Annotated in this window: 45 protein-coding genes and 1 rRNA gene (1 of these 46 running past the window's edge); 12 read left to right on the top strand and 34 right to left on the bottom strand. The window is 74.3% G+C overall.

Annotated features, from left to right (window positions below):
• Together eccCa and IE332_RS35390 are read left to right on the top strand one after the other, a co-directional pair.
• On the top strand, positions 1 to 990 hold the 3' portion of the coding sequence (gene eccCa / locus IE332_RS35395) for a type VII secretion protein EccCa (protein WP_189924726.1). 2,952 nt of this gene lie to the left of the window's left edge; the window shows 990 of its 3,942 coding nt (coding positions 2,953-3,942); its start codon lies beyond the left edge, outside the window; its stop codon occupies positions 988 to 990.
• Between the two features lie 468 nt (positions 991 to 1,458).
• Positions 1,459 to 2,862, top strand: a complete 1,404-nt coding sequence (locus IE332_RS35390) for an APC family permease (RefSeq protein WP_189924723.1) — start codon at positions 1,459 to 1,461, stop codon at positions 2,860 to 2,862.
• A gap of 106 nt (positions 2,863 to 2,968) precedes the next feature.
• On the opposite strand, the gene IE332_RS35385 is transcribed toward IE332_RS35390, so the two are convergent.
• From IE332_RS35385 to IE332_RS35370, 4 genes are all read right to left on the bottom strand, one after another.
• Positions 2,969 to 4,255, bottom strand: a complete 1,287-nt coding sequence (locus tag IE332_RS35385) for a S8 family serine peptidase (RefSeq protein ID WP_189924722.1) — start codon at positions 4,253 to 4,255, stop codon at positions 2,969 to 2,971.
• A gap of 85 nt (positions 4,256 to 4,340) precedes the next feature.
• Complete coding sequence (locus tag IE332_RS35380) at positions 4,341 to 4,634, bottom strand: WXG100 family type VII secretion target (RefSeq protein WP_189924720.1); 294 nt, start codon at positions 4,632 to 4,634, stop codon at positions 4,341 to 4,343.
• Between the two features lie 102 nt (positions 4,635 to 4,736).
• Positions 4,737 to 5,042 carry a WXG100 family type VII secretion target gene (locus IE332_RS35375; protein ID WP_189924718.1) on the bottom strand — a complete coding sequence of 102 codons (306 nt, stop codon included), beginning with the start codon at positions 5,040 to 5,042 and terminating at the stop codon, positions 4,737 to 4,739.
• A gap of 184 nt (positions 5,043 to 5,226) precedes the next feature.
• Positions 5,227 to 6,963: a type VII secretion protein EccB gene (locus IE332_RS35370; protein ID WP_189924716.1), complete on the bottom strand. Its 1,737-nt coding sequence runs from the start codon at positions 6,961 to 6,963 to the stop codon at positions 5,227 to 5,229.
• Between the two features lie 186 nt (positions 6,964 to 7,149).
• Here IE332_RS35370 and eccE point away from each other — a divergent pair, with 186 nt between their 5' ends.
• The 3 genes from eccE to IE332_RS35355 all read left to right on the top strand — a co-directional run bounded on the left by eccE (position 7,150) and on the right by IE332_RS35355 (position 11,766).
• Positions 7,150 to 8,556: a type VII secretion protein EccE gene (gene eccE / locus IE332_RS35365; protein ID WP_229929165.1), complete on the top strand. Its 1,407-nt coding sequence runs from the start codon at positions 7,150 to 7,152 to the stop codon at positions 8,554 to 8,556.
• Positions 8,556 to 9,323: a hypothetical protein gene (locus tag IE332_RS35360; RefSeq protein ID WP_189924708.1), complete on the top strand. Its 768-nt coding sequence runs from the start codon at positions 8,556 to 8,558 to the stop codon at positions 9,321 to 9,323. Before eccE ends, IE332_RS35360 begins: the two co-directional genes overlap by 1 nt.
• Positions 9,324 to 9,864: 541 nt before the next feature.
• A complete protein-coding gene (locus tag IE332_RS35355) occupies positions 9,865 to 11,766 on the top strand; it encodes a MinD/ParA family ATP-binding protein (RefSeq protein WP_308437652.1) in 1,902 nt (633 codons plus the stop codon).
• A gap of 87 nt (positions 11,767 to 11,853) precedes the next feature.
• Here IE332_RS35355 and IE332_RS35350 read toward each other — a convergent pair whose 3' ends face one another.
• The 10 genes from IE332_RS35350 to rimP form a co-directional block, all read right to left on the bottom strand.
• A complete protein-coding gene (locus IE332_RS35350; protein WP_189924704.1) occupies positions 11,854 to 12,798 on the bottom strand; it encodes a bifunctional riboflavin kinase/FAD synthetase in 945 nt (314 codons plus the stop codon).
• A 65-nt stretch (positions 12,799 to 12,863) separates the two neighbouring features.
• The gene (locus IE332_RS35345; protein ID WP_189924702.1) at positions 12,864 to 16,487 is read right to left on the bottom strand and encodes a serine protease; all 3,624 of its coding nucleotides are present in this window, start codon (positions 16,485 to 16,487) and stop codon (positions 12,864 to 12,866) included.
• A 206-nt stretch (positions 16,488 to 16,693) separates the two neighbouring features.
• A complete protein-coding gene (gene truB / locus IE332_RS35340; protein ID WP_189924700.1) occupies positions 16,694 to 17,623 on the bottom strand; it encodes a tRNA pseudouridine(55) synthase TruB in 930 nt (309 codons plus the stop codon).
• Positions 17,624 to 17,683: 60 nt separating this feature from the next.
• Positions 17,684 to 18,787, bottom strand: coding sequence for a DHH family phosphoesterase (locus tag IE332_RS35335; protein WP_189924698.1), 1,104 nt, complete (start codon positions 18,785 to 18,787; stop codon positions 17,684 to 17,686).
• Positions 18,788 to 18,789: 2 nt separating this feature from the next.
• Positions 18,790 to 19,230 carry a 30S ribosome-binding factor RbfA gene (rbfA, locus tag IE332_RS35330; protein ID WP_189924696.1) on the bottom strand — a complete coding sequence of 147 codons (441 nt, stop codon included), beginning with the start codon at positions 19,228 to 19,230 and terminating at the stop codon, positions 18,790 to 18,792.
• Between the two features lie 153 nt (positions 19,231 to 19,383).
• Positions 19,384 to 19,680 (bottom strand): DUF503 domain-containing protein, encoded by a 297-nt coding sequence (locus IE332_RS35325; protein ID WP_030289887.1) that lies wholly within the window; start codon positions 19,678 to 19,680, stop codon positions 19,384 to 19,386.
• A gap of 156 nt (positions 19,681 to 19,836) precedes the next feature.
• Entirely contained in the window at positions 19,837 to 22,989 is a 3,153-nt protein-coding gene (gene infB, locus IE332_RS35320; protein WP_189924694.1) for a translation initiation factor IF-2, read from the bottom strand.
• Between the two features lie 228 nt (positions 22,990 to 23,217).
• Complete coding sequence (locus IE332_RS35315; RefSeq protein WP_229929164.1) at positions 23,218 to 23,460, bottom strand: YlxR family protein; 243 nt, start codon at positions 23,458 to 23,460, stop codon at positions 23,218 to 23,220.
• Positions 23,461 to 23,587: 127 nt separating this feature from the next.
• The gene (gene nusA, locus IE332_RS35310; protein ID WP_189924690.1) at positions 23,588 to 24,601 is read right to left on the bottom strand and encodes a transcription termination factor NusA; all 1,014 of its coding nucleotides are present in this window, start codon (positions 24,599 to 24,601) and stop codon (positions 23,588 to 23,590) included.
• Positions 24,602 to 24,656: 55 nt separating this feature from the next.
• Positions 24,657 to 25,196, bottom strand: coding sequence for a ribosome maturation factor RimP (rimP, locus tag IE332_RS35305; RefSeq protein WP_189924687.1), 540 nt, complete (start codon positions 25,194 to 25,196; stop codon positions 24,657 to 24,659).
• A 293-nt stretch (positions 25,197 to 25,489) separates the two neighbouring features.
• Between rimP and IE332_RS42295 the strand changes: the two genes are divergently transcribed.
• Both IE332_RS42295 and IE332_RS35295 read left to right on the top strand, forming a co-directional pair.
• Positions 25,490 to 26,524 (top strand): ferritin-like domain-containing protein, encoded by a 1,035-nt coding sequence (locus IE332_RS42295; RefSeq protein ID WP_189924758.1) that lies wholly within the window; start codon positions 25,490 to 25,492, stop codon positions 26,522 to 26,524.
• 74 nt (positions 26,525 to 26,598) lie between these two features.
• Positions 26,599 to 27,522 (top strand): aminoglycoside phosphotransferase family protein, encoded by a 924-nt coding sequence (locus IE332_RS35295; RefSeq protein ID WP_189924685.1) that lies wholly within the window; start codon positions 26,599 to 26,601, stop codon positions 27,520 to 27,522.
• 31 nt (positions 27,523 to 27,553) lie between these two features.
• On the opposite strand, the gene IE332_RS35290 is transcribed toward IE332_RS35295, so the two are convergent.
• The 5 genes from IE332_RS35290 to dxr all read right to left on the bottom strand — a co-directional run bounded on the left by IE332_RS35290 (position 27,554) and on the right by dxr (position 33,155).
• Complete coding sequence (locus IE332_RS35290) at positions 27,554 to 28,102, bottom strand: GNAT family N-acetyltransferase (RefSeq protein ID WP_189924683.1); 549 nt, start codon at positions 28,100 to 28,102, stop codon at positions 27,554 to 27,556.
• A 99-nt stretch (positions 28,103 to 28,201) separates the two neighbouring features.
• On the bottom strand, positions 28,202 to 29,077 hold the full coding sequence (locus IE332_RS35285) for a GNAT family N-acetyltransferase (RefSeq protein ID WP_189924681.1): 876 nt from the start codon (positions 29,075 to 29,077) through the stop codon (positions 28,202 to 28,204).
• A 169-nt stretch (positions 29,078 to 29,246) separates the two neighbouring features.
• The gene (gene ispG / locus IE332_RS35280; RefSeq protein WP_189924679.1) at positions 29,247 to 30,407 is read right to left on the bottom strand and encodes a flavodoxin-dependent (E)-4-hydroxy-3-methylbut-2-enyl-diphosphate synthase; all 1,161 of its coding nucleotides are present in this window, start codon (positions 30,405 to 30,407) and stop codon (positions 29,247 to 29,249) included.
• Between the two features lie 144 nt (positions 30,408 to 30,551).
• On the bottom strand, positions 30,552 to 31,856 hold the full coding sequence (locus IE332_RS35275) for a M50 family metallopeptidase (protein WP_189924677.1): 1,305 nt from the start codon (positions 31,854 to 31,856) through the stop codon (positions 30,552 to 30,554).
• Between the two features lie 69 nt (positions 31,857 to 31,925).
• Positions 31,926 to 33,155 (bottom strand): 1-deoxy-D-xylulose-5-phosphate reductoisomerase, encoded by a 1,230-nt coding sequence (gene dxr, locus IE332_RS35270; protein ID WP_189924675.1) that lies wholly within the window; start codon positions 33,153 to 33,155, stop codon positions 31,926 to 31,928.
• A gap of 151 nt (positions 33,156 to 33,306) precedes the next feature.
• Here dxr and IE332_RS35265 point away from each other — a divergent pair, with 151 nt between their 5' ends.
• A complete protein-coding gene (locus IE332_RS35265; RefSeq protein ID WP_189924673.1) occupies positions 33,307 to 33,975 on the top strand; it encodes an NAD(P)H-binding protein in 669 nt (222 codons plus the stop codon).
• 87 nt (positions 33,976 to 34,062) lie between these two features.
• Here IE332_RS35265 and IE332_RS35260 read toward each other — a convergent pair whose 3' ends face one another.
• The 3 genes from IE332_RS35260 to IE332_RS35250 form a co-directional block, all read right to left on the bottom strand.
• Complete coding sequence (locus IE332_RS35260; protein WP_189924670.1) at positions 34,063 to 35,505, bottom strand: aldehyde dehydrogenase family protein; 1,443 nt, start codon at positions 35,503 to 35,505, stop codon at positions 34,063 to 34,065.
• Positions 35,506 to 35,734: 229 nt separating this feature from the next.
• Positions 35,735 to 37,303 (bottom strand): PucR family transcriptional regulator, encoded by a 1,569-nt coding sequence (locus IE332_RS35255; protein WP_189924668.1) that lies wholly within the window; start codon positions 37,301 to 37,303, stop codon positions 35,735 to 35,737.
• Between the two features lie 177 nt (positions 37,304 to 37,480).
• Positions 37,481 to 39,583 carry a type IV secretory system conjugative DNA transfer family protein gene (locus IE332_RS35250; protein ID WP_229929163.1) on the bottom strand — a complete coding sequence of 701 codons (2,103 nt, stop codon included), beginning with the start codon at positions 39,581 to 39,583 and terminating at the stop codon, positions 37,481 to 37,483.
• A gap of 241 nt (positions 39,584 to 39,824) precedes the next feature.
• On the opposite strand from IE332_RS35250, the gene gabT reads away from it, so the two are divergent.
• Positions 39,825 to 41,180 carry a 4-aminobutyrate--2-oxoglutarate transaminase gene (gene gabT, locus IE332_RS35245; protein WP_189924666.1) on the top strand — a complete coding sequence of 452 codons (1,356 nt, stop codon included), beginning with the start codon at positions 39,825 to 39,827 and terminating at the stop codon, positions 41,178 to 41,180.
• A gap of 449 nt (positions 41,181 to 41,629) precedes the next feature.
• The gene (locus tag IE332_RS35240; RefSeq protein WP_229929162.1) at positions 41,630 to 42,319 is read left to right on the top strand and encodes a phosphatase PAP2 family protein; all 690 of its coding nucleotides are present in this window, start codon (positions 41,630 to 41,632) and stop codon (positions 42,317 to 42,319) included.
• Here the strand turns inward: IE332_RS35240 and IE332_RS35235 are convergent.
• On the bottom strand, positions 42,292 to 42,624 hold the full coding sequence (locus tag IE332_RS35235; RefSeq protein ID WP_189924662.1) for a DUF2218 domain-containing protein: 333 nt from the start codon (positions 42,622 to 42,624) through the stop codon (positions 42,292 to 42,294). The two genes, IE332_RS35240 and IE332_RS35235, sit on opposite strands and share 28 nt — an antisense overlap.
• 166 nt (positions 42,625 to 42,790) lie before the next feature.
• On the opposite strand from IE332_RS35235, the gene IE332_RS35230 reads away from it, so the two are divergent.
• Positions 42,791 to 43,372: a MarR family winged helix-turn-helix transcriptional regulator gene (locus IE332_RS35230; RefSeq protein WP_229929161.1), complete on the top strand. Its 582-nt coding sequence runs from the start codon at positions 42,791 to 42,793 to the stop codon at positions 43,370 to 43,372.
• On the opposite strand, the gene IE332_RS35225 is transcribed toward IE332_RS35230, so the two are convergent.
• Complete coding sequence (locus tag IE332_RS35225) at positions 43,263 to 44,204, bottom strand: EamA family transporter (RefSeq protein ID WP_189924753.1); 942 nt, start codon at positions 44,202 to 44,204, stop codon at positions 43,263 to 43,265. The two genes, IE332_RS35230 and IE332_RS35225, sit on opposite strands and share 110 nt — an antisense overlap.
• 172 nt (positions 44,205 to 44,376) lie before the next feature.
• On the opposite strand from IE332_RS35225, the gene IE332_RS35220 reads away from it, so the two are divergent.
• Positions 44,377 to 45,276 (top strand): LysR family transcriptional regulator, encoded by a 900-nt coding sequence (locus tag IE332_RS35220; RefSeq protein ID WP_189924660.1) that lies wholly within the window; start codon positions 44,377 to 44,379, stop codon positions 45,274 to 45,276.
• Positions 45,277 to 45,302: 26 nt separating this feature from the next.
• Here IE332_RS35220 and IE332_RS35215 read toward each other — a convergent pair whose 3' ends face one another.
• From IE332_RS35215 to rrf, 10 genes are all read right to left on the bottom strand, one after another.
• Positions 45,303 to 46,070: a ZIP family metal transporter gene (locus tag IE332_RS35215; protein WP_189924658.1), complete on the bottom strand. Its 768-nt coding sequence runs from the start codon at positions 46,068 to 46,070 to the stop codon at positions 45,303 to 45,305.
• A gap of 333 nt (positions 46,071 to 46,403) precedes the next feature.
• Complete coding sequence (locus tag IE332_RS35210) at positions 46,404 to 48,230, bottom strand: restriction endonuclease (RefSeq protein ID WP_189924656.1); 1,827 nt, start codon at positions 48,228 to 48,230, stop codon at positions 46,404 to 46,406.
• Positions 48,231 to 48,345: 115 nt separating this feature from the next.
• Positions 48,346 to 50,193 (bottom strand): hypothetical protein, encoded by a 1,848-nt coding sequence (locus tag IE332_RS35205; protein WP_189924654.1) that lies wholly within the window; start codon positions 50,191 to 50,193, stop codon positions 48,346 to 48,348.
• Between the two features lie 354 nt (positions 50,194 to 50,547).
• On the bottom strand, positions 50,548 to 50,862 hold the full coding sequence (locus IE332_RS35200; RefSeq protein ID WP_189924652.1) for a cupin domain-containing protein: 315 nt from the start codon (positions 50,860 to 50,862) through the stop codon (positions 50,548 to 50,550).
• Positions 50,863 to 51,082: 220 nt separating this feature from the next.
• Positions 51,083 to 51,739, bottom strand: a complete 657-nt coding sequence (locus IE332_RS35195) for a YigZ family protein (RefSeq protein ID WP_189924650.1) — start codon at positions 51,737 to 51,739, stop codon at positions 51,083 to 51,085.
• Between the two features lie 204 nt (positions 51,740 to 51,943).
• Positions 51,944 to 53,233, bottom strand: coding sequence for a DUF6986 family protein (locus IE332_RS35190; RefSeq protein ID WP_189924647.1), 1,290 nt, complete (start codon positions 53,231 to 53,233; stop codon positions 51,944 to 51,946).
• A gap of 129 nt (positions 53,234 to 53,362) precedes the next feature.
• Positions 53,363 to 55,000, bottom strand: coding sequence for a DUF2637 domain-containing protein (locus IE332_RS42090; RefSeq protein WP_268256661.1), 1,638 nt, complete (start codon positions 54,998 to 55,000; stop codon positions 53,363 to 53,365).
• 222 nt (positions 55,001 to 55,222) lie between these two features.
• A complete protein-coding gene (locus tag IE332_RS35180) occupies positions 55,223 to 55,888 on the bottom strand; it encodes a response regulator transcription factor (RefSeq protein WP_189924645.1) in 666 nt (221 codons plus the stop codon).
• Positions 55,840 to 57,249 (bottom strand): sensor histidine kinase, encoded by a 1,410-nt coding sequence (locus tag IE332_RS35175; protein ID WP_229929160.1) that lies wholly within the window; start codon positions 57,247 to 57,249, stop codon positions 55,840 to 55,842. Before IE332_RS35175 ends, IE332_RS35180 begins: the two co-directional genes overlap by 49 nt.
• A gap of 201 nt (positions 57,250 to 57,450) precedes the next feature.
• Positions 57,451 to 57,567 (bottom strand): 5S ribosomal RNA (gene rrf / locus IE332_RS35170).
• Positions 57,568 to 57,671 lie beyond the last annotated feature (104 nt).

Raw genomic sequence — 57,671 nt, 5'->3', positions numbered from 1 at the left:
CAGAACCGCACGGAGCTGAAGCTCGGCGACGCGATGGAGTCCGAGGTGGACCGCCGGGTGGCGCAGAACGTCCCGCCGCTGGCCGGGCGCGGCGTCACCCCGGAGCGGCTGCACTTCCTGTCCGGGCTGCCGCGCCTGGACGGCTCCTCCGGCGTCGACGACCTGCAGGACGGCGTGTCCGGGCTGGTCGGCGCGATCGACGGGGCCTGGGCCGGGCCGCGCGCCCCGCAGGTGCGGATGCTGCCGGCCGTCCTGGACGGGACCTCGCTGCCGAAGGGGTTCGAGCACCCGGAGCGCGGTGTGTCCTTCGGTGTGGACGAGGCGGAGCTGGCACCGGTCTTCGTGAACTTCGAGACCGACCCGCTGTTCATCGTCTTCGGCGACACCGAGTCCGGGAAGTCCGCGGTGCTGCGGATGCTGATCAAGCAGATCACCGAGCGTTACACCCCGGAGCAGGCGGGCATCGTGGTCGGCGACTACCGGCGCGCGCTGCTGGGCACGGTGCCCCCGGAGTACCTGGTCGAGTACGCGGCCGCGCAGCCGGCCATGTCGGCCGTGGTGGAGATGCTGCGCGGGGCCTGCTCCCGCCGCCTGCCGGGCCCGGACGTGACCGCCGAGCAGCTGCGCAACCGCAGCTGGTACAGCGGCAAGGACATGTTCGTGGTCGTCGACGACTACGAGCTGGTGGCGACGAGCTCGGGCAACCCGCTGGCGCCGCTGGCCGAGTTCCTGCCGTTCGCCCGGGACATCGGCCTGCGGGTGATCGTGGCCCGCAGCGCCGGCGGCGCGGGGCGCTCGCTGTACGAGCCGGTGCTGCAGCGGATGCGCGAGCTGGGCGGCCAGGGCGTGATCCTCTCCGGCAACCGGGACGAGGGCGCGCTGCTGGGGACGGTCCGGCCGCAGGCGCTGCCGCCCGGCCGCGGGGTGTTCGTGTCACGCCGCGCGACCAACGGGCAGATGGTCCAGACGGGCTGGCTGCCGGTGGTGTAGCCGCGCCGCCCGTCACGGACGGTGATCGAAGGGGTCGGACCCGCCCGGGTCCGGCCCCTTCGGCGTCCCAGGTTCTGAAACGTTACCTAGATCTTTCCGGCCGGGTGCTGCGGTTCCCGTACCCGCCCGGGGAGTGGTTGGGCCCTTCGGAGCCGCCTGGGCGTACCGCTGTACAGCGCCACACCAGCCTTTGAATCTCCGGCCGCAATGTTCCGTTCACCTTTGATTCAAGTGCGATGTGCCCAAGGTAACAAGTCGGACATAGCGCGCAATGACCGAACGTGATCATCGGATCGCATGTTTATGCCGTGCGTCGCAACGGATTCCGAAGCAGTTCCGACGTTGACGCAGTCAATACGCCCAAGGTTCCATTGCGGCCCGGGAGCGACTGGACCAGAACCGAGCGACCAGCCAGCGGAGGCGATACCGCTCCCACTCCAGGACCGCACAGAGCCGATCGGAAGCCACATGACCGACACGCTTCGCCCGCCACAGAACGTAGCCGCCACGGCGGCAGCGGCGGCAGCGCCCCAGCAGCTCAAGCGCTCGATCGGCGTCGTGGGCGGCACACTGCTCACGCTGTCCTGCGTCACCCCGGCGTCGACGCTCTTCGTGATCGTGCCGGAGCTGTTCTCCAGCATCGGCAGCGCCACCGCCCTGGCCATCGCCATCGGCACCGTGCTCTGCGTCGCGGTCGCGTTCTGCTACTCCGAGCTCGGCACCCTGATCCCCAGCGCCGGCGGCGAGTACGCGATGGTCGGCACCCTCGCCGGACGGCTGATGGGCTGGCTGGTCTTCGTGCTCTCCCTGATCGTGGTGATGATCGTCCCCTCGGTCATCGCCCTCGGCACCGCCGACTACCTCGCCCCCGTGCTGCACCTCGACAAGGCCATGACCGGCGCCGCCGTGATGCTCGCCGCCACCCTGGCCGGCCTGCTCGACCTGCGCGCCAACGCCTGGATCACCGGCGTCTTCCTGGTGCTGGAGGTCATCGCGGCCGGCGTGGTCTCGGTGCTCGGCTTCTCGCACGCCAACGGCAACGCCCCCAGCCTGCTGCACGGCGTGGTCGCCGGGGACGGCGGCGCCACCACCACGGTGGGCGTGGGCGCGATCGTCGGCGCGCTCGGCATCGCCCTCTTCATCACCCAGGGCTTCTCCACCGCCGTCTACCTGTCCGAGGAGCTGGAGAACCCCCGCCGCAACGTCTCGCGCACCGTGCTGTGGACGCTCGGCATCTCCGCCGCCGTCATCCTGATCCCGGTCGTCGCCATCACCGTGGGCGCCCCCGACCTGCAGACCCTGACCTCCGGCGACATCTCCGGCATGGTCACCGCCTGGAGCAACTCCGCGGTCGGCACCTTCATCAGCCTCTGCGTCGCGCTGGCCATCATCAACGCCGGCATCGTCATGGTCATCCAGAACTCCCGGGTGCTGTTCGCCTCCGCCCGCGACAAGGCCTGGCCGGAGCCGGTCAACAAGGCCTTCGCCACCCTCGGCCGCTTCGGCTCCCCGTGGATCGCCACCCTGGCCGTCGGCCTGCCCGGCGCCGCGCTCTGCTTCGTCAAGGGCGAGCTGCTGAGCAACATCACCGGCGTCGCCGTCACCGGGATGTACCTGCTGGTCGCGATCGCCGCGCTGCTCTCCCGCCGCGGCCACCACAAGCACGCCGCCGCCTGGCGGATGCCGCTGTGGCCGGCCGTCCCGGTCGTGCTGATCGCCGTCCTGGTCTACGTGATGACCCAGCTGGACGCCGAGCCGCTGCTGTGGACCGGCGGCATCACCGCCGCCGCCACCCTCTACTGGCTGTTCTACCTGCGCCCCCGGCAGGACACCCGCTGGGTGATCAGCCTCCCCGAGGGCCAGCAGGACTGACCCCGCCAGGACCGACCCCAGCAGGAGCGACCCCCACCCTCCCCCACACCGCGGTGCCCCGGGCTTCCCCCAGCCCGGGGCACCGCCGTGTGCACGGGCGTCCGGGTCAGTCGGCGGACTTGCGCCGGTGGTCGCGCAGCACCACGCCGCCGCCGATCAGCAGGGCGACCAGCAGCGCGCCGACGCCGAGGACGTACGTCGCGGTCCGGCCGTCGCGGTCGGCCTGGGTCTCACCGAGGCCGACCGGCCGCGGCACGATCGGCGCGGAGGCGAGCTGCACCGGGGCGTCCGGGACGGCGGCTGTCGGCGCGACGTCCGGGGCCTTGGTGACGGCCTTGACCGGGTCCACCACGCCCCAGCCGACGAAGACGTCCGGGTCGCGCTTGGTGCGCTGGGCGGTCTGCTCGATCCAGGCCCGCACCTGGGCGGGCTTCCAGGCCGGGTGGGCGCCGACCAGCAGCGCGGCGAGCCCGGAGACGTACGGGGCGGCGAAGCTGGTGCCGTTGTCCACGCACTGGCCGCTCCCGGGCACGGTGGACAGCATGTCGACACCGGGCGCGGCGACCTTCACGAAGCCGCCGTACTGGGAGAACGGGGCGCGCTCGTTGTTGCGGTCGGAGGCGCCGACGGCCAGCACGGTCGGGAACGCACCCGGATAGGTGTCGCCCTCCTTGCCGTCGTTGCCGGTGGAGGCGACCACCACGACGCCGGCGTCCTCGGCGGCCTGGATCTCGGCCTTCAGCTCCGGGTAGCCGCCGAAGTGGGCGTCGCCCGCGCCGCGCACGTCCTGGGAGATGTTGATGACCTTGGCCTTGGCCGCGACCGCCTCGTGGATGGCCCTCACCAGCGTCGAGACGTCGCCGTTGCCGTCGCTGTCGTTCTGCCGGATCGACAGGATCTGGGCGTCGGGGGCCAGCCCGACGAAGCCGGTCCGCTCGCTCCGGCGGGCCGCGATGATCCCGGCCACCTTGGTGCCGTGACCGACCGGGTCCTCGGTGGACTTGCCGGGGACCGGTTCCTTGGTCTCCCGGTTGACCAGCAGGTTGGAGCCCTCCTGGACCTTGTCGACCAGCTGCGGGCCCGCGTCGCCGGCCACGACCTGACCGGCCAGCTGCAGGTTGTTCCGGTCGACCCCGGTGTCGATGACCGCGACCTTCACGCCCTTGCCGGTGGTCCGTCCGCCCTGCCACAGCTCGTCCAGCAGCAGGCGCTGCAGCGACCACGGCACGGTCTGCACGTCGGGCGCGTTCTTGGGGCAGTCGCCCGCGGCGGCCAGCCCGGGCCCGCCGTCGGCGTACGCCGGGGCGGCGAGCGGGCCGCCCAGCACCGCGAGCGCGGCCAGTGCCGCGGCCGTCTTCCGGTACCCGCGTCCGGACACCCTGCCACCCCTCATGTCGTCCACCCGTGCCGCGCGCCGAGGGGCGGGTGCCCGGTCGCCGGGTACCCGCCCCTTGTCGTTCCCCTCGGGGAACCCGTCGTCAGTGCGCCCAGAGCTTGGCGTTGCTGTCCTCGGTGGTGCGGTAGCTCTGCGCGGCGTTCTCCAGCGAGGTCGCGATCTGCGTGGTGGTGGTGTGCAGGTCGGCGGCCGCGGAGTCCCACTTGGCCTGCTGGACGTTGTAGCCCTCCTGGGCCTTGCCCTGCCAGCTCTGGGCGATCCGGGTGACGTCCTTCTTGAGGTCGCTCAGCATGCTCTCGATGCGGCCGGCCGAGGCCTTGACCTCCTCGGCGGCGTTGTGAACGGTCTCGAAGTTGACGAGGATGTGGTCGGACACGTTGTCTCCCTTGACGAGGGTGCGGGGCGCCCCGCGGTCAGTGGCGGACTCCCCGCCGAGCGGCGGTTCGGAACAGAGCGGTGATCAGCGCGGGTACGGCGATCAGCCCTGGGCGTTGGAGAACATCGCCTTCTGCTCTTCCTCGGTGCTCGAGTAGTGCTTGGTGGTCTGCTCGATCGCGTGCTTGATCGCCGACAGCGACTCCTTGAGCTTCGCGATGTCGTCGTTGACGTGGTTCTGCAGATTCGTGTAGGCCGTCGCCGCCTGACCCTGCCAGCCATTGGTGATGCCCGAGACCGTGCTGATGAGCTTGACCCGCTCAGCCTCGATCTTGCCGATGGCCTGCTCGATCTTGTTGGCGAAAGCCAGCATCTCCTGAGCAGTCATCGTGAACTGACCCTGAGCCATGCTCCACCGTCCCCCATGAGACAAACAATTGCGTGCACGGAGGGCCCCGGAGGGCCCCACCGCTGCATCACCTGTGTGATGCCCAGCAGCACTGTAGTCGGCACACGCAGCTCGCCCAACATCGATCACCGAGTAGTTACCAGACCATGACACTGCGGCCAATTCCGTTGCCGCGCTTGGCCGCTCAGGCGTTCTGCGGCTGGGCGGCGCTCTTCGCGGTCAGCGGCGGTCCGGCCGGCACCAGGTCCGACCACTCGTGCGGCACCGGCAGCGGCTGGAGCCCCTGGTAGCCCAACCGGGCCTGGTTGCCGCCGGTTTCGTCCGGCTTCTCGCCGGACTGCTGGCCTGCCTGCTGGCCCTGCTGCTGACCGGACTGCTGGCCGGACTGCTGGTCGGGCGCCCCCGGGTTCGGGGTGCCCGGCTGCGGGGTCGGTGGCTTCGGGGCGCCGCTCTGCCCGGGCTGCCCGCCCGGCGCGGGGGTGGCACCGCGGCCGCCGTCGCCGTTGGCCGGGACGGCGTAGCGCAGCCCCGTCTCGGTGATCAGGAAGTCGGTGCCGGAGCCGCCGGCGGCGTTGTCCAGCGCCCGGTAGAACAGCCCGTGACCGGGGGTCACGTACCCGGCGCCGGCCCCGTTGTTGTACTGCGCGGGATACGAAGTCCCGGCCCAGACACTGCGCTTGGGCGTACGGCCGTCCTCGGCGACACCGTCGAAGGTGCTGCACACGACCGACCGGGCGTCCTGCGGGTCCTTCCAGTTGTTCACCGGCGCGCCGGCCTTCAACGGCCAGTCGGCCGCGGTGCCCGGCAGCCGGGTCTCGCTGTCGAACTGGGAGTGGTCGAGCGGGGTCATCCCGTCGCTGCGCGGGTTCTTGTCCTGGTCGTACTTGTAGAGCATCTGGTACGCCGGGTTCTGCCGGATGAGCTCCGCCTGGAACGGGGTGACCAGGTAGAGCCGGTCCTTGCCGACCACGTAGTGGCGGTCCTGGTAGTGCACCAGCCGGCCGACCCGGCGGTCGGCGGCGTTCCCCAGCCCCACCGAGGAGTTGGGGCCCTGGCTGTCCGCCACCCCGTCGATCTGCGGGAAGGTGATCGGGGAGCCGTTCACCAGGGTGTCCAGCCACTCCCGCTTGACCCGCTGCGCCGCCGCGTTGGGCCCGAAGACCGCGGTGATCAGCGACCTGCGCTCCTTGTCGTCCGACTGCGGGGAGCCGATCTCGTGCTTGCGGCCCTGGGCGTCGACCAGGTACGTCTTCGCACCCCCGGCGGCCTGCTGACCGGGCACCGGCGCGGCCGACACCTGCTGGTCGTCCGCCTGCTGCACCAGCATCAGCTGGTCCGGGCCGAGCATCCGGTCCTTGGCCGCCAGCGCCGCCGCGTCCTGGCCGGCCGCCACGAACACCGCCTGGTTGACGGTCTCGCGCTTCTCGTCCGAGCCCGGACGGTCGCAGACCGCCCACTTCATCGACTGGCTCGCGTTGTCCTTGCTCGGCAGCTTGTCCGGCGCGTACGGGATGCCGATGGTCGGACCGTGGTTCGGGTACCGGTCCAGCACCCCGTCGTCGACCACCACGACCTTGGCGTCGACCGGCAGCACCAGCCGCGCCGAGGACATGTTCAGCACCTGGTGCAGCCGCTTGGTCTTGCCGTCCGGATCCGTCAGCACCACGTACCGGGTGGTCGACTGCTTGCCCTGGATGACGTTCTTGCCGTCGTCCCACTTCAGCGGGGCACTGGGCTTGAACACCCCCCAGAGCCCGAACCCGGCCACCACCACCGCGCCGGCCAGGATGCTCGGCAGCACCGCCTTCACCGGACGCGGCGCGTCCTCGTCACTGCCGCCGCCCGCGGGCAGCAGGAACGCCCCCACCGTGCGCTTGCGGGCGAAGGTGTACGCGTTGAGCTCGTCCCGGCGCGAAGCCATCCTCGTCGTCCCCCTTGTCAGACGTTGTCGGACGTTGTCAGACCGACCTGCCCCTGGTCCACCCGCCGGGCGCGAACCGGCACGAACCCTCTACGATGCGGCAGCAGACGGTGAGTACGGTACGGGTACGGTCCGCGAACCAGCCAGCCGGGCCGCGACAACGGATCAAGAGAGGGCCATCGGGGGATGCCAAGCCAGACCGCTCCAGGACGCCGCCGCACCACGGGTGCCGGGAGGCCGCGCCGGTCCGGCCGGGCTCAGCACGGCGGCCCCGCCGCCGAGCCGGGGCCCGTCCCGCCGCCGAGCAGCCAGGGCCGCGGCGGCGCCGTCCAGGTGCGCGTCAACCCCCGGCCCGGACTGCTCGGCGGCCGGTTGAAGCTCCAACAGCTCGTGCTGATCGAGGTCGCGGCGGCGCTGGTCGCGGTCGGCTGGACGATCAGCCGCCCGGTCGCGGCCGGCTTCGGCGCGGTCGCGCTGGTGCTGGTCGTCCTCGCCGTCGTGCCCGTGCGCGGCCGGACCGTCCCCGAGCTGCTGCGGGTGCGCTCCGCCCTCAAGTCCCGCCGCAAGCAGGCCCGTACGCTGCTGCCGCCGGCCGGCACCGACCCGGCGCTGGCACCCGCGCTGGAGCTCGAACCGGGGCTGCGCACCTGCACCCACGCCACCGAGGCCGAGTTCGGCGGCCGGCCGGTCCGCCGGGAGACCGGCATGGTCGGCGACGGCACCTTCCTCACCTCGCTGCTGCTCGTCCAGGCCAAGGACCAGCCGCTGCGCCCGGTGCGCACCGCGCTGCCGCTGCCGCTGGACGTCGTCTGCTCGGCGCTCACGGTGGACGACATCACCCTGGAGTCGGTGCAGCTGGTCCAGCACACCCAGCCCGCCCCGGCCCCGCACCTGCCCGAGCAGTCGCTGGCCGCCCGCGCCTACCGCGAGCTGCCGGACGGCACCTCCACCCCCGGGCTGCGGCTGACCTGGGTCGCCCTCAAGCTCGACCCGGAGCGCGCGGCGACCGCCGTCCGGGCCCGCGGCGGCGGTGAGGAGGGCGCCCGCAAGGCGCTGCAGCGGGTGACCGACCAGTTGGCCGGACGGCTCAACAGCGCCGGGTTCAACGCGACCGTGCTGGACGAGCGCGAACTGATCGCCGCCCTGGCCATCTCCGCCTGCGCCAACCCGATCGCGGTGGCCGGCCGCCAGGGCACCGGCAGCGGCGGCGGCACCACCCGCCGCACCCAGGAGGGCAACCGGTTCTGGCGGATCGACGACCGCTGGCACAGCACCTACTGGATCTCCCGCTGGCCCCAGCTGAGCCGCCCCGGCGGCGCCCCCGGCCGGATCGCCGCCCCGGACCTGGTCAACCTGATCACCGGCTCCCCGGCCCTGGCCAGCACCTTCAGCCTGACCGCCGGGCACGGCACCGGCGACTCGGTGACCGTCAGCGGCCACCTGCGGGTGACCGGGCGCAGCGAGAGCGAGGTCGGCCAGGTCGGCCGCCAGGTGGAGACCCGGGCGCAGAGCGCCGGCCTCGGCCTCGTCCGGCTCGACCTGGAGCAGGCCCCCGGCATGCTCGCCACCCTGCCGCTGGGAGGAACGTCCTGATGGCGTACCAGAGCTATCCCGCCCTCGGCCCGCAGCCCGGCGCCGAACAGCGCCGGACCCGGCCGCGGATCCTGCCCGGCTTCGGCCTGCGCGGCCCGCGCCGGGAGAAGCACGTCCTCGAACCGGCCGACCTCGCCGCGCTGGCCTTCCCGGTCGGCGACGACGGCGTGGTCATCGGCGTCGACCCGCAGGGACTGCCCGCGGTGCTCGGCCTCTTCCGCCCCAGCGCGTACGACCTGGTGCTGGTCGGCGGCATGTGGACGGCCCAGGTCATCGCGCTGCGGGCGGCCGCGATCGGCGCCCGGGTCGTGGTGGAGACCGCCCGCGGACAGCTGTGGGGCCCGATGGCCCAGGCCGCCGGCGGCGGCCAGCCGTGCGTGACGGTCCACCAGGTCGGCCGGCTCGGCCCGCAGGGCGCCTCGGTCGCCTCGCCGGTCCTGGTGGTGCGCGACCTCGGCGCCCGCCCGCCGCGCAGTCGGCTCTCCGCCGCGCCCTGGCAGACCACCCTGACGCTGCTCCCGTACCTGGGCCCGAACGCCGCCCGGGTGCTCAACGCGGCCGACCTGGTCGGCGTGCAGCGGATCTCCCCCCAGGAGGCGGAGCTGACCGGCCGGGTGCTGTCGCTCCCGCCGGAGGACGTGGCCACCCTGCCCACCCTCGGCGACGACCTCACCCTGTGGGCGACCCGGGTGCGGCGCCAGTACGTACGGACGGTGGCCGGACAGGCCGAGCAGCAGGTCCTCGGCGGCCCGCGCCGGATGGACTGACCGGACGGTCCGGGCGGACGGTCCGAGCGGCGGCTCGCCGCACCCGGCGGGCCGCCGCGGAACCGAAGCCGCCTTCAACAGGGGTTGCCGTACGGCCTAGTCTGGGATGCGGCAACGGCACCGCTGAACAAGCGGCGGCGAACACGAGGGAGCCAGAGTGAGCAGCGATCGGGACGGCGTCTACGTCGGCGACAACGCGGCGGAGGACGACGACGACTGGTCGGACGCGCCTGACTACACTCCCCCGTCCTGGTACGTGCAGACGGAGACGCCGGCGGCTTCGGCGGCTCCGCAGGCTTCGGCAGCGGCTCCGGCAGCGGCTCCGGTGGGCGCGCCCGCCGGGCCTGCCGACGCGCAGCTCGCCGACGCGCAGCCCGCCGCGCCCGCGCCCGTCGCGGCGGCGGTGCCTCCGGTGGCCCCGGCTGTCCCGGTTCAGGTGGCGCAGGCTCAGGCTCCGGTCCCGCAGCAGGCCCAGCCTCCGCTGGCCGCTCCGGCCCCTGCCCCCGCGCCGCTTCCCGGCCCGGCCCCTGTCCCTGTCCCCGTGCCGCAGGCAGAGGCGGTGCCCGCCCCGGCCCCCGTGGCACCGGTGCCGCCGGCGCCGCCCGTCCAGGCCGAGGCCCAGCACGTCCCGTTCCCGGTGGCGGCCCCCGTGCCCCCCGTGCCCCCGGTGCCCTCCCCCACCGCCGAGCAGCCGCAGCCCGCCGCCGCGGCCTGGCCGACGGCCGAGGCCCTGGCGCAGCCGCCCGCGCCCCAGCCGTACCCGGCTGCCCCGGTGGCGCCGCAGCCCGGGCCGCCCGCCCCGCCGCAGTCCTACGCGCAGCCGCCCGCCCAGCCGGTCCCGCCGCAGCATCCGCTGAGCCCGCAGCACCCCCAGAACCCTCAGGACCAGCCGGCCGCCTGGGACCCGCAGGCCGCGTGGGCGGCCCAGCAGGCGGCGACCCCGGCCCAGCAGCCGCCCGTCGCCGCGCAGCCGCAGCCGCGGCCCGCGCCGGTCCCGCAGCCCGGCCCGATGGACCCGCGCCAGGGCGGCTGGCCGCAGCCCGCCGCCTACCCGCCGCCGGCCCAGCCCCAGCCCGGCCAGCCGCAGCCGGGCCAGCCCGCCCAGCCGCAGCAGGCGCAGCAGCCCGCCCCCGCGCAGCCCTGGCAGCAGCAGCCGGCCCCGCAGCCCGCCGCGTTCCAGCAGGCCGCCGCCCCGCAGCAGACCGCGCACGGCGCGCCGCTCGGCTACACCGCGGCCGTCGAGCTGTCCTCGGACCGGCTGCTGCGCAGCCAGCCCAAGCAGCAGCGCCAGCAGCCGCGGTTCCAGTTCGGCGGCAAGGCCGCGGCGGCCGAGAAGTCCCGCAAGCTGGAGATCATCCGCACCCCGGTGCTGAGCTGCTACCGGATCGCCGTGATCAGCCTCAAGGGCGGGGTCGGCAAGACCACGACCACCACCGCGCTCGGCGCGACCCTGGCCAGCGAGCGCCAGGACAAGGTGATCGCGATCGACGCCAACCCGGACGCCGGCACCCTGGGCCGCCGGGTCAAGCGCCAGACCGGCGCGACCATCCGCGACCTGGTGACGGCCATCCCGCACCTGCGCAGCTACATGGACATCCGTCAGTTCACCTCGCAGGACCTGAACTCGGGCCTGGAGATCCTGGCGAACGACGTCGACCCGGCGGTGTCCACCACGTTCAACGACTCGGACTACCGCCAGGTCATCGACGTGCTGGGCCGCCAGTACCCGATCATCCTGACCGACTCCGGCACCGGCCTGCTCTACAGCGCCATGCGCGGGGTGCTGGACCTGGCCGACCAGCTGATCATCGTCTCCACCCCCAGCGTGGACGGCGCCTCCAGCGCCTCGACCACCCTGGACTGGCTCTCCGCGCACGGCTACGCCGACCTGGTGCAGCGCAGCATCACGGTGGTCTCCGGGGTGCGCGAGACCAGCAAGATGATCAAGGTCGAGGACATCGTCGCGCACTTCCAGACCCGCTGCCGCGGCGTGGTCGTGGTGCCCTTCGACGAGAGCCTGGCGGCCGGCGCCGAGGTCAACCTCGACATGATGCGGCCCAAGGTCCGCGAGGCGTACTTCGAGCTGGCCACCCTGGTCGGCGAGGACATCGCCCGGGCCCAGCAGGCCGCCGCCCAGCAGGCCTCCTGGCAGCAGCAGCCGGCCCCGCAGCCGCAGCCCTACCCGGGCCAGGCGCAGGCCCCGCAGCCCGCCCCGGGAGCGCCGTGGGCGCCGCAGCCCGGCCAGACCCCGCCGCCCCCGGCCGGGTACGGCTACCCGCAGCAGCAGCCCTGGCCGCCGCAGCAGGGCGCCCCGCAGCAGCCCGGCTACGGCTACCCGGGCGCCCAGGGCCAGCCGCCGGTGCCCGCCCCGCCCGCCGAGCCGGACGGCTACCAGCCCCCGCCGCCCGGCTACGGCTACCCGCCGCAGGCGCCCCCGCGGTGACGAGCCGGTGAGAGCCGGTGAGAGCACGGGAAGGGCCCGCCGACACAGGTCGGCGGGCCCTTCCGGCGTTCTCGGGGCGGGCCCCGATCAGAGCCCGTCGGTCAGCTCGCGGGCGCGCTTGACGTCGTCGGCCATCCGGTCCAGCAGCGCGTCGATGGAGTCGAACTTCTCCATCCCGCGCAGGTAGGCCAGGAAGTCCACCGCGACGTGCAGCCCGTACAGGTCCAGGCCGACCCGGTCGATGGCGTACGCCTCCACGGTGCGGGCGGTGCCGTCGAAGGTCGGGTTGGTGCCGACCGAGATCGCCGCCGGCATCCGCTCGCCGTCGGCGGTCAGCCAGCCCGCGTACACGCCGTCGGCCGGGACGGCGCTGTGCGGCACGGTCTCGACGTTGGCGGTCGGGAAGCCCAGCTCGCGGCCGCGCTGCGCGCCGCGCACCACCTCGCCCTCGACCCGGTGCGGGCGGCCCAGCACCTCGTTGGCGCCGGCCATGTCCCCGGCCTCGACCAGCCGACGGGTCAGGCTGGAGGAGAACGGCTCGCCGTCCCCCGCCGTGCCGCACACCTGCAGGTCGACCACCTCGACCTCGAAGTCGTCCGCCCCGCCGAGCTCGGTGAGCAGCGCGACGTCCCCGGCCGCCCGGTGCCCGAAGCGGAAGTTGGGGCCCTCGATGACGACCCGCGCGCGCAGCGCGTCCACCAGGACCTGCCGGACGAAGGTCTCCGGGGACTCCTGCGAGAACTCCGTGGTGAACGGCAGCACCAGGACCGCGTCCACGCCGAGCTCGGCGATCAGCTCGGCCCGCCGCGGGTGCGGCGCGAGCAGCGGCGGGTGGCTGCCCGGGCGGATCACCTCGCGCGGGTGCGGGTCGAAGGTCACCACGACCGACGGGAGGCCGAGCTCGCGGGCGCGCTCGACCGCCTGCCCGATGATCAGCTGATGCCCGCGGTGCACCCCGTCGAACGAGCCGATGGTGACGACGCTGCGTCCCCAGTCACCGGGGATCTCCTCCAGGCCACGCCAGCGCTGCACCTGACCGCTCCTTGTTCCGTACGGCGCGTACCCTCTGTACGCTCAAACGCTCAAAACCCGAACCCCTATAGCGTGCCATGCGCCTGCCCCGGCTCAGGCACCGGAATGCGGGTTGAGCGCACCGGCTGCCGTACGGGCCGGTCGGGCGCGGTCCGTTCCGCCTCCGCGGCGGCGTACTGCGGGTCCCGGCCGACCGCCGCCAGGGCCCGCATCCGGGCCAGCCGGGGGCCGTCCGGCGCGGCCGGGGCGACGTCCCGCGGCCACCGGACCAGCAGCCGGGCGAAGGCCGCGGAGCGTCCGGCGCAGCGCACCAGCAGCTCGTCGGCGCCCGGCAGCGCGGGCGTGGTCCTGGCCAGCACCGCGCGCGCCCGGGCGGGCCGCTCGGCCGCGCAGTGCTCGGCCAGCCGCTCCACGACGGCGGTCAGCACCACCGGGTCGGTCTCGGCGGCGAGCAGGGTGTCCAGCAGCTCGCAGCGGAGCGCGTCCGCCGCCGGGTCGGCCACCGGGACGGACAGCACCTCGGCGAACGGCCGCCGCACGGCCGCCGTCCGGGCGCCCAGCGCGGCGCCGAGCACCACCCGCAGCTCCAGCCGGTCGGCCGGGCCGACGGCCGCGGCGCGCGCCAGCCGGCGGCCCAGGTAGTCGACGGCGACCGGGCCGGCCAGCCCGGGGTGCGCCCGCAGCAGCCGGGCGGCCAGTTCCGCGCCCCGCCGTACGGCCACCGGCGCGACGGCGTCGGCCAGCACCCGCAGCGTCTCGGCGGTGGCCGGGCCGGGCGCCGCCACGTGCTCGGCGAGCACGGCCAGGACGGGCTCCGGGTCGCTCTCCAGGGCCGGGGCGAGCGCGCTCGGGGTGAGGAAGGCGTCGCCGCCCGCCCGGTGCAGGGCGAGCGCGGCCGGGAGGTGCTCGGCCCGGGCCGCCGGGTCGCCGACCAGCAGGGCCAGCGCCGCGCCGTGCAGGCCCGGTTCGTCCTCGCGGGCGAGCAGGGTCAGCGCGGTGAACCGCAGCAGTTCGGCGCCAGCCCCGGTCGCGTACGGCGCCGTCCGCAGCGCGTGCACGGCGGCCGCGACGTGCCGTTCGGGCCGCCGGTCGTGGCTCCAGCGGTCCACCGCGCGGCAGAGCGCGGACGGCTCCTCCGCGGCGAGCACGGTGAGCAGCGCGTCCGCCCTCGGGTGCGCGGCCGCGGCCAGGGCGTCGGCCAACTCGTCCAGGGCGAGCCGCCGGTGGGCGTGCAGCAGGTCGTGGGCGAGGTCGGCGACGGTGCTGCCGGGGCGGCCCGGCAGGCCGCGCGGATCCTCGAACCAGGCGCACAGCAGCGGGAACACCGTGACCGGGTCGGCCCGCAGCCGCTCGGCCACCGTCCCGAGGAAGCGCTGCCCGGGGCCGTCGGCGGGCACCAGCCGGCGCAGCAGGTCTAGTTCGGCCTCGGCCGGCAGTCCGAGGCCGGTCCAGAACGCCGGTCCGAAGCGGCCGAGCCCGGCCGGGAGCGTCGCCGCCCCGCCCGTCGCGGCCGCCCGCTCGGCGATCCGACCGGCCAACTGGTCGAGCAGCGCCCGGTGTTCGGACCGGTCCGGGCTGGCGGCCAGCCCGCTGGTGAGCAACCGGGCCGCCCACCAGGCGGGTTCGCTGCCGGGCGGGCGCAGGTCCAGCGCGCGCCAGATCCGGTGCAGCCACGGGTCCAGGGCGGGCGCGCCCCAGGTCTCGGCGACCCGGCGCAGCGCGGCGGCGACCGGGCCGATCCGGTGCCGGGGCACCCGGTTCACCCCGGCGGGCCGGCGGGGACCGTCGGTGCCGTCCCCGGACCCGGGCGGCGTGTCCGCGGCCTCGCCGAGCAGCAGCCGCAGCGCCGCGTCCAGGTCCAGGTGCAGGCCCTGCATCCAGTCGGCGAACTCCCCGTGGGCGAACCGGAATCCGGGCCCGGCGGGGACGAACAGGCCCTCGGCGAGCACCGCCGTGGCCCAGCCGCCGTCGACCGGGAAGAGCTCCTCGAAGACCGTCCGGTCCAGCCCGCCCGGCTCGCTGCCGAGCATCCGCCGGGCCGCCTCGTGGACCCGGCCCGCCACCGCCGCCGCGAGCCGGCGCACCCGCCCGTGGCGCGGGCCGCCGGGCCGGGCGGCGCCCCGGCGGTGGGCGCCCGGGCGGCGCGGCCGGCCGTCCTCGGCCAACCGCTGGGCCACCCGCAGGCAGCGCAGGTCCAGGAAGGCGCCGAACAGCTCGCCCCGGTGCACCGGCGCGTCCCGCGGCCCCTCGTCCCGCAGCCCCTCGGCCCACAGCTCCCCGGCCAGCCGTACGGCCAGCGGGTGCCGGGCGTCCTCGGCGGCGGCCGGCCGGCCGGGCGGCAGCCCGTACCGGCGGCGCACCCGCTCGGCGGCCTCGGCCGGCAGCGGGCCCAGCCGGTGCCCGGCCAGGCTCGGGCCGCCCGGGCGGCCGCCGTCCATCCGGACGGTGGGCGCACTGCTCAGGTCCCCGGCCGGGTGTGGCTCCTCCGCCCGGTGCGGGCCGCCGGCGCCGTCGCCCCAGTCCTCGTCCGCCAGCCGCTCCCAGAGCTCCTCGCCGCAGGCGGTCAGCAGCCGCGCCCCGCAGCCGGTCAGCCACTGCCCGGCGCCGCGCAGCCAGCGCGCGTCCAGCCGGGCCGGGGCCTCCTCCGGGCCGTCCAGGACGACCAGCAGCGGCCGGCCGGCGGCCGCGCACAGCGCCGCCACCGGCTCCGGCGCGGGTGCCGGGGTGCCCAGTTCGGCCGCCGCCGCGGCCAGCGCCCGCTCCACCGGTTCGGCGAGCGAGCGGTCCCCGGCGCGCAGGTCGGCGCCGCGCAGCCAAAGGGTGGGCAGCGGGTGGGCGCCGCCGGTGCGGCGGACGGCCAGCGCGGCCAGTTCGGTGGAGCGCCCGCTGCCGGGTGCGCCGACCAGCGCGCTGACGGTCGCGGCCGGCTCGTCCCCGGCCAGGCCGTCCGGCCGGTCCACCCGGTCCGCGGCCAGCCCGGCCACCCGCCCGGGCCCGGCCCCGGCGGCCGCCAGCTGGGCGGCGGTCAGCCGCAGCACGCCGGCCAGGTTGAGCGCCGGCCCGTACGCGGGCACGCCCGCCGCGTTGCGCGCCAGCACCCCCGCCAGCGCCTCGGCGACCTCCAAGGCCCCACCACCGACCGCCACCGCCGCCAGCTCCCCGCCGTGCCACGGCCCCCGGACGGCGGGCGCGGCCAGCGCCACCACGGCGCCGCTGCGGGCGTCCAGCACCGGCGAGCCGGCCGGCACCGAGACCCCGCCGACCACCGGGACGTCCAGCAGCACCCCGCCCAGCGGGTGCCCGCCGTACCCGGCGCCGGTGACCCCGAGCAGCCCGCAGCGCAGCGCGACCACCCGCCCGTCCTCGCCCGCCAGCGCGGGCAGCAGCACCTCGTGCCCGGCCCCGACGGCGGCCACCGGCAGCGGCGGCACCGGCAGCCCGCCGACCGCGTCGGTGCGCAGCAGCGCGAGCCCGTGCTCGGGCAGCGGCAGGACGGCGTCCGGGCCGAGCACCCGGGTCTGTCCGCCGGGGGTGTGCAGGACGACCCGGTCCAGTCCGGCCACGCTCTCGTGCGCGGTGAGCACCGCGCCCTGCGGGTCGGCGACGAACCCTAAGCCGTGCAGCCGCCCGTTGAGGTCGCGGATCCGCAGCAGGTGCCGCCCCGGATCGCCTTCCAGAAACCCCGGCATGAGTGCCCCCTCGACCGTCGCTCGCCCGCCACCGGGAGCCTTCCCGCCGGGGCGGCGCTCCGACCGCGCCCGCGCCGCTCACCACGGGCGTTCACCTCGTGCGCTCCCTCGCGCGGGTGACCTTTCCCGTTCGGGTGAAAGGGGCCCCCGGGAACGCGAAACCCCCGTCGGGAGGACTCCCGACGGGGGTGACGATTGGCGGGCGATCAGCCGACGAAGACCGCGACCGGCTTGGCCTGCCCGTCCCGCTCCTCGACCAGCGCGAGGAAGCGCCCGTCCGGCCCGAACACCGCGATCGGCCCGTCCACGCCCAGCCCGGGCGCCTTCAGCCGGGAGCCGTGCGACAGCTTCTGCGCCGACGCCTCGTCCAGGTCCCAGCGCGGGAAGGCGGCCGCCGCGGCCTGCGCGATCGGCAGCACCTGCAGCCCCTCGGCGGGCTCGCCGGTGACCGCGGCCTCCAGCTGCTCCAGGGTGTGCGCCGACTCCACCCCGTACGGCCCGACCTTGGTGCGCCGCAGCGCGGTCAGGTGCCCGCCGACGCCCAGCCCGGCGCCCAGGTCCCGGGCCAGCGCCCGGATGTAGGTGCCGGAGGAGCACTCGACGGTGACGTCCAGGTCGATCACCGGGGTGCCGTCCTCGGCGACCGCCGCGCGCTGCTCGTGCACGGTGAAGGAGTGGATCGTGGTCGGCCGGGCGGCGAGCTCGAAGTCCTCGCCCTCGCGCACCCGGGCGTACGAGCGCTTGCCGTCGATCTTGATCGCGCTGACCTTGGACGGCACCTGCATGATCTCGCCGGTGAGCGCCGCGATCCCGGCGTCGATCGCCTCCCGGGTGACGGCGTCGGCCGGGGCCGAGGCGGTGACCTCGCCCTCCCGGTCGTCGGTGACGGTGGTCTGGCCGAGCCGGATGGTCGCCTCGTACGTCTTGGCGGTGAGCATCAGGTGGCCGAGCAGCCGGGTGGCCCGTTCGACGCCGATCACCAGCACGCCGGTGGCCATCGGGTCCAGCGTGCCGGCGTGCCCGACCTTGCGGGTCCCGGCCAGCCACCGCAACTTGGCGACGACCCCGTGGGAGGTGATGCCCTCGGGCTTGTCGACGATCACCAGGCCGTCCGGGCCGGTGCCTTTGCGCTTCATCGGGTTCTTTCTCTGGAGACTTCGGACAACCTGCAAACTTCGGAGGACGTCAGCGGACGGTCAACGTACCGGCCGCAGCGCGTTCCGGAACCGCTCGACCACCGCGGCCACGTCCTCCCGGACGCTGAATCCGGCCGCGTAGACGTGGCCCCCGCCGCCCAGTTCGGCACAGGCCGCGGCGACGTCCACCCCGCCCTTGGAGCGCGAGGAGCCGCGCAGCGTGCCGTCCGGGTCCTGCTTGAGCACCAGCGCCACCTCGGCCTCGGCCGGGCGGCGCAGGATGTCGATCAGCCCCTCGATCTCCTCGACCGTGACGCTGAACAGCACCAGGTCCTGGTACGGCACCCAGGTCCACACCAGGCCGAGGCCGTCGGCCGCCTCCGGCTCGTAGACAGCCCGGTCGAGCGCGCCCGCGAGCACCTTGAGGTAGCCGAACGAGGAGGTGTCCCACAGCCGCCGCGAGATCAGGTCGTGCCGGATGCCGGTGGCCAGCAGCCGGCCGGCGAGCTCGTGGGTGGCGGGCGTGGTGGCCCGGTACCGGAACGAGCCGGTGTCGGTGGCGACGCCGGTGTAGAGGCAGGTGGCCAGGTCCCGGTCGAGCTCCACGCCAAGCCGGCGCAGCAGTTCGTCGACCAGGACGGCGGTGGCCGGCGCGGTCGGGTCGATCAGCTGGTGGGTGCCGAAGCCCGGATTGGAGGCGTGGTGGTCGAACACCACCAGGACGGGCGCGGCGAAGGCCTTCTCGTGCAGCAGGCCGAGCCGGCTCTCCGCGGCCACGTCGAAGCAGAGCACCAGTTCGGGCTCGTCCGGCACCTCGGCGGCCGGCACGATCAGCTCCTGGCCGGGCAGGAAGGTCAGCGACTCCGGCACGATCTGCGGGTCGTCGCCGAAGGAGACCCGCACCTGCTTGCCGAGCGCGCGCAGCGCCAGCGCGGCGGCCAGCGAGGACCCCAGCGCGTCACCGTCCGGGCAGATGTGGCAGATCAGGTCGATCGAACGGGCCCGCCCGATCTCCGCCACCACCTGCTGCCAGACCAGCTCGAACCCGCTCTCCTCGGCGCGCGGGCCCGGGAGCGCCGCGAGGGCACCCTCCACCGTGCTGGTGGAGGACGCCCCCGTGGTCGATCCGGCTCGCGAGGCGGCCTGCGCCGGCTCACCCGCCATGACTACTCGTCCTCGTCGTCACGCTCGGACGCCGGGACCCGGTACGGGTCCGCGTCGCCGGCGTAGCTCGCCCCGGCGGCCTGCGTGCGCACCTCGGCGTCGGAGTGCCGGGCCCGGTCGAGCAGGTCGTCGATGTTCCGGGCGTTGTCCGGCAGTGCGTCCGCGACGAAGGTCAGCGTCGGGGTGAAGCGCACCCCGATCTTGCCGACCTCGGAGCGGATCACGCCCTTGGCGCTCTCCAGCGCGGCCGCGGTGGCCTCGCGCTCGGTCTCGTCACCGAAGACGGTGTAGAAGACGGTGGCCTCGCGCAGGTCGCCGGTCACCCGGGTGTCGGTGATGGTCACGAACCCCAGTCGCGGGTCCTTGATCCGCCGTTCCAGGGTCTGGGCGACGACCACCTGGATGCGGTCGGCGAGCTTGCGCGCCCTTGCGGTGTCGGTCACGTTGCCTCCTCGTGCAATGGGCCAGGTACCCGGGCGAGTTGCGCACCCGACGGGGCCCACGCCCCAAAGTACCGGCCCGCGCCCGGCCTTGCGGGCGCTCTCGGTCCTGATCTGTGTGAGAACGGCGACTTCCGCCGAGCGGCTCCACAGCTCTCATTCGTCGTCGTCGTTGTGGTACCTCCTCCTCGCGGAGAGGAGCTGTACCTCGGGGCGGCCGGCGACCAACCGCTCACAGCTGTCCAGGACCTCGGTGACGTACCCGGCTTCGCCGGAGACCACCGCCAGGCCGATCTCGGCCCTGCGGTGCAGGTCCTGGTTCCCGGTCTCGGCAGCGCACACGCTGTACTTGCGCTGCAGTTCGGCCACGATGGGCCGCACGATCGAACGCTTCTCCTTGAGCGAGTGGACGTCGCCCAGCAGCAGGTCGAAAGTGAGTGTTCCCACGAACATGTATGACAGGTCTCGCCGACCTGGAAGGCCTCGGGGACGTTACGGCCCGGAAGAACCGGACCGCCGCCGTGACCGGCGGGTACCCGGACCCTACACAGCGAGACCGGGGCCGGTCGACGGAAATACCACCCGTCGACCGGCCCCGGCTGACACCGACTAGGCGCGCGGCTTCTCGCGCATCTCGTAGGTCTCGATGATGTCGTCGACCTTGATGTCGTTGAACGACCCCAGGGTGACACCGGCCTCGAAGCCCTCGCGGACCTCGGTCGCGTCGTCCTTGAAGCGGCGCAGACCCTCGATGGTAAGGCTCTCCGCCACGACCTTGCCGTCGCGCAGCAGGCGGGCCTTGGTGTTGCGGCGGATGATGCCGTCGCGGACCAGGACACCGGCGATGTTGCCGAACTTGGAGGAGCGGAAGACCTCGCGGATCTCCGCGGCGCCGAGGCGCACCTCCTCGTACTCCGGCTTGAGCTTGCCCTTGAGGGCGTTCTCGATCTCCTCGATCGCCTGGTAGATGACCGAGTAGTACCGGACGTCCACGCCTTCCTTGTCGGCCGCGGTGCGCGCACGGCCTTCGGCGCGCACGTTGAAGCCGATGATGATGGCGTCCGAGCCCATCGCCAGGTCCACGTCGGACTCGGTGATGGCACCCACACCGCGGTGCAGGACCCGGAGCTCGACCTCCTCGCCCACGTCCAGCTTGACGAGGGCGTCCTCGAGGGCTTCCACCGAACCGGAGACGTCACCCTTGATGATGAGGTTGAGCTGCTCGATGGAGCCGGCGGCGATGGCCTTGTCCAGGTCCTCCAGGGACACCCGGACCCGACGCTGCGCGAAGGCGGCGTTGCGGTCGCGGGCCGAGCGCTTCTCGGCGATCTGACGGGCGGTGCGGTCCTCGTCGACGACGATGAAGCTGTCGCCGGCGCGGGGCACCGAGGTCAGACCAAGCAGCAGCACCGGACGGGACGGGCCGGCCTCGGCGAGGTTGTTGCCGTTCTCGTCCAGCATCGCGCGGACGCGGCCGTAGGCGTCGCCCACGACGATCGAGTCGCCGACGCGGAGGGTACCGCGCTGGACGAGGACGGTCGCCATGGCACCGCGGCCCTTGTCGAGGTGGGCCTCGATGGCAATACCCTGCGCGTCCTGCTCGGGGTTGGCCCGCAGGTCCAGCGAGGCGTCCGCGGTCAGGACCACGGCCTCCAGCAGCTGGTCGATGTGCAGGCCCTGGCGCGCGGAGATGTCGACGAACATGGTGTCGCCGCCGTACTCCTCGGCCACCAGACCGAACTCGGTCAGCTGACCGCGGACCTTCGTCGGGTCGGCGCCCTCGACGTCGATCTTGTTGACGGCGACCACGATCGGCACACCGGCGGCCTTGGCGTGGTTGAGCGCCTCGACCGTCTGCGGCATGACACCGTCGTTGGCCGCGACCACCAGGATCGCGATGTCGGTGGACTTGGCACCACGGGCACGCATGGCGGAGAACGCCTCGTGACCCGGGGTGTCGAGGAAGGTGATCGGGCGCTGCTCGCCGTTCACCTCGGTGACGACCTGGTAGGCACCGATGTGCTGGGTGATGCCACCGGCCTCGCCGGCCACCACGTTGGACTTGCGGATCGCGTCCAGCAGGCGGGTCTTACCGTGGTCGACGTGACCCATGACGGTGACGACCGGCGGGCGCGGGGCCAGCTGGTCCTCGTCGCCCTCGTTGGCACCGAAGTCGATGTCGAACGACTCCAGCAGCTCGCGGTCCTCGTCGTCCCGGCTGACGATCTCCAGCTGGAAGCCCATCTCGCCGGCCAGCAGCTCGAGGGTCGCGTCGGAGACCGACTGGGTCGCGGTGACCATCTCACCGAGGTTGAACATGACGGAGACGAGCGCGGCCGGGTTGGCGTTGATCTTCTCCGCGAAGTCCATCAGCGAGGCGCCGCTCGACAGGCGAACGGTCTGGCCGTTGCCGCGAGGGAGCATCACACCGCCGACGGACGGGGCCTGCATGGCCTCGTACTCCTGGCGCTTCGCCCGCTTCGACTTGCGACCGCGCGCCGGGCGACCGCCCGGGCCACGACCGAAGGCACCCTGCGTGCCACCACGGGCACCCGGGCCACCGGGACGACCGCCGAAGCCGCCGGGACGGGGGCCGAAGCCGCCGCCACCACCGGGGGCACCGCCACCCGGACGCGGACCGCCGAAGCCGCCGCCACCGGCCGGACGCGAGCCCGGACCGGCCGGACGACCCTGGAAGCCCGGACGGGCGCCACCGGCACCCGGACCACCCGGACGGCCACCGGGGCCACCCGGACCACGGCCGCCGGGGCCCGGACGCGGGCCCGGAGCCGGACGCTGCGGCATCATGCCCGGGTTCGGGCGCGGCATGCCGGACGGGGACGGCGCGCCGGGGCGCGGACCGGCCGGACGCGGCATGCCGTCGGGGCGCGGAGCGCCACCGGGACGCGGCGCACCGGCACCCGGGGCACCGGCGGGACGCGGACGGTCACCACCGGGACGCGGGGCGCCACGGTCGGCACCCGGAGCGCCACCCGGACGCGGACGGTCACCACCGGGACGCGGGGCGCCACGGTCGGCACCGGGGGCACCGGCGGGACGCGGACGGTCGCCACCGGGACGCGGACGGTCGCCGCCCTGCGCACCCGGAGCACCCGGACGGGCACCCGGAGCGCCCGGACGGCGGTCGCCGGGGCGGGCCATGCCGGTCGCACTGCCCGAGGTGAACGGGTTGTTGCCCGGACGCGGGCCGGCCGGACGCGGGCCCGGACGGGCGCCGCCGGAGGCCTGGCCGCTCGGCCGCTGGGCCTGGGTGGCCGGACGCGGGGCCTCGGCACCGGCCGGAGCCGGCGAGGAGAACTCGGCCGCGGGCGCGGCCGGGGCCGCCGGAGCGGCGGGACGCGCGGCCGGGCGCGGGCCCGGAGTCGGCGCACCCGGACGCGAGGCGACGGGGGCGGCCGGAGCCGCGGGGGCGGCCGGGGCGGCGGGAGCCGCGGCGGCCGGGGTGGGACGGGGACCCGGGGTCGCGGCAGGCCGCGGTCCCGGGGTGGGGGCGCCCGGCTTGGGCGCACCCGCGGCACCTGCCGCGGGCTGGGGCGCCGCGGGCTTCCGCGGGCCCGGCTTGGCAGCGCCACCACCGGTGGGGGCCACACCAAGCGCGTCAGTCAACTTGCGTACGACCGGCGCCTCGATCGTCGAGGACGCCGAACGGACGAACTCACCGAGCTCGGTGAGCTTGGCCATGACGGCCTTGCTCTCCAAGCCAAGCTCCTTGGCGAGTTCATAAACCCGGACCTTAGCCACTTCACTCCTGTCTTGAGTCCGGGGGTCTCGTCCGCCGGACTGTCGCTACTTCATGGGCGTACCCATCGCGTACTCATCGCGTACTCATCGAGAGCTCATCGCAATCTCGACCTACTTCCACATCGCGAGGTACCTGACTGGTGGCACGGCGCGCGGCTGCCCGAACGCTGTGCTTGTTGCGGTGGTTCTCCGCCGCGTGGAGCGGCGGCCGTCGCGTGAGGCGGCCTTCTACGAGGCTCCGCCCGCCCGCTCCCCGATGAACCCGCGGAGCCGCTCGGTGTCGAGCGCGCCCTGGAGCCGGAAGGCCCGGGGGAACGCCCGACGGCGGACCGCGAGGTCGAGGCAGGCCGGATCGGGGTGCAGGTGAGCGCCCCGGCCCGGCAGTGCGCCACGGGGATCGGGGACGCACTCGCCCTCGACCGCCGTGACACGCAACAGCTGGTGCTTGGCCGCGCGCTTGCGGCAGCCCACGCAGGTGCGTTCCGGGCGTGCTCGGACATGCGTCCGGCCAGACGAAGGCAAGTCTACCCCTCCGAAGCGACATGGCGCCGCCCCGTAGATCCCAGGGGACCCACGGGGACGACTCCGACAACACCGACTACTGGTCGTCCGATTCCCGGCCGCGGTCCTCGGACTGCCCCTCGGTGTCCGGTCGGATGTCGATCCGCCACCCGGTGAGACGGGCCGCCAGGCGGGCGTTCTGGCCCTCCTTGCCGATCGCCAGCGACAGCTGGTAGTCCGGCACGATCACCCGGGCGGAGCGCTGCGCGGCGTCCACGATCTCCACGCTGGTCACCCGCGCGGGGGACAGCGCGGCGGCGACCATCTCGCGGGGGTCCTCCGACCAGTCCACGATGTCGATCTTCTCGCCGTGCAGCTCGCCCATCACGGCGCGCACCCGGGAGCCCATCGGGCCGATGCAGGCGCCCTTGGCGTTCAGCCCGGCCCGGCGCGACCAGACCGCGATCTTGGTGCGGTGGCCGGCCTCACGGGCGATGGCGGCGATCTCCACGCTGCCGTCCGCGATCTCCGGGACCTCCAGCGCGAACAGCTTCTTCACCAGGCTGGGGTGGGTGCGCGACAGCGTCACCGAGGCCCCGCGGACACCGCGGCGGACCGCCACCACGTAGCACTTCAGCCGGGTGCCGTGCCGGTAGTCCTCGCCCGGGACCTGCTCCTGCGGGGGCAGGATGGCCTCCAGCTTGCCGATGTCGACCAGCACGTTCTTCGGGTCGTTGCCCTGCTGGACGACACCGGTGACGATGTCGCCCTCCTTGCCCGCGTACTCGCCGAAGGTCTGGTCGTCGGCGGCGTCGCGCAGGCGCTGCATCATCACCTGGATGCCGATGCTGGACGCGATCCGGCCGAAGCCGCTCGGGGTGTCGTCGAACTCCTTCGGCTCGACGCCCTCGTCCAGCTCCGTCGGGTCCTCCACGGCCCACACGGTGACGTGGCCGCTCTTGCGGTCCAGGTGCACCCGGGCCCGGCGGCGCGAGCCCTCGGTGCGGTGGTACGCGGTGAGGAGGGCGGACTCGATGGACTCGACCAGCAGGTCGAAGGGGATGTTCTTCTCGTTGACCAGCGTGCGCAGGGCACTCATGTCGATGTCCACGGCTACGCCTCCTCGTCTTTCGTCACGTTCGTCATGGTCGTACGGCAGCCCGGGGTCACTCGGCGCCGTCGTCCCCCTCGTCGAAGTCGGCGGCCTCGTCCAGGAGGTTCTCGTCTTCCTTGCGGTTGAACTCCACCTGGACCCGCGCCCGGGCCACCTCGCCGTACTCCAGACGGCGCTCCTTCGGACGGCCGCGACCCTTCACCGGCTGCACCTCGACCAGCGCGCCGTCCTCGTCCGCCTCCAGCACCCGGGCGACGACCTCCCCGCCGTCCGCCAGGTGGATCTTGGCCAGCCGGCCCTCGGCCCGCTGCCAGTGCCGGGGCAGCACCAGCGGACGCTCCGCACCGGGCGAGCCGACCTCCAGGAGGTAGGCCTCGTCACCCATCAGGTCCGAAGCGTCCAGCGCCTCGCCGACCACCCGGCTGAACTCGGCGATGGCGTCCATGTCCACACCGCCGTCGGTGTCGACGTCGATCTGCACCTGACGGCGGTTGCCCGCCTTGGTGACCCTGACGTCCTCCAGGTCCAGTCCGGCCTGCACGGCCAGCGGCTCCAGCAACGCTCGCAGCCGGTCGGTGTGGGTGGTGCTCATCCGGGTGGACTCCTCGGCCGCGTCTGCTGTTGTCAGAAGGTCGCCCCGCGCCCCCGGCGCCACACCGGGTCACGGCAGCTCGGCCCAAAGCCTATCCGGTGAAGTACCCAACCACCGATTCCGGACCATCCGCGACGGCTCGCACACCACCCACTGCGAGCAAGGTCACACCCGCCCGTCCGGGGCCCCGTCGGCCCGATCCGGGCCCGGGAACGTGGGGATTCTGTAATCATTCACGCCAACGAGGGCAGGCGGGGAGGCCGTCCTCCCGTACACGCCCCGGAGTGACCCCGATGCAGCCGCCCAGCCGACGGACCTTCCTGGCCCTCGGACTGTTCACCCTCACCGCCTGCACCGCCGACCGCACCGGCCCGACCGCCGGCGGCCCCGGCCTCCGCCCCGATCCGGACGTCCCCGTCCGGCTCCGCGCGATCGCCGCCGTCGACGCCCTCCTCGCCGGGTACGACGCCCTGACCCCGCCCGACGCCCGCACCGCCGAGCCGCGCGCCGAGCACGTCCGCCACCGCGCCGCCCTCGCCGAGGGCCTGCCCTCCTCGGCCCCGTCACCGTCCGTGACCACCACCGGCACCGGCACCGGAACCGGCACCCCGACCGCCACCGGGACGCCGACCACCCCCGCCACCCCCGCCGCCGGCGGACCGGCCGCGCTGGAACTGCGGACCGCCGACTCCCTCCTCGCCGACCTCGACGCGGCGAGCCCGTCCCTGGCCCGACTGCTGGCCGCCGTCGCCGCCGCCGACACCCGCCACGCCCTGGTCCTGGGCACCCCCGTCCCGCCGGCCCCCGTCCAGCCCGCCACCACCCCCTCGGCCCCGCCCACGGCCACCCCGACCCGCGGCCCGTCCGCCGAGGCCGTCACCGCCCTCCAGAACGCGCTCGGCGCCGAGCACGCCGCCGTCTACGGCTACGGCGTCGTCGGCGCCCACCTGCCCGAGGACCCCCAGCGGGCCGACGCCCGCACCGCCCACGCCGCCCACCAGGCCCAGCGCGACGGCTGGCAGCGCCTGCTCACCTCCCTCGGCGTCTCCCCCGCCCCCGCCGCCGGGGGCTACCAGCTGCCCTTCCCGGTCGGCTCCCCGGCCGACGCCGCCAGGCTCGCCGCCCACCTGGAGACCCGGCTGACCACCGTCTACGCCGACCTGGTCGCCGCCGTCCCCGTCCCGCACCGCCGCGCCGCCGCCCTCGCGCTGCGCGACTGCACCCTGCGCGCCCACCGCTGGGGCGCCCCCGGCCGGCCCTTCCCCGGCATCGCCGACCCGGCCCCCTCGCCCACCGCCTCGCCCACCGCCACGCCCACCGCGGGCTGAGCCGGGGGCGTCCGGGCGCACCGACGGGCGCGCCTGGCACGGCCGGCCCCCCGCCGACCACCGACAATGGACCCATGTCGGGAGCCGAAACCACCATCACCGTGCCCACCTGGCTGACGAACGCCGTCACCGCCGCCCACGGCGAGACCGGCCGCGGGTGGCTCGCCGCCCTCCCCCACGGGGTGGCCGCCCACCTCGCCGGCTGGGACCTCACCCTGGAACGCGTCCTCGACCCGGGCGGCAGCCTCAGCCTGGTCGCCTACGTCCACCGCGACGACCTGTCCCCCGCCGTCCTCAAGGCGGGCCTGCTCACCCCCGAGACGGCCCACGAGCACGCCGCGCTCAGCCACTGGGCCGGCCGGGGCGCCGTCCTGCTCCTCGCCGCCGACCCCGCCGAGGGCGTCCTCCTCCTGGAACGCCTCCACGGCGAGATCCCGCTGCGCTCCCTCGCCGAACCCAAGGCGATGCTGGAGGCCACCAGCCTGCTGCACCGGCTCTGGGTGGAGCCGCCCGACGGGCACCCCTTCCCCGTCCTCGCCGAGCGGGTCGCCGCCACCGCGGACCGCGTCGGGGAGCAGCGCTCGCACCCCGCGGTCGCCGAGGCGCAGGCCCTGGTCACCAAGGCCCTGGACACCGCCCGGGACCTGGCCGGCTCGGCCGGCGAGTCCTTCCTGCTGCACGGAGACTTCCACCACGGCAACGTCCTCGCCGCCGACCGCGCGCCCTGGCTGGCCATCGACCCGCGCCCGGTGGTCGGCGAGCGCGCCTACGACCTGGCCCGCCTCGCCATGGACCGCGCCGACACCCTGCTCGGCTCCCCCGGCGTACCCGCCGCCCTCCGCCGCCGGCTGCACCAGCTCTCCGAGGCCCTCGACGTCGACCGGGACCGCCTCCGCGGCTGGACCCTCTTCCGCGCCGTCGACCTGGCGCTGCGCGCGCTCGCCACGGACCGCCGCGAGGACGCCGAACTCCACCTGGAACTCGCCGGCTCGCTCTGAGCCCTCAGCAGGACCTCGTTGGACCTCGGTCTCAGGCTCCCGTCCTCCGCAGCGGCAGCCGGGCGCCCATCACCGCGTACAGCCGGTCCGTCGCCGGGAACCGCACGGCCCGCGCCAGGTCCTGGTAACCCAGTGCCCGGTACAGCCGTCGCGCCGGCGTCTCCGCGTCGATCGCCGAGAGGATGCTCCGGTCCAGCCCCGAGCGCTCGCACAGGGTCCTGATGATCCGCGAGCCGACCCCCTGCCCCTGGAACTCCGGCAGCACGTGCAGCTCGGTGACGGCGAACACCCCGTCCAGCCAGTCCGCGTGGCCGCGGGCGGTCAGGTACGGCTCGATCACCGTGCTCCACCAGTGCTCCCGCTGGTTGGGCATCCCGTACCCGAAGCCGACCAGCCGCCCCCCGCTCATCGCGCCGAGGGCGATCACCCCCGGCTGCTGGGCGTGCCGCCCGACGATGTGCAGCCGTACCGCGACCTCCTCGGGCGTGAGGCCGAACGCCACCGCCTGGACCTCCAGCGCCTGCGGCGCCCAGGCCGCAAGGTCGATGGCCTCGATCGTCACCCCGGTCAGCTGATCCATGCTCCGGACGTTACTACCAGCGGCCCCCGGACGCGGCCGAAGATCCGAACCCGGCCGCCCGCCGCCGTCGGCGCCCTCGGAACAGCACGCCCACGGCCCTCAGAAGAGCACGCTCATGAACGCCCCGACCTCCTGGAAGCCCACCCGCCGGTAGGCCGCCCTGGCCCGCAGGTTGAAGTCGTTGACGTAGAGCGACACCACCGGCGCAACCTCCCGCAGCGCGATCGCCAGGACCGCCGCCATGCCCGTCTCGGACAGGCCCCGGCCCCGGTGCTCCGGGGCGACCCAGACCCCCTGGATCTGGCAGGCGCCCTCCGTCACGGCCCCGACCTCGGCCTTGAAGACGACCTGTCCGTCCTCCCCGAACCGCGCGAACGACCGTCCGGTGGAGACGAGTTCGGCCACCCGGGCCTGATAGAGGAGCCCGCCGTCGCCCGCCAGCGGCGACACCCCGACCTCCTCGGTGAACATCGCCACGCAGGCCGGCATCAGCGCCTCGACCTCGTCGCGCCGCACCCGGCGCACCAGCGGGTCCGGGGCGATCTCCGCCGAGGGCACCGAGGTCGCCATCAGCGGCTGGTGGCCCCGCACGTCCCGGGGCGGGCCCCAACTTCGTTCCAGCAGCGCCCAGAAGGCCGCGGTGGCCGCGGCCGGTCCGACGATCGAGGAGCAGCGCCGGCCCTGCCGACGGGCCCGCTCGGCGAACGCGGCGACCGCCTCCGGCCCGGCGTTGACCAGGACGAGGTTCGCACCGGCGTAGCAGAGGGCGTCCAGGACGCCGTCCCCGTCGTACCAGCCCCACAGCTCTCCGCCGAGGCGCCACGGGTCCAGCCCGACGGCCTCGACCCGGGTCGCGACGAAGGCGTTGGAGACCGGGTCACGGTGGAGGATCTCCAGAGCGTCCGCGAGGTCGGGCGGCTCCAGCACCCGGGTGGTGGCCAGGGCCCGGGCGGCCTGGAAAGAGCTCGGGAGCATCACACCTCGATCGAGCATCGAGACAGCACCTCACTGAGACGACTCTGGCCGCACCCTACTCCGTGGCCCCACCCGGCTACGGCTGCGGGGCCGTCCGCGAACGGACGGCCCCGCTTCCGGAAAACTTCACGCGGGCTTCCCCGCGTCATCAGGACACGCTACGCGGGGGTCACTCCCCCGCGACGACGGTCGGGGCCCCCGACTCGACGCCGGCCGCCTGCATCTGCTCGGCGAGCTTGAGCGCCTCCTCGATCAGGGTCTCGACGATCTTCGACTCGGGCACGGTCTTGATGACCTCGCCCTTGACGAAGATCTGGCCCTTGCCGTTGCCGGAGGCGACGCCCAGGTCGGCCTCGCGCGCCTCGCCCGGGCCGTTCACGACGCAGCCCATGACGGCCACCCGCAGCGGCACCTCCATGCCCTCCAGGCCGGCGGTGACCTCCTCGGCGAGCTTGTAGACGTCCACCTGGGCACGGCCGCAGGACGGGCAGGAGACGATCTCCAGGCCGCGCTCGCGCAGCCCGAGCGACTCCAGGATCTGGTTGCCGACCTTGATCTCCTCGGCCGGCGGGGCGGACAGCGAGACCCGGATGGTGTCGCCGATGCCCTCGGCCAGCAGCGCGCCGAAGGCGACCGCCGACTTGATGGTGCCCTGGAAGGCCGGCCCGGCCTCGGTCACGCCGAGGTGCAGCGGGTAGTCGCAGGCGGCGGCGAGCTGGCGGTAGGCGTTGATCATCACGACCGGGTCGTTGTGCTTGACCGAGATCTTGATGTCGCGGAAGTCGTGCTCCTCGAACAGCGAGCACTCCCACAGCGCGGACTCGACCAGCGCCTCCGGGGTGGCCCGGCCGTACTTCTCCAGCAGGCGCTTGTCGAGCGAGCCGGCGTTGACGCCGATCCGGATCGGGATGCCGGCGTCCTTGGCCGCCTTGGCGATCTCGCCGACCTTGTCGTCGAAGGCCTTGATGTTGCCCGGGTTGACGCGCACCGCGGCACAGCCGGCGTCGATCGCGGCGAAGACGTACTTCGGCTGGAAGTGGATGTCCGCGATGACCGGGATCTTCGACTTCTTCGCGATGATCGGCAGCGCGTCGGCGTCGTCCTGCGACGGGCAGGCGACCCGGACGATCTGACAGCCGGACGCGGTGAGCTCCGCGATCTGCTGCAGCGTGGCGTTGATGTCCGCGGTCACGGTGGTGGTCATCGACTGCACCGAGACGGGCGCGTCGCCGCCGACCGGCACGTTGCCGACCATGATCTGCCGGGAGTACCGACGCTTGGCGAGCGGCTTGAGCGGCAGGGACGGAATACCGAGCGAGATCGCGGTCATGTGCGCAGGGTTCCCCGGGGTAGAGGTGTGGTCGACCGCCCGGCCGTTGGAACGGACGGGGCCGGGCGCGCTGACGATCGCGCACCCGGCCTCCACGGTACGGCACGGCGACGGACCCCAGCACACCCGCCGTACCCGAACGTCCTAGCTGATCTTCACCGGGTTCACCAGGTCGGCGACCATCACCAGCAGGGTGAAGCCGATGAAGATGCTGGCCACCACGTACGCCACCGGCATCAGCTTGGCGACGTCGAACGGGCCCGGGTCGGGCCGCTTGAACAGGCGTGCGAGCCGGCGGCGGACCGACTCCCAGACGGCGCCGGCGATGTGCCCGCCGTCCAGCGGGAGCAGCGGCAGCATGTTGAAGAGGAAGAGCGACAGGTTGATGCCGGCCAGCAGGTTCACGAAGAACGCGATCCGCTGGGTGCCGGGGATGTCGAGCGAGAACACCTCGCCGCTCACCCGGGCGGCGCCGACCATGCCGATCGGCGAGTCCGGGTCGCGCGGGGCGTCGCCGACGACGGCGTTCCACAGCCCGGGGATCTTGCCGGGCAGGGCGATCAGCGACTTCACCCCGTTCTCGGTCATGTCGTACATCCGGTCGAGCGACTGCCCGAAGTCCAGCCGGACGACACCACTCGCAGGGGTGAATCCAAGGAACCCGGCCTTGACGGTCTGGCCCTTGAGCGGGACGTTGTTGCCGTCGTACTTCTGGACGTCGTTGACCGCGATGGTCGGGTTGAGGGTGAGCTGCTGCCCCTCCCGCTCGACCACCACCGGGACGGTCCGGCCCGCCGAGCGGCGGATGTCCGCCTGCAGCTGGTCGTAGGTGCGGATCCGGTCGCCGTCGAAGGAGACGATCCGGTCCCCGGCCTTCAGCCCGGCCTGGGCGGCCGGGGTCTGCGGGGCGTCCGCCGGGCAGTTGTCGGTGGGCTGGCCCGCCTTGACCACGCACTGGGCGACGGTGCTGACCGTCGGCACGTTCATCGAGACGCCGAAGCCCATCATGACGGTCAGGAAGAGCCCGAACGCCAGGACCAGGTTCATGAACGGCCCGGCGAACATGACGATGACGCGCTTCCACGGCTTGCGGGTGTAGAAGAGCCGGTGCTCGTCACCCTCCTGGAGCTCCTCGTAGGAGGCCTCGCGGGCGTCCTCGATCATGGTCCGCCAGGGCGAGCTGCTGCGCTTGGTGATCCGGCCGTCCTCGCCCGGCGGGAACATCCCGATCATCCGGATGTACCCGCCGAACGGGATCCCCTTGATGCCGTACTCGGTCTCGCCCTTCCGGCGCGACCAGAGGGTCGGGCCGAACCCGACCATGTACTGCGGCACCCGGATGCCGAACAGCTTGGCCGTGGAGAGGTGGCCGAGTTCGTGCCAGGCGATCGAGACGAGCAACCCGATGACGAAGACCAGGATGCCGACCACCGTCAAAACCGTTGCCACCGCTGGTCCTCCGTCATGCCGCTCCGCTCATCGTCCGGTCCTACCGCGATCGAGGCCATCGGCCCGCCGTCAGCCCGCCGCCAGCTCGCGGGCCCGGGCGCGCGCCCAGTCCTCCGCGTGCAGGACGTCCTCCACCGTCAGGGAAGTTCCCGACGCGGGCACGCCGTGCTCGGCCACGACCTTGGCAACAGTGTCCACGATCCCGGTGAAGGCGAGGCCGCCCCTCAGGAAAGCGTCCACGCACTCCTCGTTCGCCGCATTGAACACCGCCGGGGCCGTTCCGCCCAGGGTGCCCACCTCGCGGGCCAGCTCGACCGCCGGGAAGGCCTCGTCGTCCAGCGGGAAGAACTCCCAGGTGGCGGCCTTCGTCCAGTCGCAGGCGGGGGCGGAGTCCGGCACCCGGTCCGGCCAGCCCATGCCCAGCGCGATCGGCATCCGCATGTCCGGCGGGCTCGCCTGCGCCAGGGTCGAACCGTCGGTGAACTCCACCATGGAATGCACCACCGACTGCGGGTGGACCACGACCTCGATCCGGTCGAACGGCACGTCGTACAGCAGGTGCGCCTCGATCACCTCCAGGCCCTTGTTGACCAGGGTGGCCGAGTTGATCGTGACCACCGGGCCCATCGCCCAGGTCGGGTGCGCCAGCGCCTCCTGCGGGGTCACCCCGGCCAGCTGCCCGCGGGTGCGGTCGCGGAACGGACCGCCGCTGGCGGTGACCACCAGCTTGCGCACCTCCGCGCGGGTCCCGCCCGCCAGCGCCTGGAACAGCGCCGCGTGCTCGGAGTCCACCGGCACGATCTGGCCCGGCTTCGCCACCGCCTTCACCAGCGGGCCGCCCACGATCAGCGACTCCTTGTTGGCCAGCACCAGCACCCGGCCCGCCGCCAGCGCCGCCAGCGTCGGCCGCAGCCCGATCGAGCCGGTGATCCCGTTCAGCACCGAGTGGCACTCCATCGCGGCCAGCTCCGTCGCCGCGTCCGGACCGACCAGCACGGCCGGCAGCGCCCGGCCCGCCGCCTTGGCGGCCAGCGCCTCGCGCAACGCCGGCTCCGCCGCCGGATCGGCCACCGCCACGGTGTGCACGCCCAGCCGCAGCGCCTGCTCCGCCAGCAGCTCCACCCGGCCGCCGGCCGCCGACAGGGCGACCACCCGGAACCGGTCCGGATTGCGGAGCACCACGTCGATGGCCTGGGTCCCGATCGAACCGGTGGACCCGAGGATCACCAGCTCCCGGGGGCCGGAGGGGTCCGCCACGGTGGGCGTGAAGCGCAGCTGCGGGTGGGCGAGCGAAGTCATGCGCCCATTGTGTCCTGTCCGCGACCGCGCCCAGGACCTCCCCGGGCACGATCACCCCTCGGGGGGCTTCCCCCCGGGCTCCCCCGGCTTCCCCGGGCTTCCCCAGGCTTCCCCAGGACGAGCCGGCGCCCCTCGGGCTACCGTCGGAGCCATGCGTACCGTCATCGCCGGAGGCCACGGACAGATCGCGCTGAGACTGGAACGGCTGCTCGCCGACCGCGGCGAGCGCCCCGCCGGGATCATCCGCCGCCCCGAACAGGCCCAGGACCTGATCGACGCCGGAGCCGAGCCGCTGCTGCTCGACCTGGAGGCCGCCACCGCGGCACAGCTCGCCGACCTGCTCACCGGCGCCGACGCGGTGGTCTTCGCCGCCGGCGCCGGACCGGGCAGCGGCGCCGCCCGCAAGAACACCGTCGACCGCGACGCCGCCGTCCTGCTCGCCGACGCCGCCGAACTCGCCGGCGTCCGCCGCTACCTGATCGTCTCCTCGATGGGCGCCGACGCCGACGCCCACCACCCCGCCGACGAGGTCTTCGAGACCTACCTGCGCGCCAAGGGCGCCGCCGACGACGCCGTACGGGCCCGCACCGCGCTCGACTGGACGGTCCTGCGCCCCGGACGGCTCACCGACGGCCCCGGCACCGGCCTGGTCCGCCTCGCCCCCTCCGTCGCGCGCGGCGCCGTGGACCGGGCCGACGTGGCCGCCGTCCTCGCCGCCCTGCTGCGCGAACCCGGCACGGCCGGGCAGACCCTCGAACTGGTCGCCGGGAACGCCACCGTCGACGAGGCGGTCGCCGCCGCGGCCGGACACGACGGCTGACCGGGCTCAGCACCCGGGGGCAAGCGCAGCCCCGGGAACGCGCGAAGGGCCCGGTTCACGGAACCGGGCTCTTCGTCAACGGGTCGATCAGAGGTCGAGGCCGGTCAGGACCAGCACCTTCTCGACCGTGTAGTCGTCCATCGCGTACTTGACGCCCTCACGGCCGACACCGGAGTCCTTGACGCCGCCGTACGGCATCTGGTCGGCGCGGTACGACGGCGCGTCGCCGATGATCACACCGCCGACCTCCAGCTCCCGGTGGGCGCGGAAGGCGGTCTGCAGGTCGTGCGTGAACACGCCCGCCTGCAGGCCGAAGGCCGAGTCGTTGACGGCCGCGAAGGCCTCGTCCACGCCGTCCACCTTGTGCAGCGACAGGACCGGGCCGAACACCTCGGCCGTGGCCAGGATCGCGTCCCCGGGCAGCTCGGCCAGCACGGTCGGGGCGTAGGTCGCGCCCTCCCGGGTGCCGCCGGTCAGGACCTTGGCGCCCTTGGCGACCGCGTCCTCCACCCAGGACTCCACCCGCTTGGCGGCGTTCTCGTCGACCAGCGGGCCGACGTCCGTCGCCGAGTCGTTCGGGTCACCGGTGACCTGGGCCTTCACCTTGGCCACGACCTTCTCCACCAGCGCGTCGTACACCGACGCGTCGGCGATCACCCGCTGCACCGAGATGCACGACTGGCCGCCCTGGTAGTTGGCGAACATCGCGATCCGGGTGGCCGCCCAGTCCAGGTCGGCCTCCGAGGACCAGTCCGCGAGCACCACGGCCGCGGCGTTGCCGCCCAGTTCCAGGGTGGTGTGCTTGCGCGGCACCGAGTCCATGATCTGGTAGCCGACCTTGTCCGAACCGGTGAACGAGATCACCGGCAGGCGCTCGTCCCGCACCAGCGCCGGCATCCGGTCGTTCGGCACGGTCAGGATCGACCAGGAGCCGACCGGCAGGTCGGTCTCGGCCAGGATCTCGCCCAGCACCATCGCCGACAGCGGGGTCGCCGGAGCCGGCTTCAGGATGATCGGGGCGCCGACCGCGATCGCCGGGGCGACCTTGTGCGCGACCAGGTTCAGCGGGAAGTTGAACGGGGCGATGCCCAGCACCACACCGCGCGGGAACTTGCGCACCACCGCGAAACGGCCCACGCCGCCCGGGTCGGTGTCCAGCCGCATCGTCTCGCCGTTGGTGCGGCGCGCCTCCTCGGCGGCCCAGCGGAAGACCGACACCGCGCGGCCGACCTCGCCACGGGCCCACTTGATCGGCTTGCCGTTCTCGGCCGTGATCAGCTGGGCGAGCTCCTCGGTGCGCTCGGCCAGCCGCTTGGCCACGTGGTCCAGGGCGGCGGCACGCTGGTGCGCCGGCGTGGCGGCGAACACCGGCAGCGCGGCGACCGCGGCGTCCAGCGCCTCCTCGACCTGGGCCTCGGTCGGGATGCTCACCTTGCCGACCAGACGGCCGTCCCAGCTGTTGTGCACCTCGAAGTCGGCGTCACCGCTCGCCCGGCGGCCGGCGAGCCAGAATTCGTACGTGGTGGTCACCGTGGTACCGGCCCTCTCCTCGTCGTCGTACGGCCCGCACGGACGTGGGACCAGAACCCGAGGGTAGGTGGGCCGACGCGCCGACCGGATTGGCCGAGCAGGAGTGTTCGGCTCCGGGGCCACTCCACCGCGTCCAGCCGGGGGTTCCGCGGCTGTCCCTGGGGCGCGCCTGGGCCAGGCCTCGGTCGGGCCAGGGCCAGGCCTCGGTCGGGCCGGGGTCACTCCGCGGTCACTCCTCGCCGGAGCGCAGCGCCAGCCACAGCTCCATGCGCACGTCCGTGTCGTCCAGCGAACGCCCCAGCAGCTCCTCGACCCGCCGCATCCGGTAGCGCAGCGTGTGCCGGTGCACACCCAGGTCCGCCGCCGCCGCGTCCCACTGGCCGTGCCGGGACAGCCACGCCCGCAGCGAGGCCACCAGGTCACCGCGCGCCGTCCGGTCGTGCTCGCGCAACGGCCGCAACAGCCCCTCCGCGAACGCCGTCACCGCGTCCTCCCCGAGCAGCGGCAGCAACGAACCCGCACCGACCTCCTCGTGGTCCACCGACCGGCGGCCACCGCGCAGCGCCACCGCCAACGCCCGCTCGGCCTGCGCGTGCGCCGTCCCGGCCTCCTCCAGCGCGGCCGGCGCCGACACGCCCAGCGACAGGCCCTCGTGCTCCTCCACCGCGCCCAGGCACGCCCGGTGCACCGCGCCGTTGTCCAGCGCCAGCACCATCAGCCGCGGCCCGTGCGCGCCGTCCTCCCGCGCCACCAGCATCTTCTCGCCCACCCGGGAACCCGCCTGCTCCGCGCGGTCGCCCAGCTCCCCCAGCGCCTCCGCGGCATCCGCGTTCGCCGGCCCGGCCCCCGCCACCAGGACCCGTATCGTCCCCTCCGGCAGCCCCCCGAACAGCCCCACCGCCACCTGCCGCGCCGTCGCCACCTCACCGGCCAGCACCATCCGCAGCAGCGCCGCGCCCATCCGCTCCTCCGCCTGCCGCAACTCCCGCGAGCGCTCCAGGGTGAGGGTCAGCAGCGCCACCGCCGCGTTCAGCACGTACCGCTCGGTCGGCGTGATCCGGTCCTCGGTCCCGACCGCCAGGAAACCCCGGGCCCGCCGGTCCGCCCCCAGCGACTGGACCACCACGTAGTCCTCGTCCGCCGTGTCTATCCCCGGCGCGCGCCCCTGCAACGCGGCACTCGACGGCGCCGGCCGCCGGCGCAACCGGTCCACCTCCGCGGCCAGCCGCCCCGCCCGGCGCGCCGCCCAGTCCGGCGCCACCACCGACAGCGCCCCCGAACCGTCGTACAGCGCAGCCCAACCACCCAGCCGGGCCGCCAGCCGGCGCACCACGGCCGTCGTGCCGTCCTTGCCCAGCGCGGCCCGGGTCAGCTCCTCCTGCGCCTCGAAGCTCGTCGTCACCGCCTCGTACTGCTCCGCGGCCAGCGCCGCCGACACCACCTTGCTGATCGCGATGAACGGCGTCGGCTCCGGCACCCGCAGCAACGGCAGCCCCCGCTGCTGCGCCGCGTCCACCAACGGCTGCGGCACCTCGGTGTGCGACAACCCCACCCCGAGCCCCAGCCCCACCACCCCGGCATCGGCCAGCCGGTGCACGTACGCCTGCAACTGCGCCGCCGTACGGCCCAGCTTGATACCGGTGGTGAGCAGCAGCTCGCCACCCTCCAGGAACGGCGTCGGGTCATCCAGCTCACTGGTGTGCACCCAACGGACCGGCCGCTCCAGATGGTCCGCACCGGCGAGAACCGTCAGATGGAGCGAGCTGTTGCGGACGACGGAGGCGAGTGTGGGGGGCATGGCACCTTCGGGGGATCGACCTGACCGCGCCGTTGCGGCCGGGCGAGGAGAGGGACGTGGGACTGGTGAGGGTCTCTCCCCTTCATTATGGACGCCCCGGACAACCGGCACTGCCGAATCCACCTCGAAGGCGACTTCGGCCCCGGCCCCGGACCCGTCCCCCGGCTCACCCCCGGATCACCCCCGCAGATCCACCAGCAACGGCGGCACCTGCTCCCCCGACACCGCCGTCAACGACACCACCGCGTGCCCCGCCGGCAACGCGTGCGCCAGGTCCGACGGCGACCACCGCAACCGCTCCACGTCCCGCGTCGTCACCGACTCCGTCTGCGCCGTCGTCCCCGACAACGCCTTCCGCCCGACCCGCCCGGCCCGCCGTATCACCCCACCGGAGGTGTCGGGGGTGTGGGTGATCTCGGTTTCGTGGACGACGTGGGTGCCCCATGCTTCGGAGAAGAACTTCCCGTCCCACGGAGCGATGCCCGGGAAGACCATGCGGCAGCCCACGGCCCCGAACAGCGGGGTCCTCAACGCTTCCGGCAGGTCCATCAGGGTACGGAGCAGGAGCACCGCGCCCGCGTTGGCACCACGCATCCGCTGAAGGCCCCGAATCGTGTGCGCATCAAGCGCCGCAGACGCGTCGTCCACGACCAGCCCGGCGAACAACGAACGGTCCTCACGGGCGGCGGCCGCCACGACGAACTGGCCCACGACCAGGCGCGACAGGATCCGGGCGGCCTCAGGGTGGCTCCGCTCGGGCAGCTTGACCCGGACACGCAGCGGGTGATCGAGCGCGCGCATGGCGAAGGGCAGTCGGCCGGTGCCGTCCGTGGCGAAAGCCCCCGCGAAGGCCGGGCGCTCGAGCAGCGCCAAGCGGTCCGCCAGCAGCACCCCGGGGTCGTCGGCACGCTCCTGCTGCCGCTGCCGGAAGTCGAGGTCCCGCTCGTAGACCGCCAGCTGGCCAGCCGCCCGAAGGGCCTTGACCAGCGGATCCATCACATCGTGCTCACCGGAGAGCAGCGCTCGCAGCTCACGGACTCCCGGGTAGCGCCCGTAGGCGGTGTGGAACGGCCCGACCACCTGCTGGAGGGTCGTCCGGGCACTCTCCGCACGTGCGATCAGTTCGTCCGGCAGCAGCGCGTCGGCAAGCCTGGCAGCCGCTTCGTCGGGGTCCTGGGTCGCTCCGTACAGGTCCAGCCCGTACATCGAACCAGGCTCGCCCGGCGCGATCACCACGTCGTACCAGGTGTCCGGGCCGAGGTCCGCGTCGGTCGCGCCGACCACCACCACGCAGGCCGTGCCGGCCAGCGTCTGCAGGCACAAGGCCTCCGTGACCGGTCGGGCGAGCCGAGTCGTCTTGCCGGTTCCGGCGGGGCCGACGGCGAGCAGCGACGTCCCGAGGACCACGGGATCCAAGGCGAATCCGGTAGACCGGTGACCGTGCGGGTTCTTCACCACATCCTGCGTCGTGCCGAGGCGCACCTGCTGCAGCAGCAGGTCGTGCCACGCCTTGCGGGTCGCCAGGTCCCGGGCTTCCGACGGGTGCGAGAAGGCCGCGGCACCTCGTGCGAGCACCTGGTCGACGAAGGCGGGGAGGAAGGCCGCATCCGCCTGCGCGGATTCCCACGCCCGCTGGATCCGGACGTAGTCGACGTCTCCGGCCTTCGTCCGGTCCAGCTTCTCCGCCGCCGCCGACGCTCCCCCCGACCGTTGGGCGAACCACGGGTCGGCAACGGGCTCCGTCCTCATGTCCGGGAGCGGCCCGGCCGAAGCGGGCCCCTCGTGGGTGATGACGCGGGCGAGGACCGGGGCGACGTTCTTCCGCCACCCGCTCCGGGTCAGGAAACGACGGCCGACCTCGCGCCACCGGCCGGTACGCCAGAACACCGCGGCAGCGCAACCGATGGTGACCAGGTTGACGAGGATCTGCACGGTGTTGAACTGTTCCGGCGACGTCCCGGCGTACCAGCCCAGGAGCCCCGTCGCCCACACCAGTACGAGCGTGCCGAAGTAGTACGTCGCGACGGTCGCGACGAGATTCAACGCGGCGCGCCACAGCAACTGCCCGGTGGGGACCTTAGCTTCCTCCGCCTCGGTGGGGTCGGTCCACTTGTACCCCTGCCGGAAGATCCCCGGCGCCGCCTCCGGCCGTGGAATCGCGATCCACGCCGGGAGGTCGAAGGATCCGTCAGCGGCCGTGCCGGGCCGTTGGTGGGGCAGGGGGGTCGGGGGTCTGGTGGTGGTGCGCTCGCCGTGGTGGTGTGACCCGTCCTGTGCCATGTACGGTCCCGCTCCCTCGCCCGCCCGGCCCGACCGCCGTCGGTGCCGCCATACCCATGCCGCCGTACCGGCGACACGCCCGCGCTCAGGGTAGTGGAGCGGGGTCTGCGGGTAGTCGCGCCACTCGCGCTGGCCGTGCCGGACAAGTCGGAAGGCGCACTGCTACCGAGTGGCGCATGCCTGGGCGGGGAGGGCGGCCGTAGCCTGCGAACCACCGAGCCGAGAAGTCTGGAGAAACCCCATGAGCGCCGCAACGCCGCTCCCGCAGGAGCGCCGCCTGGTCACCGCGATCCCCGGTCCGAAGTCGCAGGAGCTGCAGGCCCGCAAGCTGGGTGCGGTGGCGGCCGGCGTCGGCACCACCCTGCCGGTGTACGTGTCCCGTGCCAACGGCGGTGTGCTGGAGGACGTGGACGGCAACTCGCTGATCGACTTCGGCTCCGGCATCGCCGTGGTCAATGTCGGCAACAGCGCCGAGGCCGTGGTGGCCAAGGCGAGTGAGCAGCTGGCCGCCTTCACCCACACCTGTTTCATGGTGACCCCGTACGAGGGTTACGTGGCCGTCGCCGAGCAGCTGAACGAGCTGACCCCGGGTGACCACGACAAGCGCACCGCGCTGTTCAACTCGGGCGCCGAGGCGGTCGAGAACGCGGTGAAGATCGCCCGTGCCTACACCAAGCGCACCGCCGTCGTGGTGTTCGACCACGGTTACCACGGCCGCACCAACCTCACCATGGGCCTGACGGCGAAGAACATGCCGTACAAGCAGGGCTTCGGCCCGTTCGCCCCGGAGATCTACCGGGTGCCGGTGGCCTACCCCTACCGCTGGCTGACCGGTGCGGAGAACTGTGCCGCCGAGGCCGCCGCGCAGGCGATCGACATGATCAACAAGCAGATCGGCGCGGAGAACGTCGCCGCGATCATCATCGAGCCGATCCAGGGCGAGGGCGGTTTCATCGAGCCGGCCAAGGGCTTCCTGCCGGCGATCGTGGAGTACGCGAAGGCGAACGGCATCGTGTTCGTCGCGGACGAGATCCAGACCGGTTTCTGCCGCACCGGCCAGTGGTTCGCCTGTGACGACGAGGGTGTCGTCCCGGATCTGATCACCACCGCCAAGGGCATCGCCGGCGGTCTGCCGCTGGCCGCGGTGACGGGTCGCGCCGAGATCATGGACGCCGCGCACGCGGGTGGCCTGGGCGGCACCTACGGTGGCAACCCGGTGGCCTGCGCGGCCGCGCTGGGCGCCATCGAGACGATGAAGGAGCAGGACCTCAACGGCAAGGCGCAGCGGATCGGCGAGATCATGCTGGGCCGCCTGCGGGCGCTGCAGGAGAAGTTCGAGGTGATCGGCGAGGTCCGCGGTCGCGGCGCGATGATCGCGATCGAGCTGGTGAAGCCGGGTTCCAAGGAGCCGAACCCGGAGCTCACCGCGGCCGTGGCGAAGGCCTGCCACGCCGAGGGCCTGGTGGTGCTGACCGCCGGCACCTACGGCAACGTGCTGCGCTTCCTGCCGCCGCTGGTGATCCCGGAGCACCTGCTCGAGGAGGGCCTGGACATCATCGAGGGCGCCTTCGCCCTGCAGGGTGTGACCGCCGCCTGATCCAGGCGCCGCCTGCCCGCCGGAGGGTTGTCCGGACAGCGCTGAACGGCCCGTGGGGACCTCTGGTCCGCACGGGCCGTTCGGTTTCGCGCGGGGCCGGGCACGCGGTCGGGCATGATCGTCGGGAGGCCCCGGAGGTTGCCCGGCCCGGGGTGAAGATGATGTGCGGAATCGCTGAAGGCGCTCGGCGCGGAAGGGCTGTTGACGTAGTGTCATCGCAGATGGACAGCGAGCCTCAGCCATTGGCGGAGCCGTCCGCGGAGCCCCCCTCGGGGACGGTTCCGCGGGTGCCCCGCGAGGACAACCAGGCCGCCCCGGGAGGGGTGGCGCATACCGAAGGCCGATCGACCGACCGTCCGACCCACACCCCCCGGGGCGCACGGAACGGCGATCATCAGAGCCGCCCCGGAGCTCTCCCCCCTGCTCCGGGGCGGCTGTCCGCTGTCCCGGTGCGAGTGTCCCGGGCGGCCCGGTCGGCGGCCGTGCCGGCGGTGGCGGTGGTGGTGCTGCTGGCGGTGTCCTGGCAGGTGGCGGTGGACGGGCCGCTGCTCGGGCTGGACCGCTGGGTCCGCCGGGCCGTGCACACGGCGCGCCATGACCTCCCGAGCGCGTTGCCCGACCGCCTCGGCCACCTGCTGTCGGACCTGGGCAGCGGTGTCCCGGCGATTCCGGTGCTGCTGCTGGCCGGTGCGCTGGCCGCCTGGCGGTGGCGCCGGTCCGGGTCGGGCCGCTGGTGGCTGCCGCTGCCGGTGGCGGCGTTGACGGCCGGTCTGATCCCGTTGCTGGTGGTCCCGGCGAAGTCGGCCTTCGCCCGGCCGGGCCCGCTCGGGGAGGCGCTGACGCCGGGGCAGTGGGGCTGGTACCCGTCCGGGCACACCGCGACGGCGGCGATCTCGTACGGGGTGGCGGCGCTGCTGCTGGCCCGGGTGTCGGGGCCGCGCGCCGCACGGGTGGCGACGGCGGTCGCGGCGCTGTCGGCGGCGGGGGTGGGCGCGGGGCTGGTGTGGAGCGATTTCCACTGGCTGCTGGACGTGGTGGCCAGTTGGTGCCTGGCCGTCCTGGTGCTGTGGCCGTTCGACCGGTGGCTGCCCCGGCCCGGCGCCGGGGGGCGTCAGGCCTCGGGGTCCTCGTTGCGGTGAACCAGGCCGGCTTCGCCGTTGTCGCGCTGCCACTCGACGACGAGTTCGTCGCGGGCGCCGAAGCGGACCAGGTGGCGGCCGACGACGTCCTCCAGGCCGGGCAGCTTGTCGCGCTCGCCCTCGACGGTGAGCAGCAGGGCGTCCGGCCGGGCTTCCAGGGTGGCGGTGCCGGCGCTGAACACCAGGGTGCCGCGGCCGGTGTCCTCGGAGTAGGTGGCCTCGATCTTGCGGCCCATGTGGGCGGCGAGCTGCTTGGCGTAGCGGCCGGGGCGGTCGGTGGAGACGTGTGCGGTGGAAACGGGCATGGGCCCTCCAGGGTAGGGGAGGGAACTTAGGGTCCCCTCACTCGGATCTACGCTAACGCAGATACTGAGCTAAGCTCAACATATTTCCGCGACCGTCGTCGGCCGACCACCGAGAGCTCCGGACCGGTCGCTACGCTTGGCCGGACACCAGCCGAGGAGACCGCCGATGACCACCACGCCGACCGACGACCCGGCGGACTCCCCCGGCACTCCTCGCGCCTCCGCATCCGCCACCGTCGGCGTCCCGGGCGTCCCCGGCGCGGTCGGCGGCGCCGCCGAGCTGGCGGACGCGATGACCAGGGCGATCAAGCGGATCCGCCGCCAGACCGGCTGGCGGCTGGAGCCCTACGGCATCACCCCCGGCCAGGCCCGGGCGCTGCGCACGCTCGCCCACGTGCCGGGCTGCGAGACGCCGGACCACGCGATGCGGCTCAGCGACCTCGCCGACAAGCTGCACATCGCCCCGCGCTCGGCCACCACCGTGGTCGACGCGCTGGAGGACGCCGGCCTGGTCGAGCGCAGTCCCGACCCGGCGGACCGGCGGGCCGTACGGATCCTGCTGACCGAGGCCGGCCGCGCGGCGGTGGAGCGGATCGGGCAGGTCCGGGACGAGGTGGCGCAGGAGTACTTCGGCGAGGTCAGCCCCGCGGACGAGGAGGTGCTGCTGCGGGTGCTGCGCTCGGCCGAGGCCCGCTTCCTCGCAGCCGGGCCGCCACGGCGCTCGGCGTCCCCGGACGCAGCGCGGTGATCCCGATCCCGGCGACCACCAGCAGCGCGGCCCCGGCGGCGGCCGGGCTGACCCGTTCGCCGAGCAGCAGCCAGGCCGAGGACATCCCGAACACCGGCACCAGCAGCGAGTACGGCGCCACGGCGGTCGCGTCGTAGGTGCGCAGCAGGAAGCTCCAGGCGACGAAGCCCAGCAGGGTGGAGACCAGCCCGACGTAGCCGATCGCGCCGAGCCCGGCGGGGGTGATGTCGCGCAGCGCGCGCAGGTCCGCCGCGGGCCCCTCGACCAGCAGGGACAGTCCCAGCAGCGGCAGCGGCGGGACGGCGCTGACCCAGACCATCCAGCGCAGCGCGTCCGGCGGCGCCGCCCTGCGGGTCAGCACGTTGGCCAGGCCCCAGGCGACAGCGGCCAGGACGACCAGGACGAAGGCGCCCAGCGGACCGCCTGCACCCTGGTCGTAGGCGCTCAGCACGATGCCCGCGAAGGCGATCGCCAGGCCCAGCAGCCGCTGCCGGCCGGGGCGTTCGCGCAACAGCACGGCGGCGAACAGCGCGGTGAACCCGGCCTGCCCCTGGAGCACCAGGGAGGAGAGGCCGGCCGGCATCCCGGCGTGCATGCCGAGGAAGAGCAGCCCGAACTTGACGACCCCGAGCACCACGCCGACCGCCACCACCCAGCGCCAGGCCACCTTGGGCGGGCCGACGAAGAACACCGCCGGCACGGCGACGACGGCGAACCGCAGGGCGCAGAAGAGCAGCGGCGGGAAGTTCTGGAGGCCGACGTGGATGAGGACGAAGTTGAGCCCCCAGACGGCGGCGACCAGGACGGCCAGCGCGATGTGCGGCGCGCTCATGCTCGCGCCGCCCGTACCGGCCGTGCCGGCCGTGCTGCTCGTCCTACTCGTCCTACTCGTGCTGCTCGTGCCGCTCACGGCGGCGGGTGTCGCGGTCATGGGTCGAGCATGGTGGCGCGGGACCGTGTAGCACCAGCGATGAATACTGAAGGAGACACTTTAGGATCGCTGCATGATGGATCTGGGGCGCCTGCGGGCGCTGCACGCGGTGGCGGTGCACGGCTCGGTCGGCGGGGCGGCGGCCGCGCTCGGGTTCACGCCCTCGGCGGTCTCGCAGCAGATCGCCAAGCTGGAGCGGGAGACCCGGACGGTGCTGCTGGAGCGGCAGGGCCGGGGCGTGGTGCTGACCGACGCGGCGCGCGAACTGGCCGCCACCGCGCAGACCGTGCTGGGCCTCGTGGAGCGGGCCGAGGTGCGGCTGGAGGAGCAGCGCGGCCAGGCGGTCGGACGGCTGCTGGTCGCCGCCTTCGCCTCCGGCGCGCGCGGGCTGATGCCCGCGGTGCTGGCCGATCTGCGGCGGCGCTGCCCCGAGCTGGACGTCCGGCTGCTGGAGCGCGACCCGTACCCGGCGGCCGAGCTGGTGGCCCGCGGCGAGGTGGACCTGGCACTGGTGCAGGACTGGCCGACGGTGCCGCTGCCGGTGCAGGACGGGGTCACCCGGCTGGACCTCGGGACGGACCCGGTGGACCTGCTGCTGCCCGCCGACGACGAGCTGGCCGCGCTCGACCCGGTGCCGGTGGAGCGGCTGCGCGGGCAGCGCTGGATCAGCGTGCCGCCGGGCAACATCTGCCACGACTGGCTGGTCCGCACCCTGCGCGAGGTCGGCGAGGAGCCGGACGTGCGCTACCAGGTCGGCGAGTTCGAGACGCAGATCGCACTGGTCGCGGCCGGTCTCGGGATGGGCCTGGTGCCGAAGCTCGGGCGGGGGCCGCTGCCGCCCGGGGTGGCGGCCCGCCGGGTGACGCCGGAGCCGAGCCGGCGGGTCTTCGCGCTCTGGCGCTCCCAGGCCTCCCGTCGGCCGGCCATCACCGAGGCGCTGGCGTCGATGCGGGAGTGCTGGGGGCGGCTCTAGGAGGTTTCGTCAGGCGGGCAGCGGGCTCACTTGGCGAAGCCGATCACCAGCCACATGAAGCCGACCCCGGCGACGGTGCAGAGCAGGGTGCTGCGCGAGGGGTGCGGGCTGTGGGCCTCGGGGAGGATGTCGGCGGTCGCCAGGTAGAGCAGGAAGCCGGAGAAGAAGCCCAGGTAGAGGCCGAGCAGGTGCTCCGGGATGGTGAACGCCAGGGTGATCGCGGCGCCGGACACCGGGGCCAGCGCGTCCGCCGCGAGCAGGGTCAGCGCCCGCCGCCGGTTGTTCCCGTAGAGCCGGGTGATCGTGTACGTGTTGAAGCCGTCGGCGAAGTCGTGCGCGACGACCGCGATGGCCACCACGGTGCCGACCGTGCTGCCCGCCTGGAACGCGGCGCCGATCGCGAAGCCGTCCATCACGCTGTGCCCGACCAGGGCGAGCGCGGCGGTCAGCCCGACGCCCTGGTGCCCGGTGCTGTGGGAGTGCCCGTGGTGGTGGCCGCCGTGGGTGTGCTCGGCGTACTCGCCCTCGTGGCCGCGGTGGATGGCGACCGCGCGCTCGACCACGTGGATGGTGAGGAAGCCGGCCGCGAACATCAGCAGCGCCTGCGGCACGCCGTGCACCTCGCCCGGCGCCTGGTGGATGGCCTCGGGCAGCAGGTCGAAGGCGACCACGCCCAGCATCAGGCCGGCCGCGAAGCCGAGCACCAGGTGGCGGCGGTCGCGGGTGCGCTGGGCGACGAAGCCGCCGATCAGCGTCATCAGGAAGGCCCCGGCGGCGACCAGGACGGCGGTCATCGGGCCGCCTCCGCCGCGGGTGCGGCCGGGTTGCCGGTGCCGCCGTGTGGTCTGCCGAGCGCTCTGCCCATTCCTCTCCCCCTGGGGTCCGCCCGTGGCCGGGCCGACCGCCGACCGTACCGGACCGAGGTTCGACGGCTGTCGACCGGGGTGCCGGGCGAGGCCGGGGCCCGTTCCCCAGCGTCGGTCCGGGGGTGGCGGGGCGCCCGCCGGATGGGCCGTCGGGGTGACCCCGCAGGTGGGGCGGTCGGCGGGCTGGGGCAGGGGTCGGGGCCAGGGGTCGGAGGAGCCGCGGAGGCGAGCGGCAGGCGGAACGCGACCGACCGTCAGCCGTCAGCGGTCGGCGGCGAGCGGCAGGCCGAGGTGGGTGCGGGCGAGTTCGCGGACCCCGTCGCCGTCGATCAGGTGGATGTGCCGGTGGCTCTCCTCCGCGGTGAGGTCCAGGGCCTCGTCGGTGAAACGGCCGGTGGTCAGCCGCAGGCCGCGCTCGGCGGACTCCTCCTGGACGGCGTCGGCCAGGGTGGCGATCTGCTCGGCGGGGACCGGCTCGGTGCCCCGGGAGGCCCAGACCACCCAGCGGCCGGGCAGCGCGCTGCCGGGCGCGCCCTCGCCGGTGGCGACCAGCCCGGCCGGGCCGCGCAGCCGGACGCTCCACTCGGCGAGCCCACCCCGGGTGAGCAGGTCGCGCACCAGCTGGACGAACTCGTTGGCGGACAGGTCGGTCGCGGCCGGCACGGCGGCCCCGGCCTGGGCGGCCGGCTGGACACCCGACCGGTCGTACGGATCCGGGGTGACCGCGGCGCCCAGCTGGCGCAGCCGGACCAGGGCCTCGTCCTGCTCGGCGTCGGCGTAGACGCCCTCGTCGTCGCGCTCCTCGTACGGGGTCTCCGGCGGCAGCAGCCGGGTGCGGGCCAGCGCGTCACGGTCGGCGTCCACGCTGACCAGGCAGAGCGGCTCGGCGGTGCCGGGCTCGCGCAGCCAGCCGTTGAGGACGACACCGGCGAGTATCTCGTCGGTGTCCACCGCGTCGGCGGCCTGCAGGGCGCGCAGCGCGAGCCGGGCGACCAGCCTCAGGTAGTCGGTGGCCCGGTCGGCCGGCGGGCGCGGTACCGGGACGATGTCGCCGTCCGGGGCGAGCCGGTAGCCGGCGAGCGAGGGCACCAGGTCGAGCGGCGGCAGGTCGAGGTCCAGCACCGCGGTGCGGGTGAGCGGGCGGAACACCGCCCGGCAGGGGGCGGGCAGGTCCTGGGTGGCCGTCTCGGCGGCGGCCAGCGCCCGCTCCATCAGCGACTCCACGGCGGCCGGCTCGGCCAGCCGGTAGGCCCGCCGGCACTCCTCCAGGCTCTCGTTGTACTCGCGCACGGCGCGGGCCCTGGCCTCCTCGGCCGCCTCGTGGACCCGCCGGGACTCGTCGGCGGCCGGGCTGCCGGCCTCGGCCCGGCGGGTGCGCCACTCGCGCAGGGCGCGCTGGTGGGTGAGCCGGGCCTGGGCCAGTTCGCGCTGGTAGCCGGAGTCGAGCAGGCGGCTGGACGGACCGCTCCCGGGGCCGGTCACGGCCGGCTCGGCGGGCGCGAAGTCCGCCCAGCGCGGCTCCGCCCCGTCGGCGGTTCCGGCGCCGAGCCCGTCGGCCGGGTAGGGGCGGGGCTCGTAGTGGCGCAGCTGGCTCTCGAAGTCCATGGCCGAGACGGGCAGGGCGGCCCGTCGCAGCAGGTCGGCGAGCCGGTCGTGCTCGGTCTGGACGGTGACGGTGCGGTGGTGGGTGAGGGCGGCGGCCCGGGCGTGCGCCGCGACGGCCTCCTCCGGGTCGACCGGGCCGGACCCTGTGCCGCCCGGGCCGCCGCCGTCCCGGTCGGCTTCCGGCTGTTCGGCCCGGTCGGCCCGGTCAGCCGGGGCCGCCCGGTCGGCCGGATCGGTCTCGGCGTGGTCGGCGGCGGTCCGGGCGGTGCCGGCGGCGCCGAAGCCGCCCTCGTCGACGGGGCCGGCGGGGCCCGGGACGGACGGACCGTCACCCGCCGCCCCGACGGGGGCGCGGCCGGTGACGGCCTCCGGCTCCGGGGCCCCGTCGACGCCGAGGTCGCGGAAGACCGAGGCGAGGAAGCCCGGTTGGGGGATCCGAACGGTGGCGGTGCCGTCGGGCCGGCCGTCTGCTGAGTGCTGCATCGGTCGTCGTTCCCCCATGCTCGTCCGGCGGCTGCCAGGGGGCGGTCGACGAACCCGCGGACCCACCCCTGCCGAACATTGTCCACCGAACGGGCGCAACGGTCAGCCAAGCCGGTCAGTTGGTCCTGGTGTTGGTCAGGTGCAGACCGATGTAACCGACGTAGATCCGGCCACTGCCCGAGCAGTCGTCCAGGTAGTGCAGCCGGGGCGCGGTGCGGCCGCCGCCGATCCGCAGGTGCGCCCCCATGAACGCCCGGCGGGAGGCGTCCACGCATTCCGGCACCGGCAGCATCCGTTCGCGCTTCCACTTGGTGTGGCTGAACACCGTTCTGGACTCCCCGCGCACGGCCTTGCGCGGCGGGAAGCGGTGACAGCCCTCCGGGGTGTGCTCGCACCACTGCTTGAAGTCCCCGCCGGCCGTACCGCGGACAGCGGCCTCGGCGTACTCCTGAAGGGCGGTCAGACCGTCCCAGGCGAGCCGGGCCCAGCCGGCGCCGGTGCGCTGGAGCTCGTCCAGGGCGAGCGTGGCCTTCTGGTCCCCGGTGAAGGTCAGCAGCGGGAACTCGCCCAGCCGGGAGATGAGTTCGGTGAAGTTCCCGGGCTTGCCGAAGCCGTCGACGGGCGGGACGACGAGGTGCTGCCCGACGGCCGGTCCGGTGCCCGAGGTGGTGCAGTGGCGGCCGCTCAGGGCGCGGCCCCCGGTGCGCGGGCGTGCCTCTCGGGCCTCCCGGCCGTCGTGGCCCTCCCTGCCCTGGCCCCGGTCACGGCGGTCGTGGCGCTCCAGCCGCAGGGTGCGCCGGACCTGCTCCAGCTCGTCGGCCCTGGCCTGCTGCTCGGCGCGGTCCTGCTGCTCCTCGCGGGCGAGTTCGGCGAGTTCGGCCAGCTCGGTCAGGTCGGCCGGCGCGGCCGGCGCGGCCGGCGCCCTCAGGCCGTCCGGCGCGGCCGAGCGGGCCGGGGTGGCCCGCGTGGCCGGTTCGACCGGCCCGGCCGGGTCGGCGGCCCGGCGGAGTTGTGGCGCCGGGACCCGCAGGACCGGGACGGCCGCCAGCGGCGGCGGCAGCGGCTGGTCGGCGGCGAGCCGGCGCGGCTCACGGGCGAGCAGTCCGGCGGCCCGGCGCAGGTCCTGCTCTATTCGGCCCCGGGCGAGCACCGGATGTCGGGCGGAGTCCTGCCGGGAGGCCGGGTCGACCTCGGGCAGATAGGTGCGCACCGCCCCGCCGTAGACGGTGTGGTACTCCAGCGCGACGTTGAACCCGGTGCGGGCGCCCGGGTCCAGGACGTAGGCGGTCGCGAGGCCGGGCAGCTGGTGGCAGAGCGGGCCGACGACGTCCTCGACCCAGTGGTCGAGCGGGAGGTTCACCGGGACGCTGGCGACCACGGTGGGCAGACGGCGCTCCGGATCGCACAGCTCGTCGATCAGGGCGTCCACCTCGTCGGCCGTGATCACCCGGGGTGCGGTGCGGACGGCGGTCGGACCGTCGGTGGCGTCGAGCAGCGGCAGGAGCGAGCGGGCGAGCTCGGGCACCGGCACCCGGCACGGGGTGCGCACGCCGCTGCCGGTGCTGTGCGTCTCGGCCTCCAGCCGCAGCCAGGTGGGGCCGCCGGCGGCGGTGGCCACGGTGAGCGTGAGCTGCTGGGTGCCGTGCGCGGCCGGGGTCCTCAGCCGGCGACGGTCGTAGCGGCCGGCGCCAGCGCCGCCGCGCAGCGGGCCGTGGTCACGGTCGAGCAGGACGCGGTCGCCCAGGCGGAGGCGCTCGGCGAGGCCGGGGGCGGAGGCGGGAGCGGTCGAGGGGGTCGACGGGTCGGGCAGCGCTCCGGGGGCCGGTGCGGCGAAGGGCTGCCCGGTGGGGACGCGGACGGTCGGCGGGGGCTCGTCGCAGCCCTCCTGCTTCAGCCAGGAGGCGAGCTGTTCGTCGGCCAGCGCGACGGCGTCGGCGTGCGGGAGGGCCGTGGTGACGGTCATCCGGTAAGGAGTCGCGGGGCCGCGGGGGCCGGGGAGATCGGCACCGACGTGCGAACGGACGTGGTTCGAGGTCGGGCGATTAGAGGCTGAACGGTCTGGAGTCGAACGGTCTGAGGCCATGCGCATACCTCCGTGGTGCGGGGTGGGGTCCTGTGTCCTCCATCGATGGGTTTCGTCCGGTTCCGCCGGATCCTTGCCCAGGAAACGCCACGGCCCGGAGCGGAAGTTCCAACTCCGGGCCATGACCCTACGTTCGGGTGAATATGTTCAAGCCGTCTTCCGCGTGGCGCGGGGCCTGGGCTACGGAGAACGGCCTGCCGCGGGCGGCACGGGCGACCTCGGCGCCAGGGTCCGTCAGACCCCTGCGGGCCCGGTGGGACTGCGGTTCCAGGCGGGTTCCGCGACCGGCACGGCCAACGGGTGGCCCGCCGGGGCGGCGTAGTTCGCGATCAGTACCACGGGTTCGGCCCCGAGGTTGCGGCCGACGTGGATGTGGACCGGCCCCGCCTCCTCGACCAGGGTGTCCCCCGCGCGGCTGACCTCGACCCGGCCGTCGTGCAGGGTCCGGGTCAGCGTCCCGGAGAGCACCACCACGTCGACCCGGCCCGGGTGGTAGTGCCAGCCGGTGCCGGCACCCGGAGGCAGGGTGATGGTCCGGACGACGGGCATCGCGACGGCTTCCTGGCGAGGCGTCCTGGGCGGGCCGGACGGTTCCCGGCTGCTGGGCGGACGGGCACCGACGGCCGGTTCAGGCTAGGCAGGCCCCCGGGAGACCGAAACGGGCCGGGGGCGTTGTGGCCGAATCTCTGTCCGGAACCCAGCGGCCCGACGATGGCAGGACGACGCCGGCGGGGCGACGGCGGCGGGCGGCCGGGGGTGGCGCCTCGGCTCAGACCGGCACCTCGACGTAGGTACGACCGGCCGGGACCGCCACCGAGCCGCCCCCGGTCGCCTCGGCCAGCCAGGTGTGGAAGGCCGCCGCCTCGGGCTCCGGCACCCCCACCTCGATCCGCACCCCGGTCGCCTCGTAGGCGAGGTCGCTGACCGCGTACCCGGCCGCCCGCAGGTCGTTCTCCACCCGCCCGGCCCGGACGTGGTCGACCGTCACCGCGAGCAGCGCGACCGGCCGCCGCTCCAGCAGACCGATCTCGTCCACGGCCTCCGAGACCGCGTTCCCGTACGCCCGCACCAGGCCGCCGGCGCCGAGCTTGATCCCGCCGAAGTACCTGGTGACCACGGCGACGCTGTCGGTCAGGCCGCGTCGGCGCAGCACCTCCAGCATCGGCACCCCGGCCGTGCCGCCGGGTTCGCCGTCGTCGCTGGAGCGCTCGCGGCGCTGCTCGTCGCCGACCACGAAGGCGGTGCAGTTGTGCCGGGCGTCCCAGTACTGCTTGCGGATGCCGGCGATGAAGGCCTGCGCCTCCTCCTCGTCGGCGACCCGGGCGAGGTGGCAGATGAACCGGGACTTCTTGATCTCGATCTCGTGGCTGCCGGCCCGCCGGATGGTGAGGTACGGCCTGGCGGTGGGCTCCGGCGTGGCGGACATGGCGCGGTGGTTCTCCCGGGAACGGCGAAAGGCTGGCGGCGCGCACCCCGGGGACCCGGGGCGGCACCGCCAGCCTAGTTGGCGCGCGGGCGGGGCATCAGCGGCCGGCGGGGACCACCGGCCGGGGGGTCGGCTCACCGGGGGCCAAGGGCCGGACCGCAGGGGAGCAGGCTGCGACGGGCCGGGGCTTCGGAGGGCCGGGCCTCAGCGGCCGGCGAGGGTGTCCAGCCGCTCGCGGTCCAGGCCGGTCAGCGCGGTGACCTCGGCGAGGTCGACGGCGCCGCAGTCCAGGCCGCGCAGCAGGTAGCCGCTGAGCGCCCGGGCGGTGGCCGGCTCGTCCATCACGTCGCCGCCCGCCTTGGCGACGTACGCGGCCAGCCGGGCGGCGGCGGCCGCCAGGCCCTCGCGGTAGAAGGAGTACACCGCGACGTAGCGGGTCGGCAGGTGCGCCGGGTGCATGTCCCAGCCCTGGTAGTAGGCGCGGGCGAGCGAGCGGCGGACCAGGTCGTGGTGGAGCTTCCAGGCCGCGTGCACCTGCTCGGTGGAGCCGGTCGGGATGACGTTGGTCGAACCGTCCGAGAGCCGGACCCCGGTGCCGGCCGCGGCCACCTGCATGACCGCCTTCGCGTGGTCGGCGGCCGGGTGGTCCATGCTCTGGTGAGCCGCGCTGACGCCGCAGGCCGCGCTGTAGTCGAAGGTGCCGTAGTGCAGACCGGTGGCGCGGCCCTCGGCGGCCTCGATCATCCGGGCGACGGTGGCCCGGCCGTCCGGGCCGAGGATGGCCTGGGTGGTCTCGATCTGGATCTCGAAGCCGATCCGGCCGGCGGGCAGCCCGGCCCGGCGCTCGAAGTCCTCCAGCAGCCGGACCAGCGCGGTGACCTGCTCGGCGTAGGTCACCTTGGGCAGGGTCAGGACCAGCCCCTCCGGCAGGCCGCCACCGGCCAGCAGGGTCGCCAGGAACAGCTCCAGGGTGCGGATGCCCCGGGCGCGGACCGGCGCCTCCATGCACTTGATCCGGATGCCGACGTACGGCGGGGCACTGCCCTCGGCCACGGCCGCGGTGATCAGCTCGGCGGCCCGGACCGCGGCCGCGTCCTCCTCGGCGTCGGGGCGGGGGCCGTAGCCGTCCTCGAAGTCGATCCGCAGGTCCTCGACCGGCTCGCGCTCCAGCTTGGCACGGACCCGGGCGTGCACGTCGGCGAGCAGTTCGTCGTCGGCGACGCCGAGGGCGCGGGCCAGCTCGGCGGTCGTGCCGGCGTGGGTGTCGAAGGCCGCCAGGGCCTGACGGCCCCACTCCCGTACGGTGTCGGCGGCGAAGGCGTCGGCGGGGACGTAGACGGTGTGCACCGGCTGCCTGGTCCCGGACTCGCCGGGGTAGCGGCGCGCCAGGTCGGCGTCGACCGGGGCGAGCAGCGCCTCCACGGCGGCCCGGGCGGCGCTGGAGAAGGAGGCCCCCTCAGTCGGCCCGTTACCGTCGACCTCGACCTGCGACATCCGCACTCCTCCATGCCGAACCAGCGCCCGTGCCGAACCAGCGCTTCAACAATTTGTTGAGGCGAAGGTAACTCCGGCGGGATCGGGCGTCAATGGCCCGACCGAGCGCTGGACGGGTGGCGGCCCCGCTCAGTCCCTCCCGGCGGCCTCGTAGCGGTCGCGCAGCTCCGGGTACAGCTCGGCGACCTCCTTCGGGTGGACCGAACCGTCGAGCCCCTTGCCGGTGACGCCGTACTCCCTGGTCAGCCAGTCGGCGAGGCGCTGCGGGTCGGGCTGGTGGTTGTGGTTGTCCATGTAGGTGACGAGCGCCTCGTAGGCGAGGTCCGGGTCGAGGCGCGACGGGGCCTGGTGGGACTCGGGCAGGTCGGCTGGGGCGGGCTCCTCGGCCGGGACCGGCTGCTCGGCCCCCACGGGCTGCGCCTGCTGCTGGGCCGGCTGCCGGGCGGGCCCGGGCTGCGGCTCGACGGGCTGCTCGGACTGCTGCGGGCCGGCCGGGTGCTGGGCCTGCGTCCGGGACCCGGAGGCGGTGGGCGCCGGACCGGCGGTGGGGACCGGGACGGGCGCAGCAACCGGAGCAGCGGCGGCGACCGAATCAGCGGGCTCCTCGGCGACCGGGCGCGGGGGCTTGAACCAGGGCGAGGCCTGGCCGGGCACCCGTCCGCCGGGGGCCGCGTCGGTCGGGTGGCCGGTGGTGCGGACCGGACGCTCGGTCCAGACGTTCAGCTCCTCACGGTGCGGCTGCGGGACGACGTCCGCCGCCTCCTCCGGCTCCTGCGCGGCCCGCAGCCGGACGGCCGCCAGCTTCGCCAGCATGGGCGCGGCCACCTCGGCGGGCAACGGCGCGGGAGCGGCGGCTTCGGCCTGGGCGACCTGGGCGGCCTGGGCCGCCTGAGCGGTCGCCGGCTGCGGCTGCTGGGCCTGCGGCGCCTGCTGCGGGAGCTGCTGCGGGTGCGTGAGCTGCTGCGGCGGACCGGCCTGGGCCGACGAGCCGGCGGCCGCCGGGGCGAGGGCGGCGGCGCGGCCCTCCTGGCCCGGGAGCGCCTGCGGCTCCTGCCCCGCCGGGACCTCCGAGGCCTCGCGCTCGCGGGCCTGGTCGTCCAGCCGGTCGAGCAGCGCGGGGTCCAGCGGCACGCCGAACTTGGCCAGCTTGAGCGGCAGCAGCGCCTGGATCGGCGCCGAGCGGCGCCAGCCGCGACCGTAGCGGAAGCGCAGCTGCGCCCGGTAGACGAGGCGGTTCTGCTCCAGCCGGATGACCTCGTCGTAGGAGCGGAGCTCCCAGAGCTTCATCCGCCGCCAGAGCCGGAAGGTCGGCACCGGGGACAGGATCCAGCGCATCACCCGGACCGATTCCATGTGGCGGTCCGCGGTGATCGCCGCGATCCGGCCGACCGCGTGGCGGGAGGCCTCGACCACGACGACGAAGAGCACCGGGATGACGGCGTGCATCCCCATGCCGAGCGGGTCGCCCCAGGAGGCGGCGGCGTTGAAGGCGATGGTGGCGACGGTCAGCACCCAGGCGGTCTGCCGCAGCATCGGGAAGGGGATCCGCAGCCAGGTCAGCACCAGGTCGAGCGCCAGGAGCACGACGATGCCCGCGTCGACGCCGATCGGGAAGGCGTAGGAGAAGGCGCCGAAACCTTTCTCCTGGGCCAGCTCGCGTACCGCGTTGTACGAACCCGCGAACCCGATGCCCGAGATGATGAAGGCGCCGGCCGCGACCAGGCCGAGCAGGCCCCGATGGGCCTTGGTGAGCGTTGGGCGTGCCATTACGTCTATCAACCCCTGGATGTCGGCTGCGGCCGTACGCTGCCTCGACTGCCCGGTCCCGCTGTTCGGGCCGCCGGACGGTCGAGCGACCTCCGGGCTCGGCCCACCGGAGTTTACTCGTACACCTGTTTAAGCGTTCCCGCAGCCTGGGGTGTCACGGGTTCGCGGTGCGGCGGCGGCCCACGGAGCCGGACGGCCCGCCCGGAGCGACCGGCCGGACCGTCAGCTGCTCTGCCCCGCCGTGCCGTTGAGGTAGGTCAGCACGGCCAGCACCCGGCGGTTGGCGTCCTCGTCCGGGGCGAGTTCGAGCTTGGTGAAGATGTTGGCGATGTGCTTGGCCACCGCGCCGTCGCTCACCGAAAGCCGGGCGGCGATCGCCGAGTTGGAACAGCCCTCGGCCATCAGCTCCAGCACCTCCCGCTCCCGCGGGGACAGCCGCAGCAGCGGGCCCGGCCGGCGCGAGGTGGTCTGCATCAGCTTGGCGATCACGTCCGGGTCCATCGCCGTCCCGCCCGCCGCCACCCGGCGGACCGCGTCGATGAACTGCCCCGCGTTGAACACCCGGTCTTTCAGCAGGTAGCCGATGCCGCCCGTGCCGTCGGCCAGCAGCTCCCGCGCGTACAGCTGCTGGACGTGCTGCGACAGCACCAGGACCGGCAGGCCCTGGATCTCCCGGCGGGCCTTGAGCGCCGCCTGCAACCCCTCGTCGGTGAGCGTCGGGGGCAGCCGGACGTCGACCACGGCCACGTCCGGGCGGTGGGTGAGCAGCGCCTCCAGCAGCTCGGGCCCCGTCTCCACCGCCGCGACGACGGTGAACCCGTGCGCTTCCAGCAGCCTGATCAGGCCTTCGCGAAGGAGGTAGAGGTCCTCGGCGAGGACAACTCGCACGGCAACTCCAAGGTGATGGTGGTCGGACCGCCCGACGTGCTGTCGATGGCGAGGACACCGTCGAAGGTACCCAATCGCTTCTCGATGCCGCGCAGTCCGGTCCCCCGGGAGGGATCGGCCACGCCCACGCCGTCGTCCGTCACCGTGACCCGCAGGAAGCCGGCCCGGTACAGGATGTCCACCCACACCTGTTCCGCCCCGGAGTGCTTGGCCGCGTTGGCCAGCAGCTCGCAGATGCTGAAGTACACGGCGGCCTCCACCGGCGCCGGCGGCCGGTCCGGCAGGCTGACGAACACCTCGGTCGGCAGCGCGTTGTCCAGCGCCAGCGCCCGGACGGCGTCGCCCAGCCCGCGCTCGGCGAGCACCGGCGGGTGGATGCCGCGGACCAGGTCCCGCAGCTCCTGCAGGGCCCGCGCCGAGGACTGCCGGGCCTCGGCCAGCAACTCCCGCGCGGCCGCCTGGTCGGTGTCCATCAGGTGCTCGATCGTGCCCAGCGTCATCCCTATCGCGACCAGCCGGGCCTGAGCGCCGTCGTGCAGGTCCCGCTCGATCCGCCGCAGCTCGGCCGCCTGGTTGCCCGCCGCGTCCGCCCGCGTCTCGGTCAACTCGGCCACCCGCCTGGTCAGCTGGGCGTGCGACGCCCGGCCGTCCTGGTCCAGCACCCGGCGGGCCACCTCCGCGTACGCGCGCAGCGCGAACGGTGCCACGAGTATCCCGGCGACGACCATGGCGGCCCCGATCCCGAGGCTCAGCAGCATCGACATCATCCGCGAGCTGAACGGCCCGAGCCCGTCCGACGGTACCGGCCCCGCCAGGGCGTAAGACGGCCCCAGTACGAGCAGGGCGGCCACCGGCCCGGCCAGGACCAGCGTCAGGAAGGGGTTCACCGCGAGCCAGGCCAGCTCACCGCGGGTGGTGCTGTCCCGCAGCCCCCAGTGGACCAGCTGCGCGTACTTCGCCACCGTCTGCGAGCGGTGGTACGAGTACCCCGTCCACCAGTGCCCGCGGTCGTCCAACTCCAGCCCCGGCCGGTGCCCGTACACCGCCGGCAGCCGGACCCCGTACCAGCGCGCCAGCTGCCCGCGCGTCCGGCTCGCGGTGTGGCGGATGTTGGCCGCGGCCACCACGATGCCGACGGCCGCCCCGACCACCAGGGCGAAGAAGGCCTCCAGGTCGTACGCCTGCGTCAACTCGGCGGCCACCACGCCCGCGAAGATCGCGGCGCCCACCGGCAGCACCGCCCCCGGCACCGCAGCGCACACCACCAGGGCAAGGCGTGCCAGCCCCTCACCGCCGGCCACGAAGGCCGCCTGGGTCTGAGCACGTACGGACGTGCCGTTCGTACGACTCGCTGTTGTCACGGGAAGCTCCTGATGCCGGTACCGATCGTCCTCCATCAGTGTTCACGAACCGGCGGCCACCCACACTGGCCATGGCACCCCAAAACCGGGGTGGACCTAGGACCACCTGCTGGTGGTTGCAGCAACACCGGGCCGGTGGGCTGGTCCGGAAATGCGAAAAGCCCCTGATCCGAGTGGATCAGGGGCTTTTCAGCAATGATTGTTCGGCGGCGTCCTACTCTCCCACAGGGTCCCCCCTGCAGTACCATCGGCGCTGTGAGGCTTAGCTTCCGGGTTCGGAATGTAACCGGGCGTTTCCCTCACGCTATGACCACCGAAACACTATGAAACTGTCAACCGACACCCGACCAAGAATCGGATGGGTCGTTGTTTCAGAACAACACAGTGGACGCGAGCAACTGAGGACAAGCCCTCGGCCTATT

The organism is Kitasatospora xanthocidica, assembly GCF_014656195.1.
Classification (GTDB): domain Bacteria; phylum Actinomycetota; class Actinomycetes; order Streptomycetales; family Streptomycetaceae; genus Kitasatospora; species Kitasatospora xanthocidica.
This window is presented reverse-complemented; position numbering and strand designations above follow the sequence as displayed.

Coding starts and splice junctions, on each gene's coding strand:
- IE332_RS35200 (WP_189924652.1), bottom strand. CDS start 50,862: ATGCCCGTCGTCCGGACCATCACCCTGCCTCCGGGTGCCGGCACCGGC.
- IE332_RS35385 (WP_189924722.1), bottom strand. CDS start 4,255: ATGAGGGGTGGCAGGGTGTCCGGACGCGGGTACCGGAAGACGGCCGCG.
- IE332_RS42295 (WP_189924758.1), top strand. CDS start 25,490: ATGCAGCCGCCCAGCCGACGGACCTTCCTGGCCCTCGGACTGTTCACC.
- IE332_RS35345 (WP_189924702.1), bottom strand. CDS start 16,487: ATGCCGGGGTTTCTGGAAGGCGATCCGGGGCGGCACCTGCTGCGGATC.
- IE332_RS35220 (WP_189924660.1), top strand. CDS start 44,377: ATGATGGATCTGGGGCGCCTGCGGGCGCTGCACGCGGTGGCGGTGCAC.
- IE332_RS35375 (WP_189924718.1), bottom strand. CDS start 5,042: ATGGCTCAGGGTCAGTTCACGATGACTGCTCAGGAGATGCTGGCTTTC.
- IE332_RS35360 (WP_189924708.1), top strand. CDS start 8,556: ATGGCGTACCAGAGCTATCCCGCCCTCGGCCCGCAGCCCGGCGCCGAA.
- eccE (WP_229929165.1), top strand. CDS start 7,150: ATGCCAAGCCAGACCGCTCCAGGACGCCGCCGCACCACGGGTGCCGGG.
- IE332_RS35295 (WP_189924685.1), top strand. CDS start 26,599: ATGTCGGGAGCCGAAACCACCATCACCGTGCCCACCTGGCTGACGAAC.
- IE332_RS35335 (WP_189924698.1), bottom strand. CDS start 18,787: ATGGCGGGTGAGCCGGCGCAGGCCGCCTCGCGAGCCGGATCGACCACG.
- IE332_RS35230 (WP_229929161.1), top strand. CDS start 42,791: ATGACCACCACGCCGACCGACGACCCGGCGGACTCCCCCGGCACTCCT.
- IE332_RS35265 (WP_189924673.1), top strand. CDS start 33,307: ATGCGTACCGTCATCGCCGGAGGCCACGGACAGATCGCGCTGAGACTG.
- IE332_RS35325 (WP_030289887.1), bottom strand. CDS start 19,680: ATGTTCGTGGGAACACTCACTTTCGACCTGCTGCTGGGCGACGTCCAC.
- IE332_RS35190 (WP_189924647.1), bottom strand. CDS start 53,233: ATGTCGCAGGTCGAGGTCGACGGTAACGGGCCGACTGAGGGGGCCTCC.
- gabT (WP_189924666.1), top strand. CDS start 39,825: ATGAGCGCCGCAACGCCGCTCCCGCAGGAGCGCCGCCTGGTCACCGCG.
- IE332_RS35370 (WP_189924716.1), bottom strand. CDS start 6,963: ATGGCTTCGCGCCGGGACGAGCTCAACGCGTACACCTTCGCCCGCAAG.
- IE332_RS35235 (WP_189924662.1), bottom strand. CDS start 42,624: ATGCCCGTTTCCACCGCACACGTCTCCACCGACCGCCCCGGCCGCTAC.
- IE332_RS35225 (WP_189924753.1), bottom strand. CDS start 44,204: ATGAGCGCGCCGCACATCGCGCTGGCCGTCCTGGTCGCCGCCGTCTGG.
- IE332_RS35250 (WP_229929163.1), bottom strand. CDS start 39,583: ATGGCACAGGACGGGTCACACCACCACGGCGAGCGCACCACCACCAGA.
- IE332_RS35215 (WP_189924658.1), bottom strand. CDS start 46,070: ATGACCGCCGTCCTGGTCGCCGCCGGGGCCTTCCTGATGACGCTGATC.
- IE332_RS35255 (WP_189924668.1), bottom strand. CDS start 37,303: ATGCCCCCCACACTCGCCTCCGTCGTCCGCAACAGCTCGCTCCATCTG.
- IE332_RS35390 (WP_189924723.1), top strand. CDS start 1,459: ATGACCGACACGCTTCGCCCGCCACAGAACGTAGCCGCCACGGCGGCA.
- IE332_RS35210 (WP_189924656.1), bottom strand. CDS start 48,230: ATGCAGCACTCAGCAGACGGCCGGCCCGACGGCACCGCCACCGTTCGG.
- IE332_RS35285 (WP_189924681.1), bottom strand. CDS start 29,077: ATGCTCCCGAGCTCTTTCCAGGCCGCCCGGGCCCTGGCCACCACCCGG.
- IE332_RS35205 (WP_189924654.1), bottom strand. CDS start 50,193: ATGACCGTCACCACGGCCCTCCCGCACGCCGACGCCGTCGCGCTGGCC.
- truB (WP_189924700.1), bottom strand. CDS start 17,623: ATGAAGCGCAAAGGCACCGGCCCGGACGGCCTGGTGATCGTCGACAAG.
- IE332_RS42090 (WP_268256661.1), bottom strand. CDS start 55,000: ATGGCACGCCCAACGCTCACCAAGGCCCATCGGGGCCTGCTCGGCCTG.
- IE332_RS35195 (WP_189924650.1), bottom strand. CDS start 51,739: ATGTCCGCCACGCCGGAGCCCACCGCCAGGCCGTACCTCACCATCCGG.
- dxr (WP_189924675.1), bottom strand. CDS start 33,155: ATGACTTCGCTCGCCCACCCGCAGCTGCGCTTCACGCCCACCGTGGCG.
- rimP (WP_189924687.1), bottom strand. CDS start 25,196: ATGAGCACCACCCACACCGACCGGCTGCGAGCGTTGCTGGAGCCGCTG.
- IE332_RS35290 (WP_189924683.1), bottom strand. CDS start 28,102: ATGGATCAGCTGACCGGGGTGACGATCGAGGCCATCGACCTTGCGGCC.
- ispG (WP_189924679.1), bottom strand. CDS start 30,407: ATGACCGCGATCTCGCTCGGTATTCCGTCCCTGCCGCTCAAGCCGCTC.